The sequence below is a fragment of the Yersinia entomophaga genome, from assembly GCF_001656035.1.
GTDB lineage: Bacteria > Pseudomonadota > Gammaproteobacteria > Enterobacterales > Enterobacteriaceae > Yersinia > Yersinia entomophaga.
Window position 1 is genome coordinate 748,609 of sequence record NZ_CP010029.1, and the last position, 57,671, is coordinate 806,279.

Sequence of the window (57,671 nt, forward strand, 5' to 3'; positions counted from 1 at the left end):
AATTAGGTGGTAAGGCGTTAAAGTTTGGTGGTATAGCCGCGGCCGGTGGGTATGTTATCCACGGTTTAGCCAGAGGGCTGGGCGAGGCGGCCGGTAATGCATATCAACTGGATACGGCGGCAAAAAATGCGGGTATGTCGGTTGATAATTTTAGCCGGATCAGCGGTGCGATGCAGATATTGGGGATCGATAGTGATTCAGCCCGGCAATCTGTAGAGGGATTATATAAGACGTTTAATGACCCATTATGGGCGCGTAATGATACGACACAGGCATTGCTGGCTCAGAACGGGGTTAAAATTGAACGACTCAAAGACGGCACGGCAGATGTGTACAAAACGCTGGAAAACGTGGCAAAGATATTCCCTAAGCTTGCCCCGCAGACGCAGAAGACATTGGCTGATGCATTAGGTCTAGACGAAAACCTTCTTTCGTTAATGCGCGAAGGCTCTCAATACAAAGAGCTGTTGGCAAAGGCGGATAAATTCGGTTTAACGGTTGACCCTCAGACCAATGCACAACTCACCGAGCTGGATCGCCAGTTATCTGAGGTGAGCGCAGCTTGGGATGGGTTAAAGCAGCGAGCCTCTAATAAATTCTATGCTGCGATATTATCCGATGGTTCAGTGAAAGACGGGATTGAGGGGGCGACCGATGTGGTATCCAATGGTGTAGACAGTATATCTCTTTCCCATTTACTGGGGTTTAATCGGGGCGATGAGGCTAACCAGTTACGCCGTGGCTATAACGACCCTGAATTTTATAAATCATTGAGTGAATGGGATAAAGTCGGGTTGGACTACGGCATGATGACCGATGGTTATCGTAAAAAGTATGAGCGGCATTATGGCCCTAAAGATGAGCAAGAAAAACAAAAGCTAGCCGCCCCCGCAAATACGTCTTACATGCTTCCTAGTGAAGATCAGCAGCAGGCGAGGTTAAAACAGTTAGAGTCGCAGTACAATCTTCCCACGACTCTGCTTGATCGTGTCTACCTGAATGAATCTAACCGGGGTAAAAACCTACTGTCACCGAAAGGCGCTCAGGGGCCGTTCCAGTTTATGCCTCCAACGGGCAGGGATTACGGATTAAATACCACAGAAGATCGTATGGACTTCAATAAATCAAGCGAAGCCGCAGCCAAGTATCTTTCTGATTTGCTTAAAATGTTCGATGGTGATGTCAATAAGGCTGTTGCGTCTTATAACTGGGGACCGAATAACGTCAAAAAGCAGGGCTTAGAAAAAGCACCTGCCGAAACGCGTCATTATCTTCGGAAGATTATGCCGGGACTACCCCCTTATCAATTGCCCATCAATGATCCCAATACGACTGGCGCACCTGATAACCTTAATTCTCGCCCAGATCCGGGTACCGGAATTATAGCCAGGAACCCACCTTCTATTTTATCGCCATCATCAAAGGCCAGTAGCAGTAGCCTGGATATCGCTAATGCTATTGCGCAGGCGATGGAGAGCAATAAAACAGAGATAGAGCTGACCTTGATTGATAGCAAGACCGGTGGCCGCCAGGTGATATCGGGAAAGGGCGGGGCCAAAATATCGACATCAATGGACTATTGATGCAATGAAAAAATACAACCTGCTTCGGCAGGTTTTCTGCTTTCTGGGGGCAAGCATGTCCATAATTGGAAATGCATTATCGAGTTTATTGGGTACCAGTGGTGATAGCTGGACGTGGCAGGATCACCTGCATCCGGCCTCATTTCGCGGGGTTCCTTTTGCGGTGGTCACGGGCGAGGGCGTTTTTGGGCGTCGGCAGGCGATGCATGAATACCCCTACCGGGACACCGCCTGGTCGGAAGATATGGGGCGGGCTACCCGCCGTATGACCATCCGGGGGTTTCTGGTGCAAAGCAGCCAGCTTTATAACGCGCCGGATGTGATGACCCAGCGTGACTCCCTGATTGCCGCCTGTGAAGAAGCAGGACCCGCCACGCTGGTGCATCCTACTTTGGGCGAAATGACCGTCAGCATAACGGAAAGCGGTCTCAGGATTAACGAAGGGGCTGAATGTGGGCGGGTTTTCGAATTCACGTTAACCATCATTGAAACGGGGTTGCGCGTTTTTGCCATCACCAGTTCGGCTGATGCGGTTTCCTCTGTCAGCACATCATGGTTCGGGCTGGCCAGCAAAACCGCTACTGGATTTATTGCCACGGTAAAAGGGGAAATTCGTGCGGTTAATCAAACGATAAAAACCCTGAAAAACACGGCCCAATTTTGGGTGAAGATGGTCAATAGCACGGTCAATGAAGCGACCAATCTGGGGAACACGCTGCGTTCAACCTTTGGCAGTACCCGTTATGGCCGCTTTAATTTCGGTAGCGTTGGGGGTAGTGCCAATGGTGCAACCGGTAATCGTGTTCAGCAACCGGATGCTGCCGATTTCTCCGGGCTGGTCTCCCAGCGTCTGGCGCTGACGGTAACGGGCCGAGCCACTATCACACAAGCCAGCGCTGCATTCATCAACGCGGCCTCGGTTGAGGACTATGCCATTGCCGCTGAGCGATTGGTCAGCGCCATTATGACGGATGCCGTGAGTGCCCTGGATTTGATCCGGATAATGGAAACTCTGTCATCAGAGAATAATGACGATGTATTTTATGCCAACAGCAGTGATACCCGTATAGCCCAGGCAGCCAATCACATGATGGTCGTACTCTGTGCCGGGTCAATGGTTTATGCCGCGTCGCAGTTTCAGCCTGAAAGTTATGATGAGGCCAGTGCGCTACTGGCTCGCGTGTGTGATGTGGTTGATCATGCCGCGCTGGCCGCTGCCGATAGGGGTCATGATGATGAATACCGCTCACTGAACGATATGCGCCAGTCCATCGTGACCTTGCTACAACAGGCCGGGGCCAACTTATCCCGTCTGGAAATACAGCGTTTTAATCGCTCCCTGCCTGCATTGAATATTGCCAACCGACTGTATCAGGATGCGTCCCGTAGCGACGGTCTAGTCAGTATGGCTAATCCCGTCCATCCGGCCTTTATGCCCACCCGATTTAAGGCGTTAAGCTCATGAATGACGAACTGACATTGAGAATCGGCGGCAAGTTAATTTCAGGCTGGGATCAGGTGCGGGTGACCCGCAGCATCGAGCGGCTGCCCAGTGATTTCGATTTGTCGTTGATGGATCTTTATCCCGGAAGTGATAACCAGCAATGGGTTAATCCGGGCGATCCCTGTGTGGTGATGCTGGGTCAGGATGTGGTGGTGACCGGCTATATCGACCGCTGGGCACCGATGATCAGCAAAACGCGTCATGAAGTCCGAGCCACCGGTCGCAGCAAATGCCAGGATTTGGTCGATTGCTCCGCTGAATGGCCCAATAACGTGATCAGTCAATCCACGGCATTGCAGATAGCCCAGAAACTGGCCGCGCCCTATGGGGTATCGGTAGCGACCGATGTCACCGATTTGGACATTGTGCCGCAATTTACCCTGAACTGGGGTGAATCGTCTCAGGAAGTCATCGACCGCATTACCCGCTGGGCGGCGTTGCTGTACTACGACCTGCCAGACGGCAGTTTATACCTGACCCGCGTCGGTACCCGTAAAGCCGCCAGCGGCGTGGCGCAGGGGACCAATATCGAAAAAGCCGCCTTTAACTCCGGTATAGATGAGCGCTTCTCTGACTATATCGGCGTTTCCATGTCAGTCAGCCAGTTGCAGGAACAGGTTCAGGATGCGGGATACGGTTCGGTGACCCTGGCAAGAAGCCGTGACCCAGAGGCAGCCCGGATGCGTTATCGCAATCGCATTATTATTGTCGAAAGTACCATGAAGGCGGCTCAACTGGCACAGCGGTGCATTGATTGGGAAATGAACCGCCGTTACGGACGTTCAAAAGAACTGTTGGTTACCGTGGATAGCTGGCGGGACAAGGACGGCAAACTGTGGGAACCCAACACCCTGATCCCGATTGATGTACCAGTTTTTGGTTTAAAGGATGAACTGTGGTTATTGGCCGAAGTGACCTATCTAAAAGACGATTACGGTACCACGGCGCAGATGGTCTTGATGCCGCCAGCCGCGTTCACCGTTCAGCCTTACCAGTTCTATAGCAACCTGATGGAGATAGCTCACTGATGAATGATTCAGGGCAACTTTCCCGATTATACCGGCAAGTCAAGATGATGCTTGGGGTGGGGCGGGTGACGGCTTCCAGCGATGCCGGCAGCGCCCAAACCGTGCAATACCAGACCCCGCTGGAAGTCCGTGGCAACACGCCTCGCATGGCGGAGTTCGGTTTTTCTTCTGCACTTCCCGTTGGTTCTGATGTGGTCATTGGTTTTCTTGGCGGTGACCGTTCGAGCGCTGTGATCATTGCCTCTAACCATCAAGCCTATCGCCATACCGGCTTAGTTGCGGGGGAAACGGTGATTTATTCTCAGTGGGGGCAGTTTATCAAGCTGACAGAGGCGGGGATTATTATTGAGGCTAACAACCAGCCGGTAACGGTCAATAACGCTACCGAAGTCACCATTAATGCGACCGACAGCGTGCTGATGAAAACGCCAATATTGAAAGTCACCGGCGATATTATTGATCACTGCGAAAGCAATTCGGCCACCCTGAAAACGCTGCGTGAGGCCTATAACAGCCATAAGCATCCGGTTAAAAATGTGCAAGGGGGCAGTGCCACCATCACCAGTGAGCCGCCCGGATCGGGGGTGAAATGACAGATATTACCACCCTCTGGAATGTTAACGAATCCATCGGCGACTGGTCGCAATCCGCGGGGCTTGGGCTGGCTGACGGCGATGACCTGAAAACCGCCATTCTTATCAGCCTGTTTACTGACCGGCAGGCCCGCGCTGATGATGTGCTGGACGATGCCGATCGGCGCGGTTGGTGGGGAGATACCGATACCGAGCAGGCCATCGGCTCCCGCCTGTGGTTGTTACGCCGCCAGAAACTGACCACCCAGGTTGCCATCAAGGCAGAGGATTACGCCCGTGAAGCGCTGGCGTGGCTGATTTCGGATCAGGTTGTCAGCAGCATCAACGTCGCCGCCCAAATCATCTATCCCAACCGCTTAAATCTGATCATCCGTTACCAGCAGCCGGGTAAAACCCAGACTGCGGTTAAATTCTCATGGGTATGGGAGCAATAATTCATGCCATTCAATCGACCGACATTAACGGAATTACGCCAGCGCAATAAGTCCTATATCCAGTCTGAGTTAAAAACCACCGGCAGTTTACTGCGCTTCTCTAACCTGGGCGTGATCAGTGATGCTGATGCCGGTCTAGCTCATTTGCATTACGGTTATCTTGATTATATCGCCCTGCAGGCCACGCCATTTCATGCCACTGACGAATACCTGGCTGGCTGGGCCGCGCTGAAAGATGTGTTTCAAAAGCCAGCCAATCCCGCAACTTGCCCTTCCGTCTTATTCACCGGAACGGCAGGCCGGACTATTGCTGCCGGTGCGGTGCTGAATCGGGCTGATGGTTATCAATACATCCTCGATAGTGATGTAACGATAGCCCCGGCAGGAACGGGTACCGGCAGTGTAACGGCTATTTTGTCCAGCCCATTGGATGATGTTACCGGTGGCGGGGTGGCAGGCAATGCGGATGCAGGGACGCTGCTGACACTCGACGTTGCCGTAGAGGGCATCCCTTCTGCGGCGATAGCGACGGTGAAAATAGCGGGTGGGGCAGACATTGAGAGTGAAGATGCTTTTCGTTCCCGCATGTTGCTGGCCTACCAGAATACCCCTCAGGGCGGTAATGATAACGACTACCGATTATGGGCGCTGGCGGTGCCAGGCGTCACCCGATGCTGGGTGGCGCGGCGCTTAATGGGCGCGGGGAGCGTGGGCATTTATTTTATGTGCGACGGGAATGATAACGGGGGTTTCCCGCAAGGCTCCGATGGCATATCGCAACGGGAGCAATGGGGAGCCATAAAAGCGACCGGCGACCAGCTGCGCGTGGCTGATGCTATCTATCCCCTGCAACCGATTATTGCACTGGTTTACGCCTGCGCACCGACAAAAAAGCCGATTGATTTTGTTATTGCGGGGATAGCGGGGGCGGGCAGTGCCACGGTTGAGGCTATCAACGCGGCCATCGATGAGGTCTTTTTCGAGGAAGGAGAGCCTGGCGGGAAAATTTACTGGTCATCCTTGCTGCTGGCAATTGGCGATGTGCCGGGTACCAGTGGGTTTGTCCTTACGTCTCCCTCGACCAATACCCAACTGGCGATCGGCGAACTGCCGGTGAGGGGGAGGGTAACCTACACATGAGCCGATTCTCCGTTAATGAATATACGCAGGCTTTGCAGGCTCTCATGCCCACGGGGCTGGCGTGGCCACGGCGACCGGATGGAGCACAAACGGCGGTGCTCAGAGCGTTGGCTGCCGCCTATCAGCGCAGTGATGAAGAGGCGCAGGATCTGTTAATTGCAGCATTCCCTGCCACTGCTACAGCGTTACTGCCGGAATGGGAATCCACGCTGGGTCTGCCCGATTTATGTGCTATTGGTGAGATTGACAGCCTTATCCAACGCCAGCGCGCCGTGGTGTCTAAATTGTTCGGTTCAGGTGGCCAATCGGCGGCTTATTTTATCCGGGTAGCTCAGGCGCTGGGTTATACCATTGAAATCACCCAGTACCGGCAGGCCTGTGCGGGCATGTCAGTGTGCGGCGATGCTATTAACGGCGAGGACTGGCCGTTTACCTGGCTGATTACTGCCCCGGAAACCACGGTTAATACAGCCCAATGCGGCCTGACTTACAGCGGCGATCCGCTGCGAACGTGGGGTAATAAACAGCTGGAGTGCAGGCTTAATGCCCTTAACCCTTCTCACGCCATTCTCAGGTTTGGCTATATAAACTAACTCATTGAATAAAAATAACTTAGCGCTTTCATTAGCGAGGATTTTCTATGCAAAAAATTGGCGATATACCGAATACCCGAGCAGACAGTCACGGTGAGTTTACGGACGGTAATGTGGCGGGCGGAGTGTCTCCCACGATACTGCCGGCCGAATGGTTTAATACCATACAACGAGAGTTAATCAATGTACTGGCGGCTGGCGGGGTGACGCCTGACACCACAAAGTTTAATCAGCTCGCTACAGCCATTTCAAAAATAATCACTGATGGTGGCTTTTTAAAAACAGCCAACAACCTGTCCGAGATAAAAGCAGCGGGGCAAGCAGCTGTCGCACAAACTCTCGCAAACCTTGGTTTAAAAGAAGCGGCTAAGCGAGATGTCGGCACTGGGATTAATCAGATACCGGATATGTGGAGTTTTACCAGCTCAATGACCTCAACAGGCTGGATGAAGCGACCCGATGGTTTAATTGAACAATGGGGAGAATCATCCTTTTCCAGATCAAATGACCAGTTTTTTTATGCTGACGCTTTTTTCCCAATAGCGTTCCCCAATAAAGTTTTAAATATGAGTGTGACACTCCACGGCATCACCGATATTTCGATAATAGGAAAAACGCTCGCTGCGGATATGTTAGCAAGAACATGGGCAGCGATCCCACTGAGCAAGAAAAGCGGGGAAAACATCCCTACAGCGCAAAGAGTTATGTGGCGCGTTATTGGTTATTAAGTGAGGTTTAAATGAATTATTTCTACAGCCCAGCGAATAATGCCGCTTATCCAGAATCGTTAAAAACGGAATATCAGGCTGCGCAAAGTTGGCCGGAGGATGCCGTTAAAATAACGGACGAGACTTATCAGACGTTTTTTGCCTGTGCTTCGCCAGCCGGTAAAACCAGAATAGCCGGAAAGCAAGGCCAGCCAGTTTGGGAGGATATTCCCGTTTATGTCCCTACCGATGATGAATTGGCCGCCCGTGCTCGCCGCTATCGCGATGCTTTCATTCAAGCCACCGATCCCATGATGGTCAGTGATTATTCTATTGACGACGTACCGCTGACGGAAGAGCAGCGCAGCGAGCTAATCGCCACTCGTTTAGCGTTCAAACAGTGGCCGACGCTGGCGAGCTGGCCGCTGATTGAGTTGCCAGTGATTGCCGGGCTGGATAAATCCCGCTGGCTACTGACGGAAGCGGTGAATAATGGCTACGTGGTGCCGGTGTGGCCGCCAGAATTTCGTTAAATCTTTATAGGCCGCATCGTTCGTGGCCTATAAAAAATCACTCAGGCTTTAGTGGCCACTCGATATTTGGCGCAGTTGAAACGTCAACACGCATCAGCAAAACTCGATATTTTCTCCACTCTGTGAGGTCAGCCTTTTCTTTTTCTGTCGCATCTCCCATATCAACAGCATCCTGCCGCCAGGCAATTTCAGAATCAGCCGCCTCCCTTAATGCCTTTTTTTTCTGGACAGCGCGATATATCAATTCTTCAGGTGAAGGCGGTGGTATATCAACCCATACTGGCCGTCCATTTAATGACCCTATGGTCTTCCTATCTGGTGGAGTAGTTTTCCAGTATTCATTAGATTCCTCATCAGAAAGTAAAACAGCATCACTTGGCCAGGTTTTCTTGTTATATGTACCATCATCTTTCCATGCTGCAGGTATGAATCCATTTAAATTAGCGCTGTAATATACCATTGCATTTCCCTCAATATCCGATAGCAAAAACAAGTGGATTAGCTGTTCCAGGAACTGACCCAGAACCAAATACTTGTGAGAATAGGGTAATAGAATTTAAGTTGGTTGATGTCACTTGAAACATTTGGTCGCATGACCCCGTACCATTCCCCAGAGTGGACACGCTGGAGAACACGCAAGCAGTTGGGAATGCTATAGGGAACGAGAGTGGACCCATGGTGCTCTCACCAGTAGAGGATGGGCCAGCAAACCATTGAATGATCAATCCACCAGGAACATCAGGTATGCGAATATAATCTCTGGTGGTTACTGTTTTCGGCTGTTGTGCTGAGATTTGTTTCCATTCTGACCATGGGCCCGCCCCATTCCACTCAGCGGTCAGACCACGGACAAACTTCAGTCCTGAGTACGTCGTATACTCTTGCTGGCATCCATAAGCTGATTGCGTGACAAGCAGTGTTCCACTTGTATTTGCCGGGTAGTGCCTACCAGGAGTTGCTTGAGAATCGACGGATTGATACCAAACACCCACGCTTGACGTAATATTACCAAAACCATTTAAATCTGAAGTACCCAAAGACCCTTTAATAGGGAATCCACTAAGATTTGACAGCGCCAAAGATGGATTTGCAATATCCGAGAGATTACTGATTTTGGCAAGACCACCAATATTTGTCAGGGACAAAGATGGATTTGTAACATCAGAGAGATTACTGATTTTAGCAAGAGAACCAATGTCATTGGAGGTTGGTTTGTTATTGGGCCCGTAAAACTCAACCCATGATGCCCATGGCCCTGATCCAGTCCATGCACTAGATAATCCACGAACAAATTTACGACCAGAGTAGGCTGTATACTCTTGCTGGCATCCATAAGCTGATTGCGTGACAAGCAGTGTTCCAGATGATTGAATCGGATAATTCGCCGCCGAGGTTGCCAATATGTCGGTGGGTTGGTACCACACACCCGCAGAGGTTGCCCTATCACCCAGCGCATTTAAATTAATTGTCCCAAGATCTCCTTTAGATGCAAACCCACCAATATTTGATAGGGACTTTGAGGCATTAGTAACATCAGAAAGGTTGGCGCTTTTCTTCAGGGCATCAGCAGCGGCGGCAATGACTTCGCCCAAACCAAGGTTTGCGAGATCACCGGCGGCAACACTTTCTTTAGTCACCAGCCTTGCTGTGACACACTCCGATTATTTTTTCGGGGAAATCAACATGCTGATCGGCTATATCCGGGTATCAACAAATGACCAAAACACCGAATTGCAACGTAATGCCTTAGTTAGTGCAAAATGCGACCTGATTTTTGAGGATAAAATCAGCGGAAAATCCACCGACCGACCGGGATTGAAAAAAGCCATGCGCCATCTATCTACCGGTGACAGTCTGGTTGTCTGGAAGCTGGATCGCCTTGGGCGCAGTGTCAGGCACCTTATTACACTGGTGGAAGATTTAAAGAGTCGGGGTATTCACTTTCGTAGCCTTACGGACAGTATTGATACAGGAACGGCGATGGGGCGCTTCTTTTTTCATGTTATGAGTGCGCTGGCGGAAATGGAAAGAGAGTTAATTGTCGAGCGTACCTGTGCCGGGCTGGCTGCTGCGAGAGCGGAAGGGCGGATAGGAGGGCGGCGTCGTATTATGACCGATGAGGTTATTGCGCGTGCTAGACGAATGTTTGCTCAAGGGGCAACGTTGCATCAGGTGGCGTTGGTTCTGGAAGTGTCACCTAAGACAATTTATAAGTATATTCCTGCAGCGGAGCAGGGATGATGATTTTTCTGATTGATCACTGTTCACACCCAACTCACCGCCATTTGCCCAGAATTTACCCGCGAGGCTCTGGTCATAGAAATTGACCTTAATATCCCGGTACTAAGGGTCGTACGTGTGCTGAACAGGATCGTGGCAAACCGCGGATATCCACTGAAAATGCGGATGGATAACGGCCCGGATCTGATATCACTGATGCTGGCGCAGTGTGCTGAAGACCATGGCGTGATGCTGGAATTTATTAAGCCGACGCAGAATGCGTTTATCGAAAGGTTTAACCGGACGTACCGGACAGACACTGGATTTTTATCTGTTCAAAACACTGAATGAGGCACGGGAGATCACAGTGCGCTGGCTGAATGAATACAACAACGAGCTGCCTCATGAATCCCTGAATAACCAGACACCGGAAGAATACCTGTTGATGGCTGAAAAACTGGAAGTCTCAAAAAGTGTGCGAAACTAAAATGGGTGTGCTTTCACAAGTACCGACAGAGTCCAGTTAATTCTCTCTTACAACATTCGCTACAAATAAACGGGAAGCATATCTGGATTTACATGGAGATACGGTGAGAGCTTTAATACTTGTAACCCTGCCATATAAAAAGTTAATATTCAGACAGGATATTAACTATAAAATTAGGGATATACATGGCTAACTCAATTTATTTAACCTTGAGTGGTAATAAACAAGGGCTGATTTCTGCTGGTTGTTCAAGCGTCGATTCGATAGGTAATAAGGGACAGGAAAGCCATCTAGATAAAATATTCATATACAGTCTTTCGCATTCAATGACAAGGGAACAAAATGCAAGCCACCATCCTATCACAATAAAAAACCTATTGATAAATCGTCACCGTTACTTGCGGTTGCCATCTCAGATAATGAATTATTAACTGCGACTTTTGATTGTTATCGTACTAGCCAATCGGGGGCTCAAGAACTGTACTACAGTATTTCTATTACTGATGCAACCATCTCAGATCTAGCTGTATTTCATCCACATAGTGTGACTCATACAGGTTCAGAACCTCAGGAAACAATTTCTTTACGTTATAAAAGCATAACCTGGAACCATCATATTGCAGGGACAAGTGGCTATAGTATTTGGGATGAACGAGTTTACTAAATAGCGGACTGGGAAATTTATGATTTGTAGTGGATAACTTTCCCAGTAACTAATTAAACGCCGATTTTTCTTCTTGCAATAATATATGGTGCAGCACTTAAATAACCAAAAACTAGAGATGTGTACTGAAGGAATTCGTTGTTACTTATATCTATTTTAAAAATAGGAATAACATCGAAATTCGAAACGTAAAAGTGGAATAATGGCGATATTGACGCCACAGCAATAGCTGCAAATTGACTGTAATTATCGTTGGAATTGGCAAGTTTTTTAATTATTGGATATAAAATAAACAATACTGCTGTTGATAAGGTAATATATAAAAAATCCATTTATTTAACCCTTGTATGATAGATATTGGCCGTATGCAGTATTGTAATCGCCCACTATCTCTAAAAAAATATCGCCAGCAGTCATTAGTCTTATCCCTTTCTTAGTTAAACCAGTGATAAGGTCTGCATCTATATATCTAAATAATCTCTGTAGGTCTGGTTCAAGTCTATATCCGAATAGGCTATTTAATGAAACTGATATATCTACAGTGGAGTAAAGTACGTCTGCACCAGATTCATCTATATTGAGAAGTTGTTTTGCTAGGCCACGATACACAAATCTCACCGGGCCGACATAATCCTCACGATAAAGAAGATAATAACCATTCTCAATAGTGTTATTAAAACCATGAGCTAGCATCAACCCGCCAGCTGGACCAGTTTCAATTAGTCCAAGGCCAGCCACAGTTTGTAAACCGCCAGATACAAAACCTATAGCAGCGATTACTATTTTCTTATTTTCTTTTATTTTGTTCTTATTGAATTCTTCTATAACCTCTCTCTTTAAAATTATAGCTTGTTTTATTCTGTTGCTTGTTAATATTCTATCTTGTTCTTTTAATGACGCAATTTCATTATCCAATGCAGAAACAGCTTCAGGTAATGAAAACTCACCAGTATTAGTCTTCGCTATAATATCAGAGGAATATGCTATTACCTCGGAGATAAATTTATCTTTGGCTAAACTCCATTTTATATACTTATTGGCAACGTTGTTCATTGTCTGAAGAAGCTCATTCTGCTTATTTGCAATGATGTTATTTAGCCGGTTAGATTCTCTTTGCGCGCTATCACCATATCCAGTAGCCCACGGGTGGCGTTCTTCAAACTCCTCATATGCATCCATATCGTCTGATCCTTGACTTATTTTTAGATAAATTCAATTACATTATATAGTTACATTAGCTTAATTGTAAGCCCTCCAAAAATAATTGAAATTTTCATATGTGAAAGCGGCATTTTGCATGCCTGAATAACTGTTCCTAATACCGCTACACTTTTGCCTGACCATGTTTCCCACCAGGGAATGGGCTTACCATTTTCATAAAGTGGCGCACTTTGTTCAGTAATTGCCACATCGAACGACAACTGTGATTTCTGGTTATCGTGTCATGTAATGCTTGCCATAATCGCTCTATGTGGTTGACCCGCGGCGAGTAGACTGTTTGATAAATAACAATAAATTTTGGCTTCTTCAACCATCTCAGCGTTTCACGGCTTTTATGGATAATGTAGTTATCTACGATCAGTGTGATAGTTTTTGCCCGCCTATAGGTACTTTTAAGATACTTTAACAGGCTGATAAATAAACCCGATTTTTTACTGCAACAACCGATGTAGCTGACTTTTCCCGTGCCACGCACCGGTCAGATAATATTTTTCATTTTGCCCCGGCGTGACAACGCGTTTTTGCTGGCCCGCCGTTGCCAGTCGGCACCGATTTTTGGTTGAGATGGATATTCACCTCATCCTCGTAAAATACGGGATTTTCGGCGTACATCCTGCAAGCGCTTCTGCGATGGCGGCCATTTTCTCTTCTTTATGCGGGTCGCGAATACGCAGCGTGGGTGCCGCTCTCCGCCAGACCAGCCCGGCAGAGGGAAGCCAGCGGCGTACCGTTGAAGCATGTAGATGACAGCCTGTTATCTCATTGATTTTTAGTGCTAACAGTTCAGTACTCCAGCGAAATCGCTGATAACCAAAATCTCCCGGCGAGTGTTTAATCAACTGACGCAACAATGCGCAAATATGCTCAAACGGCCAGCGTCGTCCGCGCCCTGAGGGCAATGATTTCAGACCTCAAATACCATAAACCGTGAACCAGTTAATCCAGCGCCCCAATGATGAACGCACGCAGCAAAGCGTTTTTGCAACGTCGCTGACTTTGTCACCACGATGAAGCATCAACATAGCGGTCAGTCTGCGGGCATGATCTTTGTCGCGTGTTTGATGAATAGTTTTCTGTATCAGGCGTCTTTCGTCGCGGGGTATCGATGCTATGATCGGTATAACTCAGTCCGGTTGGTGGTTTGGGATATTCAGCGATTGATCAGATCGCTTAAATCGGACTGAATTCCTTTCGAGTGATCTACTATTTGGAACAGCTATTTAGACTGGCGCTGTTTTCAGGGAGGAGATCACATCAGCCGGTGGGTGAAATCGAGGGATCAGAATAGGCAGAATGTATATAACGAATCCGGGCTGAATTGCCCGGACTAAAAATTCAAAGTTCTGAAACCAGCCACTGATCGGCTTCATCAAACATTTCTTCAAGCAGGCGGTTAAGGATGGCTTTATCACCTTTGTTGGCATTGGTATTGATACCGTTCGCCTGCATTGGCTTAACCTTAACTTCTGCCTTAGGGAATACACGATGTATTCGCTTGGTTAGTTCAGCCAGGATCAGACCATTAGCACCCGGTATCTCTTCCACATTTCGCTTATGGTAAACCAGTTCAACTATCATGTTTCCACTTCGCCCTGTGACTGTTTGCATATACAGTGGGGAGTTCTATCGCGGTTGAAAAGTCCTTCTGCAAAACTATCTTTCTTCACTTAATAATCAATCGGTTATAAGCGCCACTTTTAATTGTGTTGAGCGAATAAAAAAAGCCGATAACCATCTATGAATCATGTGGTTACCGACTTTTGGTATGTCTACTGCTGCGTCATATGGGCTGGACTGAAGCCGCTGATTTAATCATTAAAGGCACTGAAGGCGCGATTCAGGCCAAGACAGTGACTTATGACTTCGAACGTTTGATGGAAGGCGCTAAGCTGCTGAAATGCTCAGAGTTTGGCAACGCTATCATTAAACACATGTGATATTGACAGTCAGCTAAATATGAACGGGAGCTTGATGCTCCCGTTGTTTATTGTAAAGGTTGCAAGTTTTATCAAAACATTATCAAAATCCCCATAAAACAACGTTCATCAGACTGCAATAGTGATCCCGTCTTTGCCTCTGTCATCATGGTAACGATCGGTCTGTTTCTGTGATTTGTGGCCCACAGCAACTGGGTATTAATCCCTTGCGCGCTGTACAGCCGTTCAAAAAGAGAGCGCGGCTTGTGAAATGTTGCAGGTGTTCCTGATCCCCAACTGATATTGGCTTTATCCCTTGCTTTGCTAAAATTGTCGTCAAAGTATTACCAGTGACCTGAGCACCACGTCCTGCCATGGATGTCGCTCGGAAGTAATGCACCAAGTACTGGTTTATTGCGTAATCCCTGCAGCGAGCCACCATGTCACGCAAGGATATATTCAGCGCCTCATATCGTATTGAAAGGGGAATGGCCAACTTAGCGTCAGTTTTCTCTTGGATAATATCTAGGTGGTCATCCTAGATATCGCTAAATTATTATAGTAATAAAATCAGGCGATACATAACCAAAAATTTCTTTCATCAATAATTGATTAACCAATAAGTTTTATATCACCGAAATACACTACCAGAATCATATAAAATAATTAACGGGAAGGCACGGGAATGGATATAGTCTAAAACATCACTTAAATGGCCCTATCAAGAATAGGATCATGAATTAATAAAAAAACGATCTACTCACCAACAGATTCACTATTGGTTTGTTATCATGACCCTCAAGTTTTATTAAAATTCATCCTTGTATTTTGTTTTAACTACATAGCTGCAAGGATAACCACTATTTCATCAATATAAAATAATGGAGCCAGCATGAATAATAAGTTATTATTATTTTTCATTATAACATCAATATATTCTAGCAATGTGAAACCTCAAGATATTATATATGAGGCGGATATAGAAGCATCAACACAACCTCAAAAAAAAACGTCAACACCCATTTGTTTTTATACTAATGATAATTTCCAAGGTGAACATTTCTGCCTAAATACATCTGAAATGATAGATCTTTACAATACTGATAATAAACATCTGAATGATAAGATATCTTCAATAAAAATACCTAAAGGAATGCAAGCCGAAATTTATAAAAATGATAATTTTAATGCCCCTTACTATAATGTTACGGAATCTATTGATTTAGCGCGACTAGAAAAAATCGGTATGGCAGGTCAAATTAGCGCGATGAAGGTATTTGAAGCGCAGGCTATTTGCACGAAAAACTGCGTTATTATAGAAGAAAGTAAAATAGAATTAAAAAAAATAATAAAAGAATATTATCCAAAAACAGAAGATGTCAATAAAATTTTATTATTAAATCTCGAAGTTAATAAAAAAAGCAGTTTTGGTATACAGAGTGTTAACCAACCAAAAATTATAATCGTGGGTAGAGATTTGTTTTTTTATGGTGAAGGAAGTAAGAATCCTATTAACATGAGGTTAAGCGATGATACAGATAACCTATCCTTTCTTTTAAAATTTAATGATCATGGTTTACAATTTCAATATCTTGAAGCTAAAGGAACGAAACAACTCAATATCCCATTTTGGTTCAATACCCAATTATCACCTGATGACTTAGCAAACTTATACATCAGCAATGGCATACCGGAAGATGGCCAAGATCCTGCTCTTCAGAGCATCAACCCGTTAATACTGAATAGAGCGATCATCGCCATCAACAAGCCCCCCCACCGTGATAAACGAGGCGCTTTAGGTATTATTGGCTGTTTAGGTAACCCTCTGCTGGCAATTTATAATTATGTGGTTCAAGGGCGCTGCAACCAGCTCGATAGACTGGTGGGAATCAACGAGTTTTCTCACTCAGATGGGGAAGGGAAAACATGGGTTTTGACCGATTCAGTCACGCCATTACTTGCGCCAGAGCAGCCCCCCAACTTACCAGCAGATAATCCCCGTCAATCAATGTTACAATTAGCCAGTCTTAATATGCAGTTACATCATCAGGCACTTACTCTGCCAGCGGTGGCAAAAGCCTGTAAAACTTCCATTGAAGAGATTCTATCTGCCCGTTATCCAAGGCAGACAGGCATTCGCTGTGGCTCCACATTATCGAATCTGCTGGCAGATTTTACATTGCTTTTTGGTGAAAATATTATTGATTGGACCACCGCAAATTTGGTCCATGTTATACAGCAAATTAATGAATATGGGACTACGGGCTATGCCGGATCTGACCAGGAGACGGAAAATCGGTTAGTTGAAGGTGTTCAACGGGCAATTTCTACTCTGGGAATCGAACCATTAATAGCAATGCTGCAGGAGGCTTTCGATTATGCACAATTAAATTACGCACGTTATTTTATGCACAGTGAAGGTATCAACAGTGAAAATATAAATAATGAAAGTCGAGAGACTACAGTCTCACCTCTAGCCGCACAAAGCCTACCACTAGGCGATTATATTTTACCTTTAGAGAGTTATATTCACCCTCAAGAACTCCCGACACCATTAATTAGAGACAATAATCAGTGGGTTCAGCCTGAAGGTCTATATTTTGAAATTACCGTGATTCCCGGAGGAGATCAGCATGTCGAGACGAATTTAACCGAAGAAGTGGCCGAGGTTATTAACGATTGGTTTAAATTCTATAATCAGATGAAATATGAATCAGATGAAACAAGATCACCTTTAACTGATAGAGATAGAACCATTTATGCCGCCAAAATTACCAGCCATATGTTAGCTGATCTTTTGCATGACAACTCTGCCGATTATCAATTTGTAGTGGTTAAACTAAAGGGAAAAATAATCAGTGTATTAGCATCAAGAAATGATGAGAATGGCGAGGATAGCTACATTAGTGTTTCTATAACTCATCCACAATATGTATTAAAACCGCATGAAGAGGGTAGCGTTCGAGGGGCAGGAACGGCGGCGGTAAGAGAATTAGCGCGCTATCTGAAAGAAAAAGGTAAAAAGACACTTAAATCTAGTGTCATTTCTCAACCCTCTGCTATTGTCAAAAGCAAGCTGGGATTCCACTATCAGAATTCTTTATGATAATTATTTATTAAAATAGACTAAACGCCACCATTCATTATCCAATCAGGTGGCGTCACTCCATCACTATTTTAAATTAATCCACGCTCTCTAACTGTGGTGGAAATTAATTGAAAAGGTGAGAGGAATTGCCAAATTAATACGCAGGAATAACAATGGGAACTTTTGCCTCATTGCTTGAATCCGGGTGAGCGTTCTAAAAGAACGCTGAGAGTAAAATCTTACAAATATCGTTCCGCCTCTTTCCGGGGGTTCCCTTTGCCGTTGTTACCGGCGAGGGGGCGGACGGCGTAATGCCTTCTTGTGTACTCTTTGCCCCAGTAGTGTGGATCACAGTCTAAAATTAAGGTCGCCATCAGGGCATACTAAAGCGAGTTGATAAACTCTGAAATTTCACTTTGGTAAAGGGATCGCCGCAATGCACAGAGAACGGCATAGTATAGAAAAGATAGGCTGGCTCCGGGCTGCAGTTCTCGGTGCTAACGATGGGATCGTCTCTACTGCAAGTTTGTTATTGGGGGTTGCGTCTGCCAATGCAACACATCAAAGTATTCTTTTGACTGGTATTGCAGGTCTGGTTGCTGGCGCTATGTCGATGGCAACGGGAGAGTATGTCTCAGTGTCTTCTCAATCAGATACTGAAAAGGCCGCCTTGGCTGAAGAGCAAGCAGAGCTTGATGCTGATTTTCAAGGTGAATTTCGGGAGCTGACTTCGATTTATATTCATCGGGGCCTTAATGTGGCACTAGCCAGACAAGTGGCTGAAAAATTGATGAATCATGATGCGTTAGGTGCACATGCGCGTGATGAATTGGGGATATCAGAAATCACTACTGCCCGACCCTTACAGGCAGCGTGGGCTTCTGCAGCGAGTTTCTCTGCGGGGGCGATATTGCCATTACTGGTAGCGGTAATCTCTTCGGCTAGCTGGGCCATTCCAGCTATTGCGCTATCCGCATTGGTTTCTTTGGCTATTTTGGGGGGGATTGCGGCGAAAGCGGGTGGAGCACCAATACGTTCAGGCGTTATCCGTATTACCTTCTGGAGTGCGCTTGCAATGGGTGTGTCATCGGGTGTTGGTATGTTATTTGGTTCTTTTATTGGCTGAGAACAGAACTGTGCAGCGTTTTATAAGGAATATCTGACGATTAAAAGGGGGATTTTAAATCCTCTAATGTTTACTTAATTTAATAGGGATAAATTAAAGTATCAACATTCAGAGGGCGAGCCATGAACAGAAAGTTTGCACCTGGCCAAATTTTATTCCATTGGGTCATTTTTATTTTGCTTGTACTCACTTATGCAGTAATGAAATTAAAAGGATTTGCCATAAGGGCAGTAATCCTCGTGAATCCATGAAGAGCATTCATTATACACTAGGTGTCAGTGTCCTGATTTTAATGCTAATTCGCACAATACTAAAATTGACAAATAAAGATCCTGATATCACTCCAACCGCACCACACTGGCAAATTGCAGCTTTAAAAACCGTTCATGGTATTTTGTATCTTTTGTTTAACAGCTTGCCATGACTTGGTGTTTTGTCTCTGCATTATGGCCATGTCGAATGTTAATTTTCTCCTCCGCGATACCGATCGCGGAGGAGAAAATAGTATTATGCAGAATAACTTAAAAGAAATTCATGAACTTATTGCCAATACGGGCTACTTCATTATTGGTTTACACGCGGCGGCAGCAATATTTTATCACTCTATTAATGCGGAGTAATACGTTGGTTAGAATGTTGCCAGAAAAGCACTAAGTTCATCAATGTGCCTATCAGGTCATATGGGATTAGCGGATACTGCTATTTTGTTTCAGGAGCAACGCGCAGAGACGTGGTGCTACTATCGTTCATCACCTCGTATACCTGTCTGAACGAGCAGACGGTAATGTTTTGCATTCTTATGACATACGCGGCAATTCATGAAAATTATTTATATAAAATTGTTAATTTTAAGCAAAATTGTCGGATTGCTCGCATTGTTCTACAGTTGAAAGGAGCTAATGTTTTGAAAGGGAAGTGGGTTAGGCTGATAAATGAATGCGACCCCTTTTTATTGACAGGTAATTTTTGCGGGTGATTGGATGATTCATGCATTTTCTGTACTTGAAGATAAATGTAGGACAATACCTGCTTGGGTAAAATCGTTTCGCTATATATCATCAGATAAGCGTGATCTCAGGGTTGATCTGCTGCGGGGCATTGCTCTGGTAATGATGGTTGCAGCCCACATTGAAGTGATGTCGATATTGAATATCTTTACCTGGGAGCGTTTTGGCCTAACAACCGGCGCCGAAGGGTTTGTTATTCTCTCGGGATTTATGTTGGGTGTGATCAATCGCCAGCGCTTAAAGAAAGACGTTCTTCTCACTATAAGCTATTCATTATATCGACGAGCAGCAAAAATATATGTAGTTAATGTTGTGATTATACTTAGTGTTTTTCTCTTAACTAAACTCAATTTCATAAAAACTTTTGAAGTAACCCATTTTACTGATCGCTTTTCAGAAGTAAGTTATACGCTATATCCACTTTACGACCAGCTAAAAGAATCCTGGTTTAATATGGTGCTCTACTTACAGATCGGGCCCCATCAGAGTCAGATTTTGGGCCTGTATTTCTATCTGTTGCTGGTAAGTCCTATCTTTATCTATTTATTGCAGCGCGGCTGGGTAGGTGTATTGCTATTGTTATCTCTGGCTTTATATATCACCTACCACATTACCGGGATACGACTTACATCGGCGGAGTTTGAGTTTGCTTTTCCATTTTTGGCTTGGCAATTTATTTATGTCTTAGGGATGACGATTGGCTGGTACAAAGAAGAGTTGCTCTCTTTAGCCCGTACTCAGGCCGGATTTTGGATTTTGTCCGTTATGATATTATTTACGCTGGTAATGATGTTTATTGCGCAGAATCATACCAACCCATTTATGCCCTATGACACAATGCTCCATACTATAAGTGCGAAAAACTTCAATTGGTTCTATCAGAACTTTGCTGAAAAGAATGCGCTGGGTCCACTGCGCATTATCAATGATTTCACTCTACTAACAACGTGTTATCTGGTGTTGAGTTACTTTTGGAAACCAATAAACAAGATGTGCGGTTGGTTCCTCATAACACTAGGCCAACATTCTTTGTATGTTTTTATTATCCATGTGTATGTGGTTTTATTGGTTAGTCAGGTAGTGGATTTTGGCCTATGGCACCGAGCATGGTTGCTAAATACGCTGGTTCATCTCTGCGCTTTAATGTTGTTATGGCTATTTGCAAAATATGATGTTGGCAGAAGATTCATTCCTAACTGATTTGTATTTTTTCGACTCAATCTTATTAAGAGGTCAGCAGTGAAAAATACTCCATCTACTCTAGATAAGAATCAAATTACTAAACTACGTAATTGCATTCTTTATGAACTGAAATATTCTCTCGGGGTGGCACTGTCAACGGCATCATCCAGTGAAATTTTTAGTGCGTTAGCATTAGTTGTGCGACGCAACCAAACTGATGATTATTTTAACACTCGAGAACGACATCATCAGGCAAGAAAAAAACGTATTTACTATATTTCTATGGAGTTTTTAATTGGTCAATCTTTGCGAAATAACCTAATAAATCAAGGGTTGATGGAAATAGCCAACGCAGCGTTAGAATCTCTTGGGGTAGATTTTGAAGTTATTGTAAAAAGTGAAGAAGATGCAGCATTAGGTAATGGAGGATTAGGACGTCTGGCCGCATGTTTTATTGACTCAATGGCAACCTTGGATATTGCTGGTTCTGGTCACGGTATCAAATACGAATATGGCTTGTTTCACCAACAAATTCAGGATGGACAACAAGTAGAGAAGCCTGATGATTGGCACTCGACACACTCACCTTGGCTAATAGAACATCAAAGTCAGGCCATGATAATTCCGCTTTATGGCCGCATAGTTGAAGTAGAAGACCAGCAGGGAAATTACAATCCAATGTGGATGGATTGGAAAATAATTATTGGAGTACCTCACGACTACCTAGTCTCTGGGTACATTAATCATACCGTAAACGCGTTGCGGTTATACAGTGCTTGCGCTTCAGATTCATTTGATATTCATATTTTTAATCATGGCGATTATTTGAAAGCTGTTAATCAAAAAATCGCATCTGAAAATATCTCTAAAGTGCTTTATCCCTCCGATGAAGTGTTGGCAGGGAAGGAATTACGTTTGACACAAGAGTATTTTCTGGTGGCTTGTACATTACGCGATGTGATGCATGATTTCTTCTTACTTTCCAATGATATTAAACAGTTACCAGAGTTTGTTGCCATTCAACTTAATGATACCCATCCGGCGCTGGCTATTGTTGAGCTAATGAGAATATTGGTAGATGAACATACTGTTGATTGGGATATGGCCTGGGATTTGACACAACGGGTTTGCGCCTACACCAATCATACATTAATGCCAGAGGCGTTAGAGAAGTGGTCAGTCAATTTATTCGAGCTGTTACTGCCTCGGCATTTACAAATTATCTATGAAATTAATCGCCGTTTCCTACTGGAAATACAGAGATGGCGCCCTGAACGGTCGGATTTATTAGTATCAATGTCTTTGATCGAAGAGACGCCTGAAAAAAAAGTGCGCATGGCCTATCTTGCTATTATTGGTAGTCACAAAGTGAATGGGGTAGCTAAACTTCATTCTGAATTAATTAAATCTAATCTTGTACCTGATTTTTATTATTTAATGCCTGAGAAGTTCACCAATCAGACGAACGGTGTTACACCTCGTCGCTGGATTCAGCAGGCTAATCCCCGGTTATCGGCGTTTCTGGATTGTCACTTAGGCAATGAATGGGTTACCGATCTAACACTCCTGAGTAAACTTAAATCGTTAGCGAACCAACGTGACATTATTGCTGAACTGGCTGAAATAAAGAAATTTAATAAATTAAAGTTAAGTCAGATAATTACGCGTCAGCAAGGGATTATCATCAATCCAGAAGCTATGTTCGACTGCCAGATTAAACGAATTCATGAATATAAACGGCAATTACTCAACATCCTCTATGTGATAAACCTTTATCACAAAATTCTGAACGGAAAAGAGGTTATTTCGCCGAAAGTTCATATCTTTTCGGGCAAAGCGGCTCCTGGCTATGCAATGGCTAAATTGATCATCCAGTTGATTAATCAAGTTGCGCTGAAAGTGAATAGTGATCCTAGAGTCAATGAACAACTTAAAGTGGTTTTTTTAGAGGACTATAAAGTTTCACTAGCTGAAAGTATTATTCCAGCCGCCGACTTATCAGAGCAGATATCAACTGCGGGTACCGAAGCCTCAGGCACTAGTAATATGAAACTGGCTATGAATGGTGCTTTAACTATCGGAACGTTAGATGGCGCTAACATTGAAATCAGAGATGCTGTTGGCCATGAAAATTTCTATGTTTTTGGCTTGTCCGCAGAGGAAATTGCTGAGCAAAGAACTAGAGGGCGATCGTCGTATGACGAGTATTTATCCCACCCAGAAATTAAAGAAACTGTTGATTTACTGATTTCAGGTATTTTTCATCCCAATAAAAACCTGTTTTCACCGATATTCCATATGCTGGTGAGTCACGGTGACCACTATTTCCATTTGGCTGATTTTAACAGTTATTGCCATGCCCAATATCAAGTATTGACCGACTATAGTGATACTTACAGTTGGCACAGAAGAGCATTGAATACTATAAGTGGTATGGGCGAGTTTTCCAGCGACAGGACTATTCGCGGGTACAGCAAGGATATTTGGGGTGAGGGTAATTTTAAGTGAAATATTACAAACCACTCATGCTATTACTTGGTTGGCTACTTTTCAGTCCACCCGTGATTGCGAGTGAAACAACTAACACATCCGCTGTTAAATTATTTACCAGCCCTTGGTCTCGTCTTTTTTCTGGTAATGATGACACATTTTCGACGGCATTAACCTATAGCTCGCCATTGGAAAAAAGTCTGATTAATGTTCCTACAGGGAGATATTCTTCAGAAGAGGTATACAAGGTAAATCAACGGGGGCTTTTTAGTATGCAGTATTCCCCCATAAGTTACTTTTTTGCCAATATGACAATTCGCGTCCCATTGCAAAATGCCAGTAAATACAGTACCGATTACGTTTATAGTTTCGGTTATGATGATTGGCACCCAGGAACTTTCAGTCTGGTCTATGGCAATTACAACGATAATAATAGTTTTTTCCCGGCAGCAGGAACCCAGAGCACTCGATTTGAACAAGGTTCATGGACGTTGGGTTATAAATTTACCTTACCTAAGCCGGTAGAATCCGCATTATTGATTAACAAAAGTGATGCGCTAGTTTGTCAGGTTGGCTACAGTTATGTACCACGTTATTTCTCTGACGCTTCATCAAGCATTGAAGAAAATAAAAGTAGTTTGCTAGGAAGTTGCGGTTATACCCTCCTGCAGCACTATTTCTTACGTTTATCTGCATTTTACTACCCTGACCATAAGCAGCAACAGCCGTGGGATTATGATTATACCTACAGTATTGGCTATACGTCGGGTTATAGCCCCGGTTCCTGGTCAATTCATTATGATAACTATACCGGGACTCGCTACCCGTGGCGGCAGAATGCCAATGCGAACTTTCGTAGTGGGACAATAAATCTCAGTTGGACATTACCTCTATAAATTGAAGGCGTAAGAATCTGTGCTACGCTTAATTACGTTGTTAATAGTTAACTGAGCATAATGTCTTTTGCAAGTATGAAAGTTCATGGACGTGGGCATTCTCTCTTTAAGATGATGCTTGATAAATTAAGTTTATATGAAGCTTTTGGGTAACTTATGCAACCACATCCTTCCGCTACAGGTGTGACATCCATTCTTGTTGTTGATGATTCGGCAAGTTATCGCTTTTTACTGGTTAACCTACTAAGAAATTGGCAATTCACTGTTTTTGAGGCAGAAAATGGTCAAGACGCTTTGGCTATCCTTGATAGTAATTCCATCAATATGGTGATCAGTGACTGGGAAATGCCGGTTATGGATGGGTTGAAACTCTGTACAACTATCCGAAAACAATATTCCGATCGCTATATTTATTTAGTATTGATAACCGTGCGTCAATCCGTCGAGGATTTGATCGCGGGATTAGATGCGGGTGCCGATGATTTTCTGTCAAAACCGATAAATCAAAGTGAGCTACGCGCCCGATTACATGCGGGTGAACGTATATTAATGCTAGAGGCAACCCTCGATGCTCGTAATCAGAAATTGTCCCAAGCCTATGAACAAATAGAAAATGACTTGCAGGCTGCGGCAAAATTGCAACGTAGTGTTTTACCTGCAGAAAAGCTAATGGTGAGTGGTTTTCAAGCTGAATGGATGTTTATACCATCTGCTTATGTTTCGGGTGACTTGTTAAGTTTTTTCCAACTGGGTAATCAACACATTGGTTTTTATAGTATTGATGTTGCAGGGCATGGTGTGGCGGCAGCGATGCTCTCACTGTCAGTTGCGCGCCAATTTCTTAATGGGCGCACGGTGGATAACTTACTGATTTCGCCCGCAGATACCCCCTCTGGTTATCTGATTACCCCGCCACATAAAGTTGTCAACGAACTTAATCGCCGTTTTTGTATAGAGAATGATGATATAGCCACTTATTTCACTCTTATTTATGGCGTTATTGATGTTCAAACCGCGACCGGAGTGCTTTGTCAGGCAGGGCATCCGACACCTTTTATTGTCAGTAGCTCAAGTCAGATTACGCCCATTGGTGAAGGCGGGGCACCGGTTGGACTTATTGATTCGATGGACTATCAGGACACGGTGTTCACTCTGGCTTCGGGTGATCGGCTCTATTTATTCACCGACGGTATTATTGAGTGTGAAAATGCTGAGCAAGAGCTTTTTGGAGAACGACGGTTACAAGAATTACTGGCCGCTAGTCAGCGCGACAGTGTGCAAACCGTTTTTAGGCAAGTACAGCAGGCATTGAAATGCTGGCATCCTGCGCAAAAAAATGACCATCAGAGCGATATTCATAATGGACGTTCTGCATTTAGTGATGATATTTCGTTGCTGGTAATTGAGCGTAATAACAATTCCCTTCTCCTAACAGAATTGTAAGGAAGAAATAATGAATTTTGAAACTAAAACAATTGAAAATGTATTAGTGATAACCCCCTTGATTAGGCGACTCGATGCATCAGTTTCGCTGAAATTTAAAGAAGATATACAAGCAATGATTGCCCGAGGAGCCAATAATATTTTATTGGATTTTAGTCGGGTAGATTTCATCGACAGTAGTTGTTTAGGTGCACTGGTTTCGTTGTTGAAAACCTTAAATGGTAAAGGTGAGTTGGCTATTTGCTCATTGAATAACAATATCCACGGAATGTTCAAGTTAACCCGGATGGATAGGATATTTACTATCGGCACTGATCAACCCGATACCATACAGCAGATGAATTTCGTAGCGCCTTGATTTATAGGGAGTAAATATTTATGAAAGCCATGATCCTTGCTGCCGGAAAAGGAACCAGAGCCAGACCACTGACCACCATATTGCCAAAACCAATGATCCCATTAATTCGAAAACCTATTATGGAATCAATTATTGAACATTTAAGAAAATATGGTTTTAATCAGTTAATGGTGAATACCAGCTATCTGTCTGCGGACATTGAGAATTATTTCCGTGATGGCCATGCCTGGGGAGTGGAAATAGGTTACTCTTACGAAGGTATTATGGAGTGTAATACTTTTGTTGATAATGTTTTGGGGTCTGCCGGTGGAATGAAGCACATCCAAAATTTCTCAGGTTTTTTTGATGAAACCTTTGTAGTTGTTTGTGGTGATGCATTAATTGATGTGGATTTCGATGAGGTATTGGCATTCCATCGAGCTAGAAAAAGTTTGGCAACCTTGGTTATGCGCCCAGTCTCGGCGGATCAGGTAAACAAATACGGTATTGTTGTTACTGATGAGCAGGGTAGAGTTAGTAAGTTTCAGGAAAAACCTAAAAATGAAGATGCATTATCAAACAATGCCAATACTGGAATCTATATTTTTGAGCCGGAAATATTCGATTATATTCCTGATGGGGTTGAATATGATATAGGTAGCCAGCTGTTTCCTAAACTTGCTGAGTTAGGTGTTCCTTTCTACGGTATTGCCTTGCCATTCCAATGGGTTGATATTGGATCTCTACAAGATTTTTGGCATGTCAATCGCATGATCCTTAATCAGGATTTACCTGATTATCCCATGCCGGGAATTAAAATTGCGCCTCAAATATGGTGTGGGCTTAATGTCAAAGCCGACTTTTCGACCTTGGATATTGAAGGGCCAGTCTATATTGGTAGTAGCACAGAAATACAATCTGGCGTGACAATTAGAGGGCCTACAATTATTGGCGCGGGGTGTTTATTAGAGCAAGGTGCGGTTGTCGAACAAAGTTTTATTGCTGATTATACTCGGGTTGGGGGCATTGCACATTTGTATCAACAGATGATTTTTGCCGGGAAAGTTATCTCTCCAGACGGTACAGCAATTGATTTATCTGAAGCGGGTTTACACTGGCTTATTGATGATAAACGGCGTAAAGATATTATTATGGCGGAGAAGTCTTTATTTGAAGAATTGCTAAATAAAGATACGTTGATATGAGTTATCGCCACTATGACTCACAAGGTTGGTTAATGAAAATATGTTTGCCTGCATCATTATCTAGCCTGCTTGTTTTACATGAAAAGTTAATACAATTCATTCACCCCTTAGAGATTGATTCGTCCAGCAGTTATGCTATGGAACTTGCATTGAATGAAGCATTTATCAATATTGTAAAGCATGGTGTTAATTATGATTCCACTCAAAATATTACTATTATAATGCAATATGACAATCATCAACTAGCCGTGACTTTACAGGATAAAGGGAAGCCTATACCCACAGAATTTTTACAAAATAAAAGCGGATTATCTCATATGCCTGAGTTGTTAGCGCCGGATTCGTGGCCTGAAAACGGTATGGGGTTGATGATGATGTTTAATGCTGTTGATGACATCAGTTATACAGTAAAAGAGGGAGTCAATTATCTATCGTTGATAAAAAGAATAGAAGAGAAGACGTGAAAATTATGTTTATTCATAAAATGATGCTCCTTTAACCCCCCGGCAATGGGTTGATTTATCTCACTTATTTTCCTGGATTGACTGAGGTAGTGATAATGGCTTTTTATTTCTCTTCGTTTGAAAACAGGAAACCACCATTACCACTGAAAACTCATTGGGTTACTGAGTTTTTATGGCAAAGTCTGGCGGTTGCTGCGTTTATCTTGGGGGCAAACTACATCCGCTGGCGCTGGATGAATTCACTTAATTACGATGCGCTTTGGTATTCAATCCCCTTAGTAATGGCCGAAACACTGGCTTATATTGGTTCTATTTTATTTACCATAAACCTATGGAAAGTAAGAGATATTCCTGTTCTCCCCGCACCTGAAACCATCGATGACTGTATAGCTCCTGAAGAGAAGCAAGAAAATCGCCAGATAAAAGTTGATTTGTTTATTGCCACCTATAATGAAAATGTCGAATTGGTGCGCTTATCGATTCGTGATGCACTCGCCGTCAGCTATCCCTTCCCTTTAGATTATCGTATTTATGTATTAGATGATGGTAATCGAAGCGAAATGGAGGCTGTCGCAGCAGAAGAGGGAGTTAATTACTTAAGTCGGGAAAATAATATTGGATACAAAGCAGGTAATCTTCGTCATGGGCTGGATATGACGGACGGTGACTTTGTTATTATCTGTGATGCTGATACACGAGTTTTCCCCACAATATTGACGCATACTTTAGGATATTTTCGCGATATTGATGTTGCTTGGGTTCAGACTCCTCAGTGGTTTTATGATTTACCACAGGGCAAGCGATTACCTGAATGGGCAAAGCAAAAGCTAGGGTCGACAGGCTATTTTGTCGGTAAAGGGATTGAGAAGTTGGTTGGCCCGCTCACCGTGGGGCATGATCCCTTTTTTAATGATCCGCAAATGTTTTACGATGTCATTTTACGCAGACGTAATTGGGCTAATGCGGCTTTTTGCTGTGGTGCTGCATCAATTCATCGCCGTGAGGCTATTATGCAAGCTGCGTTACGTCGCTATGTAGATAATATAGAAGATGAGATTGAGAAATATACAAGTGACGTAATTGATAAACAAACCCAGGCAGACTTGGCTAAAGCAATGTTACCTCATGTGGTACAAGATACCGAGCTGATGCCATATAAGTTTCATGTTTCAGAAGATATTTATACCTCTATCGTTTTGCATGGTGATCCTGGCCGTAAATGGCGATCTGTCCTGCACCCGCAAATAGAATCAAAAATGCTCTCACCGCAGGATTTATTGACTTGGATGATCCAGAGATTTAAATATGCAGCTGGTTCAATGGATATTGCGTTGCATGACAGACTTTTCTCCAGTAAGAGGATTAAGCTCAGCGCAATACAAAAATTAATGTATGGGACTACTTTCTGGTCCTATTTTGCCTGTATCTGGAATACGGTATTTTTGATTGCCCCATTGATTTATCTTTTCACGGGTATCCCCCCCGTTTCGACTTATTCATCTCCTTTTTATTTGCATTTTTTGCCCTTCATGATTGTCTCTGAATTAGCATTTATGTTTGGAACATGGGGGATATCCGCATGGGATGGGAAATCGTCTTTTCTTGCTTTATTTTCTATGAATTTACGAGCATTGGATACAGTGCTCCGAGGAGAGAAAATCAAGTTTCATGTGACGCCAAAAGAACGTCAACAGGGCAATTTTTTATCCTTGGTTAAACCTCAACTCGCCATTATTGGGCTGACGTTATTGGGGTTGATTTGGGGAGCGATTCAGATAGCCGAAGGCAACATAAAAGACCCCTCCGGCTTTGTGATCAATATCTTTTGGGGGGGCTGCAAATATTGCAGCTATGATACCGATTGTTTTAGCCGCGCTTTGGCAACCTGAGTATGCTGTGCAGGAGGTTTCCTGATGTCATTCAAATATAACCTCCTTAAGGCGCGCAGTTATCTAGCGATGGTGATCGGTATTTTAATCGCTTTCTCTATTGTGTTGTATGTCGAGAAAAACTCTCAAGATATAGAAGATTCCCGTGTCCATATCAGCTCCAGTATTGGCCGACCATTAGCACCGACTCCTCGACCACTGACTTCCGAAGAAATAATTTGGGCTAAGGCTGCATGGCAATATTTTATTAATAATACTCAGCCGAGTGGTTTAGTTAATTCCGTGGATAAATTTCCATCGTCTACAATGTGGGATACCAGTAGTTATTTTATGGCGATGATTTCAGCACAACGAATTGGTATTATTCAACAGGATGAATTTGATACCCGAATCAGCAATGCATTAGGTGCATTGGCTAAATTACCACTATTTGAAGGCAAGTTGCCTAATAAAGCGTATAATACACAGACTCTGTCTATGGTTAATTATATTAATCAGCCCAGTACCAAAGGTATAGGTTGGTCGGCTATTGATATTAGTCGAATGATGGTGCCATTAAATATATTAGTTTGGAATTATCCCCAGCATGCTGTCGAGGTCAATAAGGTTATTTCGCGTTGGCAATTGGAAGCGCTAGTGGCCGATGATCAATTACAAGGATCGGTAGTTGATGATAAAACTCAGATCATTTCCTTACATCAGGAAGGGCGTATTGGGTATGAGCAATATGCTGCACGAACCCTGCAACTGGTTGGTATTAATGCTAGTTTAGCCCTTGATTACACTGCACATCTACAATTTATTAAAGTTGAAGGAATACTGGTGCCTGATGATGATCGTATCTCGCAAAAAGAGGGGGCGAATACATTTATCGTCAGCGAACCCTATATTTTGACAGGTTTGGAACTGGGTTTTGATCTTTATTCATCCGAATTAGCATGGCGGGTTTTTAAAGCTCAGGAGAATCGTTTTCAGCGTACCGGTATATATACCTCCGTCAGTGAGGACCATGTTGATAAAGCACCTTACTTTATTTATAGCACACTGCATTATGCTGATGAAGATTGGGCTGTAATTACGGATAAAGGCGAGCGCGTTAATCAGTTGCGACAATTATCAACTAAATCGGCATTTAGTTGGTATGCCCTATGGCGCACACCTTATAGTGAACAGACACGAAATCAATTAAATAGCTTGATGGATTCGAGTAAAGGTTGGTATAGCGGAATTTATGAAGTTAATAATAAAATAAATACTTCACTAAATGCCAATACCAATGGCGTGGTGTTGGAAAGTTTGGCTTTTATCAATGGCGGAAGACTACTTTGTGCTGCCTGTACTCAGGTGATGCAATCCGTTGGCGCAACAGATAAACAACTAAAGTAGGAAGATTTTATGATGGGAAATCAGTCATTTTTGATAAAGATAAGTCTCATTCTTAAGGCTGGCTGCTTAATGTTGATTCTTTCGCTCATGCCGTCTTTTAATACCTTAGCCGAATTACCGGGTGATAAATTAGCTGCTGAAAACTACCCTGTGCGGCACGGTGAGTTAACGCCCAGAGAGATGGCGGTTGCAGTTAATGCCTGGCAATATTTTGTCCATAATTTACAGCCTACAACAGGGCTTGTTAATGCAGTTAATAATTATCCTTCGACCACCATGTGGGACAGTGCATCTTATTTGGCAGCGCTGGTTTCAGCTCGCGAATTAGGGATTATTAATAAAGAAGAATTCGATCATCGTATGTTACCATTTTTGAAAACACTGAATAACTTATCGTTATTTCAGGGGCAATTACCGAATAAAGCGTACAACACAATAACTGCTGAAAAAGTTAACTATCTTAATAAGCCGGGTGAGATAGGATTTTCCGCTATTGATACTGGGCGTATGTTAATTTGGTTGAAAATTATTAAAGAACGTTACCCTGAATATGCTAATAGTATTGATAACGTGGTATTGGATTGGGATTTCTCACATGTCATCGATGATTGCGGTACGTTATATGGCGCGATATTAGATAAAAATAATACGCCTCAGTATGTACAGGAAGGGCGATTGGGCTATGAGGAATACGCCGCCAGTGGCTTCCAACTTTGGGGGTTTTCAACCTGTCAGGCATCGCGACCTGAACCTTATGATTTGGCAAAAATTTACTGCGTATTAGTGCCTTATGATTCACGGGACCCACGCACTAATAACCAACATAACTATGTAGTGACTGAATCCTATATCTTGCATGGTTTTGAAATGGGTTGGGATCGCAGTGATGATCGGGCCAATAAAGCAGGAAGCTACAGTCATCCGTGGATGAAGAACTTTGCTAATCGTGTCTATCAGGCACAGGAAAATCGTTATCGTGAAACGGGAATACTGACGGCGCGTTCAGAACATCAGTTGGATAAAGCCCCTTACTTTGTTTACGACACGGTTTTCGCCGATGGTTATAACTGGAATACAATCACCGACCAAGGTGTTTTTGTCCCTGAAAATGCGGCAGTATCATTAAAAGCTGCGTTAGGCATGTGGGTATTGTGGCATTCGCCCTATACCGACAGGCTATTTGATGCGATAGAGAATGCCAATGTGAAAGGATTGGGTTTCAACGAAGGACTTTATGAGAATGGACATGGGCCGATAAATGAATTTACGGCAAATAATAATGGCATCATGCTAGAAGCCTTGTTATTTAAAAAAGAAGGGAAAATACTTCGCTTCACCAGTGGTGATCCCAGCCACAGCGACTATATTCCGTCGCTGTGGGAACGGCAGTTAATTAACGGGTTTGACACGAATAACAGCAAACGAAATAGGCCATATATTGATGCAACTCCTAGCCTGAAAGCATTTTGTGATCAATCGGGCATCGCGATACGTAAAGCACCAAATTGTAAGAGCTGCCAGTGCGCTCAGTGTCAAGATGAAAGCAGCAGCAATAATAATTTATTTAAATTACCGGCAGCAACATCATGCGCAAAACAGTGACGTCTGCCGCTATTGCCTGGGTTATTGGTGCTGGGCTACTGGGTGCTGCGTTTACGGGCGGTATGTTTGTGGCAAGCAGTATTACTCCCAATTCCGTTGCCTATTCAGCCCGTAGTGGTGTGTTATCAGATAATGAGCAATTATGGGCGAAAGTCGCTTGGCGTTACTTTGTTAATAATACGCAAATGGGCACTGGGTTGGTTAATTCGTTGGATAATTACCCGGTTGTTAATTTCTGGCAAATCGGTGACACCTTTGTTGCATTAACCGCCGCTGCTCAATTAGGCCTCATTAATCGGCAGGAGTTTGATCAGCGCCTTTCACTCTTATTGGCAACGATCAGTCAATTACCTTTGGTTGAGGGGAAAACGCCAAATTTGCTTTATAACACTGTCAACGGGCAGATGATTGATTATGCTCATCAGCCAAAACCGTTGGGGTGGTCGGCACAAGATATCGGCCGCTTAATGGTTGGTTTGAAAGTTGTTGCACGTTTTTATCCTGAATATGCCGAGTATCTGGATAAGGTTCTATTACGATGGAATTTTTGTCAGATTATTGATGGTAACGGTGAGTTACTGAAATCGTCTACTGTTAATGGCCAATTTATCGCCAAGCCAGAAGGCGTGTTGGGTTACAGCGAATATACCGCAGGCGCATTTGGGCTGTGGGGGTTTCCTGTAGGAATATCAGCTAATCTTCCTTATAACACCACGTTCATTTATGGCATCCCCATCGATTTCGATATCAGAGATGCTCGAATAACCTATGTACCCACTATTGTTGTCAGTTTGCCTTATTTACTGACAGCGATGGAATTAAAAAATACCCCAATATTTAAACAGCAGAAAAAACGGATAGATAATATTTATCGAGTACAGGAAATACGCTGGAAAAAAGAACATATATTGACGGCGCGTAGTGATTACTTGACCTCGGTTGCGCCCTATCACGTTTACGATACGGTGTTCGCTAACGGTTATCATTGGAATACTATTAGCGAGGACGGGCAATTTCACCCTGATTTGGCATTGGTATCCACCCGTGCAGTTTTTGGCTTATGGGTTTTGTGGAATAGTCCTTATACCGATGCATTAATGAAGTTGACTCAAATGCAGCATGATGAAAAACGCGGGTGGTATGAAGGGCGTTATGAAAATAATGGCGCGTATAACAAGACAATTAGTCTGACGACCAATGCTATGGTCTTGGAAACGCTGCTCTATAAAGTGGCGGGGAGCTTAATTAATACCGATCCTACTGCGGGATATCTGGACGTGCGTATGAGTGATGCTTTTTCACGTCCGCAATTATGCCTGCCGCAAGAAAGAGTCATCCGTCGAGAGGTCGCATCGAAATGAACATTAATTATCGGTGTAGAACTTCTATTTTAAGTTTGGGATTTCTTTTGCAGCTTATCTCGTCGGTTGTGGTTGCTCAGTTGCCATCCACGTCAGATTTGTCCGGTCAGTGGCGAATACGGGATGGCAATCCGCCAGCTTCTGAAGCCTGGCGTGACACCTTGGATGACAGCCAGTGGCAATATTTGAAAGTGCCCGCTAATTGGTATAGTGAGGGCGTCGATCATCAAGGCGTATTATGGTATCGCACTCGGTTTACATTACCGGTTTTAGATACCGATGATATGGCGACTTTGGTATTCGATGGCGTCGACTATCAAACGGACATTTGGCTCAACAATCAACAAGCAGGGCGACATCAGGGTTATTTTCAACGATTTAGCGTCGATATAACCGATATGGCTCGAATAGATAATGTGCTGGCTGTGCGTGTAGATAGCCCTTACGAAACTCCGGGGAAAATTTGGTCATTTCATAAGCAACTAATTAAGGGCGTGTTCAATCATCATGACACCCGACCCGGTGGAGCGTGGTCGGATCGCGGACAAGATGCCAATTCGGGCGGGATTTGGGCTCCGGTGGCGTCACATATCAGTCGTGGTGCCGTTATAGATAATGTACTGGCCGTGCCTGACTGGTCACGGGGGCTTGAACATCCGATTCTAAAAGTGAGTTTGGATTATCGTGCCAACCGCAACCGTTCTGTTGTTATGTTGCTACGTTTGATACCTGATAATTTCATCGGCCAATCTTATCAACTGGAGAAAAGTGTTTCACTGGTTGCCAGTCAGCATAATGCACAAACTCTCACCACCAATTTTCTTATTGATAACCCCGCATTGTGGTGGGTGTCAGGTCATGGGAAACAAAATCTTTATCGGCTAGAGGTCAGTTTCTCGGATCGTTTTGGCATGATGGATGAAAAACATGTTCGCACCGGCTTACGGCAAATTGCGATAGACCCGCAAGAGCAAAGTTGGTCAATCAATGGCAAGCGCCTATTCATTAGAGGGACGAACTATATTGGTAGCCCGTGGTTGGGAAGCTTGACCTCAGCCGATTATCACCGTGATTTAGTTATGATGCAGCAGGCCAATATCAATGCCATAAGGGTACATGCTCATGTGGCTGGGCGGGCGTTGTACGATCTGGCTGATGAGATGGGGATACTACTCTGGCAAGACTTTCCGCTGCAATGGGGATACGATAATTCAGCCTCTTTTGCCAGAGAGGCAGCCAGACAGGCCGCAGATATGACACGGCAATTTGGCAGTCACCCAGCGATTGTATTGTGGTCTGGGCACAATGAACCTCCCTGGGATGCTACCTGGATGCAATATCGTTATTCAGACTGGCGGCCAGACACCAACCGGGCGTTAACCGCGAGCGTTGCACAGGTGCTCAGTCAGGATCATAGCCGAATCACTCATGCTTACTCATCAACCGCAGAACACTATTGGCAAGGGTGGTACTCAGGGCAGAAAAATGATCATCTTAAGCCGGCAACTACCTCAATAATCAGCGAGTTTGGCGCGCAAGCCTTACCTGATTTGGCAACGTTAAAAACGATAATTCCGCGCGCTGATCTGTGGCCAAAAACGACGGATAAACAAGATGAAGGTTGGCGCACCTGGGCATACCATAATTTTCAACCTCATGAGACATTTGAATTAGCTAAAGTGATTCGTGGGCCAAATATCAATACGTTTATCAATAACAGCCAACAGTATCAGTCAAGTTTGATCCAACTCGCCGCAGAGAGTTATCGACGCCAACGTTATCAACCGGTCGCTGCATTATTTCACTTTATGTTCACTGAAAACTGGCCGTCAATTAATTGGGGCGTTGTGGACTATCTCCGTCATCCTAAACCGGGTTATTTTGCTTTGCAGCGAGCTTATCAACCCGTTTTACCTTCTATAGAACCTAAAACAGAAAATTGGGGTCAGGGACAGACAGGGCGTATTGATTTATGGGCCATCAACGATAACTGGCTCAACTATCAAAAAGCATCATTACATTGGAAAATATTGCAAAGTGGCATGGTTTTATCTGAGGGATCGCAGAAAATAAAATTAATGGCGGATAGCGGTCAAAAAGTGATTGAATTGCAAGTTATCCCTCGTGGGATTCAGCCAATGAATGTAATGAGTGACATTATTAACGAACGGGGTGAGATATTAGGCCACAATGAACTCGAAATTCACATTCAACCTTAACTAATACTGCTCATTATTAGCAGAGAATACTTAAGTTCGTCTAGATTGTGGCCGACACTATCTTAAATAGTAGAGTGATCCTATGCTTTAGCCAATAGTGATTATAAGAGTATAGATATTATATGAATCTTTCTCCATTCAGTGCCCATACCCAGCAATCACCCTCATCTTGGCTTTCATTTAAGTTACAACAAAATATTTTGCTGCCGCTGTTTATTTTCATTGTTGGGCTGGTTATTTCAGGTGTGGGAGCATGGTGGCTTTATAACGAAATTGAAGCCAATGCAAAAATAGATTTTCAACGTAATGTTGACAGAGTTTCTGGGGAGGTTGAGCGGCGTTTCAATCTACCTATTTATGGTATGAATGGTGCAAAAGGAACCTATGCGGCGGACGGTGATCTAACCCATAAACAATTTCATGCCTATGTTGCCTCACGTAATTTACCGGTGGAGTTTCCTGGTGTGAGGGGATTTGGTTTTATTCAGCGGGTGCAACGCAACCAGTTAAATTCCTTTATTGCGGATGTCCGAGCTGACGGTGCACCAAACTACGCTCTACGTCAGTTGCAAGATAAACAACATGATGATTTGTATATTATTAGATATATAGAGCCATCAGAAGGAAACCAAGGTGCGGAAGGATTAGATGTTGGCTCTGAGCCGGTACGACGAGCTGCGGTACTCTCGGCAATAGACAGTGGTAAACCGACCCTTTCAGGGGCTATTCATCTTGTCCAGTCTAACTTTAAAGCTCCCGGGGTACTGCTTTTTGTTCCTGTATATATTTATGGCTCAAATCCTACCACTCCAGCTGAAAGGCGGGCGTCATTAGTGGGTGTTCTCTATTCCCCCATCGCAATTGCAGAACTATTAAGTGATATTCCTGAGTCTATGAATGGGCGAGTGGATGTTGAACTATTTGATAGTCTTAACGATTTGTCTAATAAAAATTTGATCTTTGACGCGGACAGTAGCAAATCCGCTGATTTTTCCCCTACCGAACTGCAAAGCGATAAAGTCCTATCCGCGAGAATATTCCATAGCACCAATGTATTACGGTTGCCGGGTCGTGATATGACACTGCGAATCAGTAGTACACCTACGTTCGAAGCGCAGATAGAGCGTTATGTCCCCTGGCTGTTATTTGCTTTTGGACTTTTGCTCAGTTCAGCATTCGCTTTACTTATTCGCCAGCAAGTCAGTGGGCGTAATCGGGCAGAAATGCTGGCTCGGAATATGACTGCAGATCTTGAACGCTTGGCTTTAGTTGCCAAAAATACTTCTAACGCCGTTGTTATTACCGATGTAAAACGTAATATCGTTTGGGTTAACGAGGGGTTTGAACGTATTACCGGATACAGCCAAGCCGAAGCCTTCGGCAAGTCGCCGGGGAGATTACTGCAATGCAAAAATACAGATCGGGGTGTAGCCAGTCAGATGAGGGTGGCGTTAGATGCCGGAGAGCCATTTAAGGGTGAAATCGTCAACTGTACTAAATCAGGGCAAGAATATTGGGTTGAGCTGGAGATCCAACCGCGTTATAACGATAAGAATGAGCCAATCGGCTTTATGGCTATTGAGTCGGATATTAGTGAACGTAAAGCGACTTATCAACGTCTTGAAGTGGCCTTGCGTGAAAATGATGCTTTACTCAGCACCCTTAATTTACACGGCATTACTTCTACCGCAGATCGAGATGGAATAATCACGGATGTTAATGACGCATTTTGTACTATTAGTGGTTACAGCCGCGAAGAACTTATGGGGCAGACTTACCGCTTAGTTGATTCTCATACGCACTCGACTGATTTTTGGCAATCGATGTGGAATGATATTGCTAATGGAATCTCGTGGCGTGGCGAAATTTGTAATAAAGCTAAAGATGGTTCTTTATATTGGGTCGATACTACGATTGCTCCGTTTAATAATAGTTCTGGCCAGGTTGAGCGTTATATTTCCATTCAAGTTGATATTACCGCCAATAAAAATCAACAAGCCAATCTTATTATTGCTAAAAATCAATTAGTCAGAGCGGCAGATGTCGCTGAGTTAGGTATTTGGACCTGGAACATTCCAGAAGACACGCTTTCTTTCGATGATCGGATGAATGATATCTATGGTGTCCCTGAGGAATTACATAATGCTCCTATCCCGTTGGCATATTGGTATAGCCTCTTGCATCAAGAGGATGTTCCCAATGTTAAAAGCGCGATAAAAGCTGCATTAGAAAATAAAAGTGTCTATCGTCAGGTTTTCCGTATTGTGGTGAAAAATCAAGTCCATTTTATTCAATCAACTGGAACGGTTGAACAGGATGAAAATGGAAAAGCCTTATTGATGATGGGAATTAATCGGGATATTACTCAACAACGTGAGGCCGAAAATATCCTGAAAACAGCAAGAGAAGCGGCTGAAAAAGCTAATAAGGCCAAGTCTGCATTTTTGGCTAATATGAGTCATGAACTACGGACCCCGATGAATGCCATCCTCGGCATGCTGACATTACTGCGTAGAACGGGACTTGATAGGAAACAAGCTGATTATGCCGTTAAAAGTGAAGCCGCCACGCGTACTTTACTGCGATTGCTGAACGATATTTTGGACTTCTCCAAAATCGAATCCGGTAAAATGGAACTGGAATGCATTCCTTTTGACATTCATATCATGCTGCGTGATTTGGCGGTTATCTTATCGAGCTATCTGAAGGTTAAAAAGGTTGAGGTCTTATTTGATATTGACCCTTCACTACCTCAGTTTGTTGAGGGAGATAGTATGCGACTTCAACAGATATTAACCAATCTGGGGGGCAATGCGCTGAAGTTTACCGAACTTGGTGAGGTGGTGCTTTTCATCAAGGTTATAGCGCAGGATAGCCATCAAGTGACGTTGCATTTTGGGGTGCGCGATACCGGAATTGGCATTGCGCCAGAGAATCAGGAAAGTATTTTTAGTGGTTTTACGCAAGCTGAAGCCTCGACAACGCGCCGGTTTGGTGGCACGGGCTTAGGGTTAGTGATAAGCCAGCGCTTTGTTGCACTGATGGGGGGGACGCTCACCTTAGAAAGCCAACTGGGTCAGGGGAGTCTATTTCATTTCACTATCACGCTGCCGCTGCCTTCTTATACCAATCTGGTTATAAATAATGAAACACCAGATACGTTGGCAAGCAGAGCGGAGGCATTGAATCATTTACGGGTCTTGGTCGTTGATGATAATCCGACGGCCTGTAACCTGATCAAGCAGATGGGGGAATCGCTAAAGTGGAGCGTTGATGTTGCAACCAGCGGTAGTGATGCACTGCAACTGATGAGACAGCAGCATGAAAGGGGTATGACTTACGGGGCGCTCTTTATTGACTGGCAAATGCCGGGGTTAGATGGCTGGCAGACCAGTAAATGTGTGCGTGAAATGATGCCAGTAGATAACGGCCCTATTATTGTCATGATAACCGCCCATGATCGCGAAATGTTATTACAGCGTAGCGAAGAAGATCAGGCATTACTAGATGGTTATCTGGTTAAGCCGATCACGGCATCTATGTTGTTGGATTCAGTGAACGATGCATTAAGTGAACGCAAACAACCTGATGTTGTGAAACCGGCAATAGCCGAATCTTTACACCGACTGTCTGGTATAAGACTGTTAATTGTTGAAGATAACTTGAATAACCAACAAATAGCCCGCGAGTTACTTGAGGATGAGGGGGCTGTGGTCAGTATTGCTAACCATGGTAAAGAGGCGATTGAGATATTAGAACATCATCCGTCTTCATTTGATCTGGTCTTGATGGATTTACAAATGCCGGTTATGGATGGCTTTAATGCGACAAAGTATATTCGAAAAAGTATTGGGTTAAAAAACTTACCGATTATAGCCATGACAGCCAATGCGATGGTATCTGATCGTGATGCCTGCCTTGCTGCGGGCATGAATGAGCATATTGGTAAACCCTTTGACTTGAATAATCTAATACACATCGTCCTAAAATACAGTGGGCAAGCTGATGTTGCCGCCACGGTTAGTTATATGACCCCTCGCTTGTTATCTGCTGAATTAAAAAATGTTGCGGCAACGGCAGGAATTGATGTTGATGTTGCCCTTAATCGATTAGGAGGCAATATTACGCTATACCAAAAAATGCTGTCGCTGCTCAGTGAGGATTTGGCTAATTTCCCCACTCAGTTGGAGACATTGTTGACTGCAGGCGACCATATGTCTGCATCTCGTCTGTTACACACTGTCAAGGGACTTGCCGCGCAACTGGGGGCCACTGAACTCTCTTTGAGCGCAGGGCAGGGAGAAAAGTTATTTAGCCAGAATGCAATACCTACAGCAGACACGATTAATCAATTACTGAGCGAGATGAGAAATAAAGTATCCGCTATACAATCTGGGATAGTGACATTAATCCAAATGCTATCGCAGGATAATGTGAGGAATGTCCCGGCAGAGGTATTTGATATACAACCTATTGAGTCGGAATTGAATCGTTTGATCTTGTTATTACAAAACTCTGATATGGCTGCGTTAGAGGTGATGAATAAATTGATGACGACTTTTGCTGAACAACTTAATGGACAATTATCTATCCTTAATGATGCAGTCAATCAATTAGACTTTGCCAAAGCTATCCAGCTATGCCAAACCCTAATGGTTAACCTTCCTACTCGGAGAAATAAGAAGACATGACTATAATCCATTCTTTTTCTCAAGATTTGGCCTTAAATTTACCAGGGGTTGGGAAACCCAAGATCCTTATTGTTGACGATCATCCGATAAATATTCAGATGCTCTATCAAGCATTTTGTTCGGATTATCATGTGTGTATGGCAACCAGCGGTAAACAGGCGCTCGACGTCTGTCTCAGTCAACATCCAGACTTGATTCTGCTGGATGTCGAAATGCCCGGAATGAATGGTTTTGAGGTCTGCACCAGACTTAAGGCATCGCCAGACACGCAGGATATTCCTGTTATCTTTGTCACTGCGCATATTGATGAAGAGACCGAAACCCGCTGCTTTAGTGAAGGTGCCGTAGATTTTATCAGTAAACCGATTAACAGAAACACCGTTCGGGCGAGAGTGAAAACACACTTATTGCTTAAAGCTCAATCTGACTTATTACGCCAACTCGTCTATTTAGATGGATTAACCGAAGTACATAACCGGCGTTACTTTGATAAACAGTTAGAAGTGGAGTGGAAACTATCAAATCGTAACCAGACTCCACTTGGCATGATTATGATTGATGTTGATTTTTTCAAAAAATATAATGACTTATATGGGCATCAGGCCGGGGACGATTGTTTGCGGAGGGTTGCAAAGGTTATCCGAGATACACTCAGACGCCCTGCTGATCTGGTGGCCCGTTATGGCGGCGAAGAATTCATCTGTTTGCTCCCCGACACCGAGTTAGTTGGAGCAATGGATGTTGCGGAAACTATCAGACTGCATATTCTTGAGCAAAAAATCCCACATTCTGGCTCCACTGTTTACCCGTTTGTCAGTGTTAGTTTGGGGGTCTGTTGTAAAGAAACCCATAGTGTAGATTCACCCTCGAGTCTTTTGCTCAAGGCTGATAAACAACTGTATCTGGCAAAGAATAGCGGTAGAAATAAGGTGAGTGGTCAGTGTGTTATCTGAGTGAGGTATAAGGGGCTTTTTATCAACAAAGATAGGATTCGCGCTCTTCAGTTTAGCGTGGAGCGGTTTTAGTGCGCATGGCAGATGAAACGAGACATGCACCGCTATCAATTATGCTGCGGTATTTATTGAAGATTCAGGCTTGACGCTTTCAATATGGATACTGGGAATATAAGTAAAAGATCTGCCTAATGTCACCGTCCAATAAACCCTACCAAACTAAAGCCAATCAGTGATCGAATCCTGCAATCTGTTACAGCCTTAAGAATTACAGGTATAATCCTAGAAATTATTCAACTGGTTTAGAAACGAAGATGACAAAACTCACCTTACAAGAGCAGATGCTCAAAGCTGGATTAGTAACCAGCAAAAAAATGGCCAAAGTCCAAAAAATGGCTAAAAAATCTCGGGTGCAGGCTCGTGAGGCAAGAGAGGCTGTGGAAGAAAATAAAAAGGCACAGCTTGAGCGCGATAAACAACTAAGCGAACAACAGAAACAAGCGGCTTTATCTAAAGAACATAAAGCTCAAGTGAAACAGCTTATTGAAATGAATAGAATCAATATCTCAAAAGGTAATATTGATTTTAACTTCACAGATAATAATTTAATTAAAAAAATAGCTGTGGATAAGCTTACTCAATCTCAGTTGATCAGTGGTCGCCTGGCTATTGCTCGTTTGGCTGCTGATAACAGTGATGAGAGAGAGTATGCAATTATTCCTGCGAGCGTAGCCGATAAAATTGCGCAGCGAGATGCGAGCAGTATTGTATTAAATAGCGCGCTTAGTCAGGAAGAACAAGACGAAGAAGATCCCTATGCTGATTTTAAAGTCCCAGACGATTTGATGTGGTAATTAACGCTTTGCCGATCCCGATATATGAAAAGTCCTAACGGGCTTTTCATTAAGTTTTCATGTCCAATCCGTTCAGCGAAAAACGCCAATGCCGCGTATGATTTTCACTGTTCGCGATAGATATCAGGTTTACAGTCAACACTATCTGATTAATCACTCTCATTTCCACTTTAATGCCATACTCCGTGCCTTCGCGGCAGCATCATGAGAGATATTTTCGCTATCAGAACGGGCTAGTATGACGGGCTTTGATCAACTCTTGGCTGATGGGATGAACAAAATGCAACTCACTTGCGTGCAGCATCAGCCGCGCTGTCTGTTCGGTGCCGGGTAACCGAAGGCCGCCATACAGGTCACAGCCCAAAATGGGGTGGCCCAACTGCTGACAGTGAATGCGGAGCTGATGAGTTCGCCCGGTTTCCGGTATTAGCCGTACTCGCGTCAATGGCAGTAACCTCCCATCTTCCAGCTCGCGATAAAAGCGCTCAACGACCCGATAATGGGAACGAGCAGGTTTGCCGCGGATTGAACAAATCGACATCAACGGAAACAGCGCCGCATCTTTGGCAATCGCCGCGTCTATCACCCCTTCATCGTTGTCCAGATGCCCGCAAAGCAGCGCGCTATAAACTTTGGTCACTGTACGTCGGCTAAACTGCTGGCAGAGCGCGGCATTGATAGCCTTATTGCGGGCAATAACCATCAGCCCGGAAGTACCGAAATCAAGGCGATGAACCAGTGTACAGCCAGGGAATATTTGTACCAGCCGATGGTGTACCGAGTCGAGATTTTGCGGGTTTTTCCCCGAGAGACTGAGCAGTCCGGAGGGTTTATTGATAAGCACGAGGTGATCGTCCTGATAGAGATTTTCGATCTTGTCATGGCACGGCGGGGCAATAAAGGTATCGATAATCTTAGACATCAGGTGACTCGGATAGATTGTGTGAGCGGATGATAACACGCTAGTTTTAACGGATCGTTGCTATCAGCGATAGTCTTTGATAATTGCATCGACATCGATGCTCAGTATGGCGCTAAAAACGTTATCCCATATTGATCGGATTGGATGAAAAGGCGCCTGTCACAAATAAAATATCTGAGCATCCGGTCAGCGTAGGCGGTATTGCTCGGTATAGCATCGCTGTTTTGTCCGTGCCCTCAAATTGGCTGGCCGAGGTTAAAGCTATGTTCTCGAGGACCTGCCATCTTGCGGATAAGGTAAGCTTTTTTTCAGCGTTTGATTCCTCGATACCCCTCAAACTGGGGAGTCTGCTGTTATGATAAAAAAGTCGTAATATTGACTAATCTTATTGCGAGTGATGGTCGGATTTGTATGATGGAGAATATCGGGCCAGGCAAGTAAGTGAGTTGGCAACCAAACTTTGGTTGCCATTTTCTGTTCAGTAAGGGACACCCGTGCGGTCATCGTATAATGGCTATTACCTCAGCCTTCCAAGCTGATGATGCGGGTTCGATTCCCGCTGACCGCTCCAAATTTTAGATACAACTGAGGAAACGATGAAAAAATCACTGGCTACGTTGGTTTTATCATTGGGTTTTGTTGCCGCATATGCTGGCGCGTCAACAACTAAAAATCGGCTGCAATCGCCGACGCCAGGTGTTGTATGCGACACATACGTTTGTGCCGATGGCAAAAATGGCATATCAGTGCCGCTGACAGAGCGGTATTTAGGTAAGAAGAAAAGTCAGCGTTTAGCCTCTCAGGGGGATTTCGATCGCACGCAATTTACCTTTGTAAATGGCATATTCTGTGACGTGAAAGAAAGATTATGCCGTAAAGATCGTTATTACGGTATTGACGGAAAACACAGTGGCGCCATTGACACACAGACAACTGAATGGTTGTTCGGCCAGAAAAAATAGCGCGAATTTCGTATTCCTCGTGGTGCTTAACACTCCAAATCGCAAGGCTCACTTCGGCGGCGGTATTTTTAAACGATGCCGATGAAGGCCGCGAGCATTCCCATGGGGCTTTGCCCGTAGAAGGTTCATGTTGAATCTCAATTCGTCCAACCGCCATCGGAATAAATGGCGGTTGGCGAGGGGGAGTTAAAACGAGATTACTTCACTTTGGTTATTTGTTTGACATCTAACTCAACGGAGTTCCAGTCTTTATCTATTTTCCCTTGCAATTCTACGGTATCTTTCGGGGTCACCGTCAGGCCATACCAACGCTTATGATCGATATCTACGGTCATGGTGCCAGTTGCATCGCGGAACAGGTAATGATCGCTGCCAATACGCTGCTCGATGTTCCCGCGCAGTGTCATCCAAGAGTCATCCCGCATGGTTTTATTGCTTATCTGGTTGGTAACGCGTGAGCTCGCTTCGCTGCGCCGATTAGCAACCCGCCTGAGCCAGCGCCAGCCTGACGATGAAACGCCGCTGCCGTTGACTGCGATTCCAAGTGAAGTCAAACCGCTGGTGACGGCGCTAAACAGCCTATTTGCCCGAACGGGTAATATGCTGGTGCGCGAACGTCGTTTCACATCGGATGCTGCCCATGAGCTGCGTAGTCCGTTGGCCGCACTTAAGGTACAAACTGAGGTCGTTCAGCTGGCACAAGATGATACCGAGATACGAAATCGCGCTTTAGCCAATCTGACAAAAGGCATCGATCGCGCCACACGCCTAGTGGATCAGTTACTTACACTATCGAGGCTGGATTCATTATCGGGGTTAGATGATGTGCAAGACATTGCCATGCAGGATATCTTGCAAACTGCCGTGATGGATCATTATCACACTGCTCAGGCAAATGGCGTGGAACTCATACTGGATATTCGTCAGCCACCGTCACAGCGTCGCGGTCAGCCCTTATTATTGGCATTATTGATACGTAATTTGCTAGATAATGCTATTCGCTATAGTCCGCGTGGCACCACGGTCAAGATCACGTTAGATGCACAGGGATTTAGCGTCGAAGACAATGGCTCAGGCGTTAGCCCCGAATTTTTACAACGCATCGGGGAACGCTTTTTCCGACCGCCGGGGCAAGAGACATCCGGCAGTGGATTAGGCTTATCCATCGTACAGCGCATTGCGGTATTGCATGGAATGACCACGAGTTTTAGCGCTGGGAAGAACGGTGGATTTCGGGGCGAGGTGAGCTGGTGGTAGATTTTTGCTATTTCGTTATTTCAACTATCATAATTGGTGCAGCTGGATACATATAACACTAACAAATATTCTGGGTCAATGTAGAAGGGAGCAGATTGTTAGATAACTTTACGTATATCTTTCTTCTATTAATAGATTACTGCCAATAGCATTGAAATCAATCAGAATGTGTATCGGCGCGCGATGATATTTTATGTTTGGTAAATAAATATAAGGGATTAGTTAAATATTTATATCACTTATATTTAACTAATCCCTTAGATGGAAATAATTATAGAAATCACTCTGTTTAATATTTGTTTATAAAATATGCTTTTTGAATCTGATATGTTTATTCGGCAAATTTGATAAGGAGGTTATTATGTCTGGATTTGTGGATTTCAAACTGGTTCATTCAGGAGCGCCAGTTACAATTAGTAAAACGGCTATTCTATATGTCGAGGAAAACACTCGCGAGGCTAATGTCACCAACTTACATTGTGTTGGTAGTATCACCCATGTTGTTAGCGCAACATACGCTGAAGTTCGCAAGAAACTACCCAAATTTATCGAAACAAAACGCAGTGACAATGGAACGCCAAAAGTGGCATTACACGACTGGAATGTTTCATATATAGAGAAAAGCAGCAGCGGTACTGCAATAGTCTATTTTACAGAGCAAGGACTTAGTGTTCCTGTAGCAGAGCCGTATGAGAATATTATTAAAATTTTCCATGCGATATAATATTAAATAACCTGAGCAAGGTGGGGTAAAGCCCCCACTAACCCTGAACTTATCTTGGTTAATAACGGTTAAATCATGCATACATTGATGATTTACTTTCATTAGTGTATGCATGGCTACCAATGATACCTCATAGGTAGCCTGGCTCTTAAACTGTGAGTTATTACTCGTTAAACTAAGGGCAGCGAAGGCGTTTATGATGTACTGATGTTTTTATTCAAGGTACTTCGCTTAAATAAGCGCTGGAGGAGGGAGGAAATCGTTCTAAGAAGTTTGTAGGTAGTGCTATTGTGACTAGTATAGTGAACTAAGATTTTCTTTTTATTATTAATTCTGTAAAACTTACCTCGTGAAGATTGTAACTCTAAATCGTCGCTTATTATAGCGGTTTTCTTTTTTAATCGGCTAAATAGCTGGTGGATGTTATTGTTACTAATGGTTGTCTCTTTTTCTGGCCAGATTGAGGAAAGTAAGACGTCTCGATCTATTTTTTCACCGTTTATTGCGTTTTTTATCAAAACCATAAATAAACAAAATTCTTTATTTGTCAATTCCACACTACCTTTCCAGCTGTAAACCACTTTGTCGTCAATTGCCACAAAATATATCATCGTCGCTCCATAATGAAAAAAGTCACATGCAAATATATCGCAGTCAGAATGGTTTTGTAAGATCACTTTCAATTTCAAACTAATTATATTGATTAGCCTCATATTTTTATTAAAAAATAACCAAACCGCTTAACATTATAATTTCTATTTATGATGTTTTTTTACTTATACGGTTAATGGTATTGGCTTACATTCATTAAATCAGGTCATTATGAACTGTAGCCCAATGGAGGAAGGCTAAGGTAAGTGATTATATTGTTTAAGTTTCAATAAATACAAAGCCAACTGGATTTTCATGATGTAAGTTACCTGAGGTATTCTTACGTTCAACTCACATTCAATTTTAACCGTGGAATAATAAGTCACTTTTCTATTATATGCTTATAAATAACTTACAGATTAATTTTAATGGTTAACTTGTTGACTATATTAGTTACATTAAATAAAAATTCACTATTAAGTATCAGTAGTGAGCAGTTTGATTTTAAAATAACATCCATTGATTAATCCATGTCTGTACAACTGAGTTGCGCCGGCAAATAAGATGACGATAAGAAGTAAACAGATAGATTTAGTTGGCGTAATAATACTATTTGTTGTGTCAATTTTCTTGGTTCCTGACTAAAACATTAAGGTTTCTCAGTTAAGCTATATACGATAAATATTGGCATCTTTCTATTGCAGGATGATTTCTAGTGCTAAGCATTATAGCCAGGAGTAAAGGAAATAACGCTTTAACGATACCACCATTAATTTAAAAAATGGAGTCTGAAATGGAAAAAGAAGAAAAAAGCAATCTCATCTACGATAAAGATCCTGGATATGTGTGGGACAATAAAAATGAATGCGAAGGAGCAGCAGAAGAGACCTATCAAGAACTCAATTATGAACCCTCTATATCGGCAGATAAACTCACCTGGACCCCAACCCGATTGGCGAAAACCGTATTTAATACTTATGAGGATGATGACGATTTTAACGTACTTTGTTATTTCACCGATTGGTCACAATATGACCCCAGAATAATCAACAAGGAGATTCGTGATACTGGTGGGAGAAGCGCAGATATATTACGACTTAACACACCGGATGGTCGACCCTTTAAGCGGCTGATCTATAGCTTTGGTGGATTAATCGGTGACAAAAAATACTCAGCTGATGGAAATGCCAGTATTGCAGTTAGGCTGGGCGTAGCAACTGATCCCGATGATGCGATCGCCAACCATAAAGGAAAGACGATTCCCGTCGATCCCGATGGTGCAGTGCTTGCAAGCATAAACTGTGGATTTACAAAATGGGAGGCAGGGGACGCCAACGAACGTTATAACCAGGAGAAGGCCAAAGGACTATTGGGTGGTTTCAGATTGCTTCATGAAGCGGATAAAGAACTGGAATTTTCCCTCAGTATTGGCGGTTGGTCAATGAGCGGCTTATTTAGCGAAATTGCCAAGGATGAGATATTACGTACCAATTTCGTTGAAGGTATCAAGGATTTCTTTCAACGATTTCCGATGTTCAGTCATCTGGATATTGACTGGGAGTATCCAGGTTCTATTGGGGCCGGTAACCCAAATAGTCCCGATGATGGTGCTAATTTTGCTATTTTGATTCAACAGATTACTGACGCAAAAATCTCGAATTTAAAGGGGATTAGCATTGCGTCTTCTGCGGATCCGGCAAAAATTGATGCAGCAAATATTCCGGCGCTAATGGACGCGGGTGTGACCGGTATTAACCTGATGACCTATGATTTCTTCACTTTAGGTGATGGTAAATTATCTCATCATACTAATATTTATCGGGATCCTAGTGACGTCTATTCGAAGTATTCAATTGATGATGCAGTGACTCATTTAATTGATGAGAAAAAGGTTGATCCTAAAGCCATTTTTATTGGCTATGCGGGCTACACGCGAAATGCAAAAAATGCCACGATAACAACAAGTATACCGTCAGAAGAAGCCTTAAAGGGCACCTATACTGATGCTAACCAAACGCTAGGCAGCTTTGAGTATTCTGTCCTCGAGTGGACAGATATTATTTGCCACTATATGGACTTTGAAAAAGGGGAAGGACGCAACGGCTATAAGCTTGTACACGATAAAGTAGCGAAAGCGGATTATCTCTACAGTGAAGCAACTAAGGTGTTTATTTCTCTGGATACGCCACGCTCGGTTAGAGATAAAGGAAGATATGTAAAAGATAAAGGTCTGGGCGGATTATTTATATGGTCAGGCGATCAGGATAACGGAATATTGACCAATGCCGCGCATGAAGGGTTGAAGCGACGAATCAAAAATAAGGTGATTGACATGACGCCATTTTATCTTGATTCCGATGAAGAATTACCTACCTACACAGAACCGGCTGAGCCACAGTGCGAAGCATGTAATATCAAATAAATAGCCTCAGATAATTAATACTATTAACGAATCATGAAATGATTCGTAATGGCCTGTTACATTCAAAACAAGATGGAATAATGAAATGGATAAATATAATAATTATTCTAATGTAATAAAAAACAAATCGAGTATTTCTCCTTTGCTCGCTGCTGCAGCAAAAATTGAACCAGAAATAACAGTACTATCAAGTGCATCTAAAAGTAACCGTTCTCAATATAGCCAGTCTTTGGCAGACACTTTATTAGGGTTAGGTTATCGCTCTATTTTTGATATTGCTAAGGTTTCCAGACAGCGCTTTATTAAACGGCATGATGAGTCTTTATTGGGAAATGGGGCCGTTATTTTTGATAAGGCCGTTAGCATGGCTAATCAGGTCTTACAAAAATATCGCAAGAATCGGCTTGAAAAGAGTAATAGCCCATTAGTGCCGCAAACGTCTTCATCGACTGATGCATCTAGCGAATCGCAGACGAACAAGCTACCTGAATACAATCAACTATTCCCTGAACCTTGGGATAACTTCTGTCGCCCGGGCGCTATTGAAGCATTGGATAGCCCAGCAAGTTATTTATTGGATCTGTATAAGTTTATTCAAAGCGTAGAGTTGGATGGTTCAAATCAGGCAAGAAAGTTAGAAACGCGTCGTGCCGATATTCCTAAGTTATCTTTGGACAATGATGCACTGTATAAAGAAGTTACTGCGTTATCAATTGTCAATGATGTACTGTCAGGCAGCGCCAGGGAATATATTGACCAGTCAGGTCAGGCAGATAAAGCGGTTAATCAAATCCTAGGGGATACGCATTTTCCCTTTACACTACCTTATAGCTTGCCCACCCAACAGATAAATAAAGGACTCGGCGCTAGTAATATTGAACTAGGAACGGTAATTCAACGTGTTGACCCTCAGTTCTCCTGGAATACGACTCAAGAAAAATATAATCAGGTTTTATTGGCATATACCCAATTAAGCAGTGAACAAATTGCTTTGCTGAGTTTGCCTGATGTGTTTACCCAAAATTTTTTAACCCAGACTGAACTCTCCGCCGGCTATTTAAGCGCCAGTACCACGGAAATCTTGGCGGAAAAAGATCTTTCTCGCCACGGCTATATTGTAAAAGCTGCGGACAATATAAAGGGGCCTACTCAGTTAGTTGAGCATAGTGACGCCTCTTATGACGTAATTGAGTTGACATGTACCAATCAGGCTAAAGAAACTATTACCGTTAAATTACGCGGTGAGAATATTATTACTTATCAGCGTACCAAAGCGCGTATGGTGCCTTTTGATAATTCTTCCCCTTTTAGTCGACAATTGAAACTGACTTTTGTTGCTGAAGATAATCCTTCCCTAGGCAACCTAGACAAAGGCCCATATTTCGCCAATATGGATATTTATGCCGCCGAATGGGTGAGGGAAAATGTCAGTAGCGAAACAATGGTAAGCCGACCTTTCCTAACCATGACTTACCGTATCGCTATTGCTAAAGCAGGGGCTTCGTTGGAGGAATTGCAGCCTGAAGCTGACGCGTTCTTCATCAATAATTTTGGCTTGAGCGCAGAAGACAGCAGCCAGTTAGTCAAACTCGTTGCTTTTGGCGATCAAACCGGTTCCAAAGCTGAAGAGATTGAAAGTTTATTGAGCTGTGGAGAAAACTTACCTATTGTTTCACCTAATGTCATCTTTGCTAATCCTATTTTTGGCAGTTATTTCAACGATGAGCCTTTCCCGGCTCCTTACCACTTCGGTGGCGTTTATATTAATGCCCATCAACGAAATGCAATGACGATTATAAGGGCGGAGGGCGGAAGAGAAATTCAGTCACTCTCTAACTTCCGACTGGAGCGGTTAAATCGTTTCATTCGCTTACAGCGCTGGCTGGATTTGCCCTCCCATCAACTTGACCTGCTATTAACATCGGTAATGCAGGCAGATGCTGATAATTCGCAACAGGAAATTACTGAGCCTGTGCTAAAGTCTCTCGGTTTATTCAGGCACTTAAATTTACAGTATAAAATCACGCCGGAAATATTTTCGTCTTGGTTATATCAATTAACGCCTTTTGCCGTTAGCGGTGAAATCGCATTCTTTGATCGCATATTTAATCGTGAACAGCTATTTGATCAACCCTTTATTTTAGATGGTGGTAGCTTTACCTATCTGGATGCTAAAGGCTCAGATGCTAAATCGGTGAAACAATTATGTGCTGGTTTGAATATATCTGCGGTCACTTTCCAGTTTATTGCTCCGTTGGTACAAAGTGCATTAGGGTTGGAAGCTGGGACGTTGGTTCGCAGTTTTGAGGTTGTGTCTAGCCTTTATCGCCTGGTCAGTATTCCGCAGACATTCGGTTTATCGACGGAAGACGGATTAATTTTAATGAATATCCTGACCGATGAGATGGGATATCTGGCGAAACAACCTGCCTTTGACGATAAACAAACGCAGGATAAAGACTTCCTTAGTATCATTTTGAAAATGGAAGCCTTAAGTGCTTGGCTAACAAAGAACAACTTAACGCCGGCCAGCCTGGCATTACTTTTAGGTGTTACCCGATTAGCGGTGGTGCCGACCAATAATATGGTGACGTTCTTTAAAGGTATTGCGAACGGTTTATCAGAGAATGTGTGCCTGACAACGGATGATTTCCAGCGCCAAGAGTTAGAAGGAGCTGATTGGTGGACACTTCTATCAACGAATCAAGTCATTGATGATATGGGACTCGTGCTTGATATTCATCCAGTCTGGGGTAAGTCGGATGAAGAAATGCTCATGGAAAAAATACAAAGTATTGGTGTAAGCAACGACAACAATACGCTGAGTATTATCGTGCAAATTTTGATTCAAGCCAAAAACGCTCAAGAGAATCTGTTATCGCAAACCATTTCTGCTGAGTATGGAGTAGAGCGCAGTGTGGTGCCGCTTCAATTACGTTGGTTAGGTAGTAATGTTTATAGCGTTTTGAATCAGGTATTAAATAATACGCCTACTGATATATCTAGTATAGTTCCGAAGTTGAGTGAATTGACTTATAGCTTATTAATTTATACTCAGTTGATAAATTCGTTAAAACTCAATAAAGAATTTATATTCCTGCGTCTGACGCAACCAAACTGGCTTGGTTTAACACAGCCCAAATTATCAACTCAATTATCCCTACCTGAAATATATCTCATTACCTGTTATCAGGACTGGGTGGTTAATGCAAATAAAAATGAAGACAGCATTCATGAATACCTTGAATTTGCAAATATTAAGAAAACTGAAGCTGAAAAAACTCTCGTTGATAATAGTGAAAAATGTGCAGAACTGTTGGCGGAAATATTAGCCTGGGATGCCGGTGAAATATTAAAAGCGGCCTCTCTACTTGGATTAAATCCACCTCAGGCGACGAATGTTTTCGAAATCGATTGGATTAGACGACTACAGACATTATCCGAGAAAACGATGATTTCAACCGAGTATTTATGGCAAATGGGCGATTTAACGGAGAATTCTGAGTTTTCTCTGAAGGAAGGCGTTGGTGAAGCAGTTATGGCCGCGTTAAAGGCACAAGGAGATAGCGATAATGTCTAATTCTATTGAAGCGAAACTACAGGAAGATCTACGCGATGCCTTGGTGGATTATTATCTGGGACAAATTGTTCCTAATAGTAAAGATTTCACCAATCTGAGGAGCACCATTAAGAACGTTGATGATTTATATGATCATTTGTTACTGGATACGCAAGTGTCGGCTAAGGTCATTACTTCACGTTTATCTCTGGTGACGCAGTCGGTACAGCAATATATCAATCGAATTGCACTTAATCTTGAGCCTGGTTTGTCTATTAACCAGCAGGAAGCCACTGACTGGGAAGAGTTTGCCAACCGTTATGGGTATTGGGCCGCTAACCAGCAACTAAGAATGTTCCCGGAGATTTATGTTGATCCTACTTTACGTCTGACTAAGACAGAGTTCTTCTTTCAATTAGAAAGTGCCTTGAACCAAGGGAAATTAACCGATGATGTCGCGCAAAAAGCCGTATTAGGTTATCTGAATAATTTTGAAGAAGTCAGTAATCTGGAAATTATTGCTGGTTATCAGGACGGCATCGATATTGAGAACGATAAAACCTATTTCGTTGCCCGAACCCGAATGCAACCCTACCGTTATTTCTGGCGATCTCTGGATGCCAGTCAGCGTAATGCTAATTCCCAAGAGTTGTATCCAACGGCATGGAGTGAATGGAAGGCGATATCCGTACCATTGGAAAACGTTGCTAACGGGATTGTTCGGCCGATTATGATGGATAACCGCCTTTATATTAGTTGGTTTGAGGTGGCGGAAGAAAAGGAGACGGATAGCGACGGCAATATTATTGTATCGGGACGTTATCGCACTAAAATTCGTCTGGCTCACTTAGGATTTGACGGTGTTTGGAGTTCGGGAACAACGTTAAGAGAAGAAGTGCTGGCTGACCAGATGGAAGAAATGATCGCGGTGGTCGATCGCATGGAAGATGAGCCTCGTCTAGCACTGGTTGCATTTAAAGAAATGAGTGAAAGTTGGGACGTCGTATTTAGCTATATCTGCGATAGTATGCTGATTGAATCCAGTAATTTACCGACTACCACTCATCCGCCAAAACCAGGAGACGGTGATAAAGGATTGTCTGATCTGGATGATTACGGTGCTAATCTGGTTTGGTTCTATTTACATGAGACTGCCAATGGAGGCAAAGCGGAGTACAAGCAGTTAATTCTCTATCCGGTTATTATTAACCGGGATTGGCCAATTGAATTGGATAAAACTCATCAGGGAGACTTTGGCACTGTCGATGATTTCACGCTGAATTCTAATTATACTGGCGATGAATTAAGCCTGTATTTGCAATCTTCGTCCACCTATAAATATGACTTTTCTAAAAGTAAAAATATTATTTATGGCATCTGGAAGGAAGATGCAAATAATAATCGCTGCTGGCTTAACTATAAACTTTTAACGCCAGAAGATTACGAGCCGCAAATTAATGCTACGTTGGTAATGTGTGACAAAGGTGACGTCAATATCATTACTGGATTCAGTTTGCCTAATGGCGGTGTTGATGCAGGCGGAAAAATAAAAGTTACTCTTCGGGTTGGTAAAAAACTCCGGGATAAATTCCAGATTAAACAATTTAGCCAAACTCAGTATTTGCAGTTCCCTGAGGCGTCCAGTGCTGACGTTTGGTATATCGGAAAGCAGATTAGGTTAAATACGCTGTTTGCTAAAGAACTTATAGGTAAGGCAAGCCGAAGTCTGGATTTGGTTTTAAGTTGGGAAACGCAGAATAGTCGTTTAGAAGAAGCTATTTTAGGTGGCGCGGCTGAACTTATCGATTTAGATGGCGCAAACGGCATTTATTTCTGGGAGCTATTTTTCCATATGCCATTTATGGTGTCCTGGCGCTTTAATGTGGAACAGCGGTATGAAGATGCGAACCGTTGGGTTAAATATTTGTTTAATCCGTTTGAGTGTGAAGATGAACCGGCATTATTGCTAGGCAAACCGCCGTATTGGAATAGTCGTCCGTTAGTGGATGAACCATTTAAGGGTTATAGCTTAACGCAACCTAGCGATCCCGATGCCATTGCTGCCAGCGATCCTATTCATTACCGTAAAGCGGTCTTTAATTTCCTGACCAAGAATATTATTGATCAAGGCGATATGGAATATCGCAAATTGCAGCCGTCGGCCAGAACGCTGGCGCGTCTGAGTTATTCAACGGCCAGTTCATTATTAGGGCGTCGTCCTGACGTGCAGCTGACTAGTTTCTGGCAACCGCTCACTCTTGAGGATGCGTCCTATAAAACGGACAGTGAAATTCGTGCTATTGAAATGCAAAGTCAGCCATTAACATTTGAGCCTGTCGTGCATGACCAAACCATGAGCGCCGTGGATAATGATATCTTTATGTATCCAATGAATAACGAATTGAGGGGTTTGTGGGATCGGATTGAAAACCGTATTTACAATTTGCGCCATAACCTGACGTTGGATGGAAAAGAAATCAATATGGATCTTTATGATTCAAGTATTTCTCCACGTGGTTTGATGAAGCAACGTTATCAGCGGGTCGTTACCGCTAGAAACGCCAGTAAGATGAACTTCAAAGTCCCTAACTATCGTTTTGAGCCGATGTTAAACCGGTCAAAATCGGGTGTTGAGACTCTTATTCAATTCGGCAGTACTTTATTGAGCCTGTTAGAACGCAAAGATAGTTTGAGTTTTGACGCTTACCAAATGATTCAGAGTGGCGACCTTTATCGCTTCTCGATTGATTTGCAGCAGCAGGATATTGATATTAATAAAGCCAGTCTGGAAGCATTACAGGTAAGCAAACAGTCTGCTCAGGATCGTTATGATCACTTTAAAGAACTGTATGACGAGAATATCTCTTCGACGGAACAAAAAGTTATTGAGTTACAGTCACAGGCTGCCAATTCGTTGTTGATGGCTCAGGGAATGAGAACGGCTGCCGCCGCTTTAGATGTGATTCCGAATATCTATGGTTTGGCCGTTGGTGGCTCTCACTGGGGCGCACCGCTGAATGCTGCGGCTGAAATTATTATGATTAAGTATCAGGCGGACAGCAGTAAATCTGAAAGCTTGAGTGTTTCTGAATCCTATCGTCGTCGCCGTCAGGAATGGGAGTTGCAGTATAAACAGGCTGAATGGGAAGTTAATTCTGTTGAGCAGCAGATCAATTTGCAGAATATGCAAATTAAAGCAGCTAATAAACGTCTGGAACAGGTTGAAGCTCAACAACAGCAGGCAATGGCTCTACTGGATTATTTCTCCGAACGCTTTACAAACGAAAGTTTATATACCTGGCTGATCAGTCAACTCTCCAGTTTATATTTACAAGCGTACGATGCGGTGCTTTCACTTTGTTTATCTGCAGAAGCTTCTTTGCTATATGAGCTGAATTTGGGCGAGCAGAGTTTCGTCGGTGGTGGCGGTTGGAACGATCTGTATCAAGGATTGATGGCCGGTGAAACACTGAAATTGGCGTTAATGAGAATGGAGCGGGTTTATGTTGAGCAAAACTCTCGTCGTCAGGAAATTACCAAAACGATCTCGTTGAAAGCACTGCTCGGTGAAAGCTGGCCTGCGGAGCTGAATAAGCTAAAACAAAAAACGCCAATTAACTTTAATCTGGAAGAACAGATTTTTGTTGAGGACTATCAAGAGCTGTATCAGCGCAGAATTAAGTCGGTTTCGGTCAGTTTGCCGATGTTAGTTGGGCCTTATGAAGACGTGTGTGCGCAGTTGACTCAGACCTCCAGTAGTTATAGCACCCGGGCAGACCTCAAGACGGTAGAAAATATGCTGACTAAAAGAACGTTTGCCGATACGCCGCACTTGGTTCGTAGTATTCAACCCAATCAGCAGATTTCTTTATCGACTGGGGTGAATGATAGCGGGCTGTTTATGCTTAATTTTGATGATGAGCGTTTCTTGCCATTTGAAGGTTCTGGCGTTGATTCAAGCTGGCGTTTGCAATTCACCAATTTGAAACAGAATTTGGATAGCCTCAACGATGTCATTCTACATGTGAAGTATACAGCCGCGATTGGCTCATCAACTTTCAGTCAGGGCGTAAGGAAAATATTGGCCAATATAAACAACGATGAATAACTGCTGTTTTTGATCAGCTATTTATTTTTTCAATCATATTTATCTCACTTGGCTCCTTTTTAATCAAAGGAGCCAACAAAAATAGTGGAGTTCTGTTATGGTCAATAAATATACTTACACCTCATCTAAAGCAATGTCTGATATTAGTGATGTTATTGGTGAACCTTTAGCTGCATGGGATAGTCAGGTCGGTGGGCGGGTATTTAACGTTATATTTGATGGTAAAGTTTATACCAATACCTATTGGGTTGAACGCTGGCAGGTTCCCGGTATTGGTAGTTCTGATGGTAACCCTCACAATGCCTGGAAA

General features: G+C 43.4%; 39 protein-coding genes, 1 tRNA gene and 8 pseudogenes (2 of these 48 only partly in view). 38 read left to right on the forward strand and 10 right to left on the reverse strand.

Annotated elements, in window-relative coordinates; translation table 11 throughout:
- The 9 genes in view from PL78_RS03555 to PL78_RS03595 are tightly spaced (at most 55 nt apart) and all read left to right on the forward strand, a layout consistent with a single transcriptional unit that may run on beyond the window.
- Positions 1–1,583, forward strand: the 3' portion of a protein-coding gene (locus PL78_RS03555; protein WP_064513174.1) for a transglycosylase SLT domain-containing protein. Its footprint begins 250 nt before the window's first position; 1,583 of the gene's 1,833 nt are visible here — the last part of the coding sequence; the start codon falls outside the window, past its left edge; its stop codon occupies positions 1,581–1,583.
- A gap of 55 nt (positions 1,584–1,638) precedes the next feature.
- Entirely contained in the window at positions 1,639–3,048 is a 1,410-nt protein-coding gene (locus PL78_RS03560) for a DNA circularization protein (protein ID WP_064518230.1), read from the forward strand.
- Positions 3,045–4,115 carry a phage baseplate assembly protein gene (locus tag PL78_RS03565; RefSeq protein WP_064513176.1) on the forward strand — a complete coding sequence of 357 codons (1,071 nt, stop codon included), beginning with the start codon at positions 3,045–3,047 and terminating at the stop codon, positions 4,113–4,115. The genes PL78_RS03560 and PL78_RS03565 overlap by 4 nt, the downstream gene beginning before the upstream one ends.
- Positions 4,115–4,708: a phage baseplate assembly protein domain-containing protein gene (locus PL78_RS03570; RefSeq protein ID WP_064513178.1), complete on the forward strand. Its 594-nt coding sequence runs from the start codon at positions 4,115–4,117 to the stop codon at positions 4,706–4,708. The genes PL78_RS03565 and PL78_RS03570 overlap by 1 nt, the downstream gene beginning before the upstream one ends.
- A complete protein-coding gene (locus PL78_RS03575) occupies positions 4,705–5,142 on the forward strand; it encodes a phage GP46 family protein (RefSeq protein ID WP_038251476.1) in 438 nt (145 codons plus the stop codon). Before PL78_RS03570 ends, PL78_RS03575 begins: the two co-directional genes overlap by 4 nt.
- 3 nt (positions 5,143–5,145) lie before the next feature.
- Positions 5,146–6,282 (forward strand): baseplate J/gp47 family protein, encoded by a 1,137-nt coding sequence (locus PL78_RS03580; RefSeq protein ID WP_064513179.1) that lies wholly within the window; start codon positions 5,146–5,148, stop codon positions 6,280–6,282.
- Entirely contained in the window at positions 6,279–6,875 is a 597-nt protein-coding gene (locus PL78_RS03585) for a YmfQ family protein (RefSeq protein ID WP_064513181.1), read from the forward strand. Before PL78_RS03580 ends, PL78_RS03585 begins: the two co-directional genes overlap by 4 nt.
- A gap of 47 nt (positions 6,876–6,922) precedes the next feature.
- The gene (locus tag PL78_RS21040) at positions 6,923–7,603 is read left to right on the forward strand and encodes a gp53-like domain-containing protein (RefSeq protein WP_064513182.1); all 681 of its coding nucleotides are present in this window, start codon (positions 6,923–6,925) and stop codon (positions 7,601–7,603) included.
- Between the two features lie 11 nt (positions 7,604–7,614).
- Complete coding sequence (locus PL78_RS03595) at positions 7,615–8,115, forward strand: tail fiber assembly protein (RefSeq protein ID WP_064513184.1); 501 nt, start codon at positions 7,615–7,617, stop codon at positions 8,113–8,115.
- 37 nt (positions 8,116–8,152) lie between these two features.
- Here the strand turns inward: PL78_RS03595 and PL78_RS03600 are convergent, their stop codons facing one another.
- On the reverse strand, positions 8,153–8,575 hold the full coding sequence (locus tag PL78_RS03600) for a tail fiber assembly protein (protein ID WP_064513186.1): 423 nt from the start codon (positions 8,573–8,575) through the stop codon (positions 8,153–8,155).
- Positions 8,576–8,585: 10 nt separating this feature from the next.
- The gene (locus tag PL78_RS20730) at positions 8,586–9,752 is read right to left on the reverse strand and encodes a pyocin knob domain-containing protein (RefSeq protein WP_064513187.1); all 1,167 of its coding nucleotides are present in this window, start codon (positions 9,750–9,752) and stop codon (positions 8,586–8,588) included.
- 46 nt (positions 9,753–9,798) lie between these two features.
- Here PL78_RS20730 and PL78_RS03610 point away from each other — a divergent pair, with 46 nt between their 5' ends.
- The 3 genes and pseudogenes from PL78_RS03610 (at position 9,799) to PL78_RS19430 (ending at position 11,486) form a co-directional block, all read left to right on the forward strand.
- Positions 9,799–10,356, forward strand: a complete 558-nt coding sequence (locus PL78_RS03610) for a recombinase family protein (protein WP_064513188.1) — start codon at positions 9,799–9,801, stop codon at positions 10,354–10,356.
- A gap of 42 nt (positions 10,357–10,398) precedes the next feature.
- Positions 10,399–10,822: pseudogene (locus tag PL78_RS03615) on the forward strand (integrase core domain-containing protein); the annotation flags it as partial.
- Between the two features lie 185 nt (positions 10,823–11,007).
- A pseudogene (locus PL78_RS19430) lies at positions 11,008–11,486 on the forward strand (Hcp family type VI secretion system effector).
- 53 nt (positions 11,487–11,539) lie between these two features.
- On the opposite strand, the gene PL78_RS03620 reads toward PL78_RS19430, so the two are convergent.
- The 4 genes and pseudogenes from PL78_RS03620 to PL78_RS03630 form a co-directional block, all read right to left on the reverse strand.
- Positions 11,540–11,818 carry a hypothetical protein gene (locus PL78_RS03620; protein WP_064513189.1) on the reverse strand — a complete coding sequence of 93 codons (279 nt, stop codon included), beginning with the start codon at positions 11,816–11,818 and terminating at the stop codon, positions 11,540–11,542.
- Positions 11,819–11,822: 4 nt separating this feature from the next.
- Complete coding sequence (locus tag PL78_RS03625) at positions 11,823–12,665, reverse strand: DUF4225 domain-containing protein (RefSeq protein ID WP_064513190.1); 843 nt, start codon at positions 12,663–12,665, stop codon at positions 11,823–11,825.
- Between the two features lie 145 nt (positions 12,666–12,810).
- A pseudogene (locus PL78_RS19435) lies at positions 12,811–13,828 on the reverse strand (IS630 family transposase).
- Positions 13,829–14,042: 214 nt separating this feature from the next.
- On the reverse strand, positions 14,043–14,285 hold the full coding sequence (locus PL78_RS03630) for a DinI-like family protein (protein ID WP_049596384.1): 243 nt from the start codon (positions 14,283–14,285) through the stop codon (positions 14,043–14,045).
- A 191-nt stretch (positions 14,286–14,476) separates the two neighbouring features.
- On the opposite strand from PL78_RS03630, the pseudogene PL78_RS19440 reads away from it, so the two are divergent.
- Positions 14,477–14,644, forward strand: a pseudogene (locus PL78_RS19440) (NADP-dependent isocitrate dehydrogenase); the annotation flags it as partial.
- A gap of 108 nt (positions 14,645–14,752) precedes the next feature.
- On the opposite strand, the pseudogene PL78_RS20735 reads toward PL78_RS19440, so the two are convergent.
- A pseudogene (locus PL78_RS20735) lies at positions 14,753–15,161 on the reverse strand (tyrosine-type recombinase/integrase); the annotation flags it as partial.
- Between the two features lie 354 nt (positions 15,162–15,515).
- On the opposite strand from PL78_RS20735, the gene PL78_RS03635 reads away from it, so the two are divergent.
- From PL78_RS03635 to PL78_RS03720, 17 genes and pseudogenes are all read left to right on the forward strand, one after another.
- Positions 15,516–17,729, forward strand: coding sequence for a peptidase inhibitor family I36 protein (locus PL78_RS03635; RefSeq protein WP_064513191.1), 2,214 nt, complete (start codon positions 15,516–15,518; stop codon positions 17,727–17,729).
- A gap of 418 nt (positions 17,730–18,147) precedes the next feature.
- Complete coding sequence (locus PL78_RS03640) at positions 18,148–18,837, forward strand: VIT1/CCC1 transporter family protein (protein ID WP_064513193.1); 690 nt, start codon at positions 18,148–18,150, stop codon at positions 18,835–18,837.
- A 980-nt stretch (positions 18,838–19,817) separates the two neighbouring features.
- Positions 19,818–21,044: an OpgC domain-containing protein gene (opgC, locus tag PL78_RS03650; RefSeq protein ID WP_064513195.1), complete on the forward strand. Its 1,227-nt coding sequence runs from the start codon at positions 19,818–19,820 to the stop codon at positions 21,042–21,044.
- Positions 21,045–21,083: 39 nt separating this feature from the next.
- Entirely contained in the window at positions 21,084–23,534 is a 2,451-nt protein-coding gene (locus tag PL78_RS03655; RefSeq protein WP_064513197.1) for a glycogen/starch/alpha-glucan phosphorylase, read from the forward strand.
- Positions 23,535–23,551: 17 nt separating this feature from the next.
- Positions 23,552–24,412, forward strand: a complete 861-nt coding sequence (locus PL78_RS03660; protein WP_064518232.1) for a hypothetical protein — start codon at positions 23,552–23,554, stop codon at positions 24,410–24,412.
- A gap of 156 nt (positions 24,413–24,568) precedes the next feature.
- Entirely contained in the window at positions 24,569–25,855 is a 1,287-nt protein-coding gene (locus PL78_RS03665; RefSeq protein WP_064513199.1) for a PP2C family protein-serine/threonine phosphatase, read from the forward strand.
- Positions 25,856–25,865: 10 nt separating this feature from the next.
- Positions 25,866–26,213, forward strand: coding sequence for an STAS domain-containing protein (locus PL78_RS03670; RefSeq protein ID WP_064513200.1), 348 nt, complete (start codon positions 25,866–25,868; stop codon positions 26,211–26,213).
- Between the two features lie 20 nt (positions 26,214–26,233).
- Positions 26,234–27,397 (forward strand): nucleotidyltransferase family protein, encoded by a 1,164-nt coding sequence (locus PL78_RS03675; protein WP_064513202.1) that lies wholly within the window; start codon positions 26,234–26,236, stop codon positions 27,395–27,397.
- Positions 27,394–27,861 (forward strand): ATP-binding protein, encoded by a 468-nt coding sequence (locus tag PL78_RS03680; RefSeq protein ID WP_235601000.1) that lies wholly within the window; start codon positions 27,394–27,396, stop codon positions 27,859–27,861. Before PL78_RS03675 ends, PL78_RS03680 begins: the two co-directional genes overlap by 4 nt.
- A 95-nt stretch (positions 27,862–27,956) precedes the next feature.
- Positions 27,957–29,775: pseudogene (locus PL78_RS03685) on the forward strand (glycosyltransferase family 2 protein).
- The gene (locus tag PL78_RS03690) at positions 29,775–31,136 is read left to right on the forward strand and encodes a DUF3131 domain-containing protein (RefSeq protein WP_064513204.1); all 1,362 of its coding nucleotides are present in this window, start codon (positions 29,775–29,777) and stop codon (positions 31,134–31,136) included. The pseudogene PL78_RS03685 and the gene PL78_RS03690 overlap by 1 nt, the downstream one beginning before the upstream one ends.
- An 87-nt stretch (positions 31,137–31,223) precedes the next feature.
- Positions 31,224–32,738 (forward strand): DUF3131 domain-containing protein, encoded by a 1,515-nt coding sequence (locus PL78_RS03695; protein WP_064518236.1) that lies wholly within the window; start codon positions 31,224–31,226, stop codon positions 32,736–32,738.
- Positions 32,723–34,099 carry a DUF3131 domain-containing protein gene (locus PL78_RS03700; RefSeq protein WP_064513206.1) on the forward strand — a complete coding sequence of 459 codons (1,377 nt, stop codon included), beginning with the start codon at positions 32,723–32,725 and terminating at the stop codon, positions 34,097–34,099. Before PL78_RS03695 ends, PL78_RS03700 begins: the two co-directional genes overlap by 16 nt.
- Positions 34,096–36,318 (forward strand): glycoside hydrolase family 2 protein, encoded by a 2,223-nt coding sequence (locus PL78_RS03705; RefSeq protein WP_084414276.1) that lies wholly within the window; start codon positions 34,096–34,098, stop codon positions 36,316–36,318. Before PL78_RS03700 ends, PL78_RS03705 begins: the two co-directional genes overlap by 4 nt.
- Positions 36,319–36,440: 122 nt before the next feature.
- Positions 36,441–41,009, forward strand: coding sequence for a CHASE domain-containing protein (locus PL78_RS03710; protein WP_064513210.1), 4,569 nt, complete (start codon positions 36,441–36,443; stop codon positions 41,007–41,009).
- Positions 41,006–41,962, forward strand: a complete 957-nt coding sequence (locus tag PL78_RS03715) for a diguanylate cyclase (protein ID WP_064513212.1) — start codon at positions 41,006–41,008, stop codon at positions 41,960–41,962. Before PL78_RS03710 ends, PL78_RS03715 begins: the two co-directional genes overlap by 4 nt.
- A 314-nt stretch (positions 41,963–42,276) precedes the next feature.
- Positions 42,277–42,816: a DUF2058 domain-containing protein gene (locus PL78_RS03720; RefSeq protein ID WP_064513213.1), complete on the forward strand. Its 540-nt coding sequence runs from the start codon at positions 42,277–42,279 to the stop codon at positions 42,814–42,816.
- Positions 42,817–43,039: 223 nt separating this feature from the next.
- Here the strand turns inward: PL78_RS03720 and PL78_RS03725 are convergent, their stop codons facing one another.
- Positions 43,040–43,738 carry an RluA family pseudouridine synthase gene (locus PL78_RS03725; protein ID WP_064513215.1) on the reverse strand — a complete coding sequence of 233 codons (699 nt, stop codon included), beginning with the start codon at positions 43,736–43,738 and terminating at the stop codon, positions 43,040–43,042.
- A gap of 496 nt (positions 43,739–44,234) precedes the next feature.
- Here PL78_RS03725 and PL78_RS03730 point away from each other — a divergent pair.
- Both PL78_RS03730 and PL78_RS03735 read left to right on the forward strand, forming a co-directional pair.
- Positions 44,235–44,309, forward strand: a tRNA-Gly gene (locus PL78_RS03730).
- Between the two features lie 25 nt (positions 44,310–44,334).
- A complete protein-coding gene (locus tag PL78_RS03735; RefSeq protein ID WP_064513217.1) occupies positions 44,335–44,700 on the forward strand; it encodes a YcgJ family protein in 366 nt (121 codons plus the stop codon).
- A 197-nt stretch (positions 44,701–44,897) separates the two neighbouring features.
- Here PL78_RS03735 and PL78_RS20125 read toward each other — a convergent pair.
- Positions 44,898–45,137 (reverse strand): annotated as a pseudogene (locus tag PL78_RS20125) (YgiW/YdeI family stress tolerance OB fold protein); the annotation flags it as partial.
- Between PL78_RS20125 and PL78_RS03745 the strand changes: the two are divergent.
- A pseudogene (locus PL78_RS03745) lies at positions 45,124–45,957 on the forward strand (ATP-binding protein); the annotation flags it as partial. The pseudogenes PL78_RS20125 and PL78_RS03745 overlap by 14 nt on opposite strands.
- Before the next feature lie 361 nt (positions 45,958–46,318).
- Entirely contained in the window at positions 46,319–46,681 is a 363-nt protein-coding gene (locus tag PL78_RS03750; RefSeq protein WP_064513219.1) for a hypothetical protein, read from the forward strand.
- A 194-nt stretch (positions 46,682–46,875) separates the two neighbouring features.
- On the opposite strand, the gene PL78_RS21045 is transcribed toward PL78_RS03750, so the two are convergent.
- The gene (locus tag PL78_RS21045; RefSeq protein ID WP_084414278.1) at positions 46,876–47,394 is read right to left on the reverse strand and encodes a helix-turn-helix domain-containing protein; all 519 of its coding nucleotides are present in this window, start codon (positions 47,392–47,394) and stop codon (positions 46,876–46,878) included.
- Between the two features lie 671 nt (positions 47,395–48,065).
- On the opposite strand from PL78_RS21045, the gene chi1 reads away from it, so the two are divergent.
- The 4 genes from chi1 to chi2 form a co-directional block, all read left to right on the forward strand.
- A complete protein-coding gene (chi1, locus tag PL78_RS03760; protein ID WP_235601002.1) occupies positions 48,066–49,694 on the forward strand; it encodes an insecticidal toxin complex chitinase Chi1 in 1,629 nt (542 codons plus the stop codon).
- An 85-nt stretch (positions 49,695–49,779) separates the two neighbouring features.
- Positions 49,780–53,274: an insecticidal toxin complex toxin subunit YenA1 gene (yenA1, locus tag PL78_RS03765; protein WP_064513225.1), complete on the forward strand. Its 3,495-nt coding sequence runs from the start codon at positions 49,780–49,782 to the stop codon at positions 53,272–53,274.
- Positions 53,267–57,361 carry an insecticidal toxin complex toxin subunit YenA2 gene (yenA2, locus tag PL78_RS03770; protein ID WP_064513227.1) on the forward strand — a complete coding sequence of 1,365 codons (4,095 nt, stop codon included), beginning with the start codon at positions 53,267–53,269 and terminating at the stop codon, positions 57,359–57,361. The genes yenA1 and yenA2 overlap by 8 nt, the downstream gene beginning before the upstream one ends.
- A 97-nt stretch (positions 57,362–57,458) precedes the next feature.
- Positions 57,459–57,671, forward strand: the beginning of a protein-coding gene (chi2, locus tag PL78_RS03775; protein WP_064513229.1) for an insecticidal toxin complex chitinase Chi2. It continues 1,689 nt past the right edge of the window; the window shows 213 of its 1,902 coding nt (coding positions 1–213); the start codon lies at positions 57,459–57,461; its stop codon lies beyond the right edge, outside the window.

Excerpts from the sequence above, each read along its gene's own strand:
- PL78_RS03665 (WP_064513199.1), top strand. The coding sequence starts at position 24,569 with ATGCAACCACATCCTTCCGCTACAGGTGTGACATCCATTCTTGTTGTT.
- PL78_RS03620 (WP_064513189.1), bottom strand. The coding sequence starts at position 11,818 with ATGGATTTTTTATATATTACCTTATCAACAGCAGTATTGTTTATTTTA.
- PL78_RS03720 (WP_064513213.1), top strand. The coding sequence starts at position 42,277 with ATGACAAAACTCACCTTACAAGAGCAGATGCTCAAAGCTGGATTAGTA.
- PL78_RS03715 (WP_064513212.1), top strand. The coding sequence starts at position 41,006 with ATGACTATAATCCATTCTTTTTCTCAAGATTTGGCCTTAAATTTACCA.
- PL78_RS03695 (WP_064518236.1), top strand. The coding sequence starts at position 31,224 with ATGCCGTCTTTTAATACCTTAGCCGAATTACCGGGTGATAAATTAGCT.
- PL78_RS03710 (WP_064513210.1), top strand. The coding sequence starts at position 36,441 with ATGAATCTTTCTCCATTCAGTGCCCATACCCAGCAATCACCCTCATCT.
- PL78_RS03690 (WP_064513204.1), top strand. The coding sequence starts at position 29,775 with ATGTCATTCAAATATAACCTCCTTAAGGCGCGCAGTTATCTAGCGATG.
- yenA1 (WP_064513225.1), top strand. The coding sequence starts at position 49,780 with ATGGATAAATATAATAATTATTCTAATGTAATAAAAAACAAATCGAGT.
- PL78_RS03675 (WP_064513202.1), top strand. The coding sequence starts at position 26,234 with ATGAAAGCCATGATCCTTGCTGCCGGAAAAGGAACCAGAGCCAGACCA.
- PL78_RS03575 (WP_038251476.1), top strand. The coding sequence starts at position 4,705 with ATGACAGATATTACCACCCTCTGGAATGTTAACGAATCCATCGGCGAC.
- PL78_RS03595 (WP_064513184.1), top strand. The coding sequence starts at position 7,615 with ATGAATTATTTCTACAGCCCAGCGAATAATGCCGCTTATCCAGAATCG.
- PL78_RS03565 (WP_064513176.1), top strand. The coding sequence starts at position 3,045 with ATGAATGACGAACTGACATTGAGAATCGGCGGCAAGTTAATTTCAGGC.
- PL78_RS03640 (WP_064513193.1), top strand. The coding sequence starts at position 18,148 with ATGCACAGAGAACGGCATAGTATAGAAAAGATAGGCTGGCTCCGGGCT.
- PL78_RS21040 (WP_064513182.1), top strand. The coding sequence starts at position 6,923 with ATGCAAAAAATTGGCGATATACCGAATACCCGAGCAGACAGTCACGGT.
- PL78_RS03750 (WP_064513219.1), top strand. The coding sequence starts at position 46,319 with ATGTCTGGATTTGTGGATTTCAAACTGGTTCATTCAGGAGCGCCAGTT.
- PL78_RS03610 (WP_064513188.1), top strand. The coding sequence starts at position 9,799 with ATGCTGATCGGCTATATCCGGGTATCAACAAATGACCAAAACACCGAA.
- PL78_RS03735 (WP_064513217.1), top strand. The coding sequence starts at position 44,335 with ATGAAAAAATCACTGGCTACGTTGGTTTTATCATTGGGTTTTGTTGCC.
- PL78_RS03570 (WP_064513178.1), top strand. The coding sequence starts at position 4,115 with ATGAATGATTCAGGGCAACTTTCCCGATTATACCGGCAAGTCAAGATG.
- PL78_RS03560 (WP_064518230.1), top strand. The coding sequence starts at position 1,639 with ATGTCCATAATTGGAAATGCATTATCGAGTTTATTGGGTACCAGTGGT.
- PL78_RS21045 (WP_084414278.1), bottom strand. The coding sequence starts at position 47,394 with ATGAGGCTAATCAATATAATTAGTTTGAAATTGAAAGTGATCTTACAA.
- PL78_RS03700 (WP_064513206.1), top strand. The coding sequence starts at position 32,723 with ATGCGCAAAACAGTGACGTCTGCCGCTATTGCCTGGGTTATTGGTGCT.
- opgC (WP_064513195.1), top strand. The coding sequence starts at position 19,818 with ATGATTCATGCATTTTCTGTACTTGAAGATAAATGTAGGACAATACCT.
- PL78_RS03585 (WP_064513181.1), top strand. The coding sequence starts at position 6,279 with ATGAGCCGATTCTCCGTTAATGAATATACGCAGGCTTTGCAGGCTCTC.
- yenA2 (WP_064513227.1), top strand. The coding sequence starts at position 53,267 with ATGTCTAATTCTATTGAAGCGAAACTACAGGAAGATCTACGCGATGCC.
- PL78_RS03600 (WP_064513186.1), bottom strand. The coding sequence starts at position 8,575 with ATGGTATATTACAGCGCTAATTTAAATGGATTCATACCTGCAGCATGG.
- PL78_RS03725 (WP_064513215.1), bottom strand. The coding sequence starts at position 43,738 with ATGTCTAAGATTATCGATACCTTTATTGCCCCGCCGTGCCATGACAAG.
- PL78_RS03660 (WP_064518232.1), top strand. The coding sequence starts at position 23,552 with ATGCTATTACTTGGTTGGCTACTTTTCAGTCCACCCGTGATTGCGAGT.
- PL78_RS03680 (WP_235601000.1), top strand. The coding sequence starts at position 27,394 with ATGAGTTATCGCCACTATGACTCACAAGGTTGGTTAATGAAAATATGT.
- PL78_RS03670 (WP_064513200.1), top strand. The coding sequence starts at position 25,866 with ATGAATTTTGAAACTAAAACAATTGAAAATGTATTAGTGATAACCCCC.
- PL78_RS03705 (WP_084414276.1), top strand. The coding sequence starts at position 34,096 with ATGAACATTAATTATCGGTGTAGAACTTCTATTTTAAGTTTGGGATTT.
- chi1 (WP_235601002.1), top strand. The coding sequence starts at position 48,066 with ATGGAAAAAGAAGAAAAAAGCAATCTCATCTACGATAAAGATCCTGGA.
- PL78_RS03635 (WP_064513191.1), top strand. The coding sequence starts at position 15,516 with ATGAATAATAAGTTATTATTATTTTTCATTATAACATCAATATATTCT.
- PL78_RS03580 (WP_064513179.1), top strand. The coding sequence starts at position 5,146 with ATGCCATTCAATCGACCGACATTAACGGAATTACGCCAGCGCAATAAG.
- PL78_RS03630 (WP_049596384.1), bottom strand. The coding sequence starts at position 14,285 with ATGATAGTTGAACTGGTTTACCATAAGCGAAATGTGGAAGAGATACCG.
- PL78_RS03625 (WP_064513190.1), bottom strand. The coding sequence starts at position 12,665 with ATGGATGCATATGAGGAGTTTGAAGAACGCCACCCGTGGGCTACTGGA.